This is a genomic window from Leclercia sp. UBA7405, from assembly GCF_037152215.1.
Classification (GTDB): domain Bacteria; phylum Pseudomonadota; class Gammaproteobacteria; order Enterobacterales; family Enterobacteriaceae; genus Enterobacter; species Enterobacter pneumoniae.
In genome coordinates, this window is the sequence record NZ_JBBCMR010000001.1 from 2,048,990 (window position 1) to 2,106,660 (window position 57,671).

Below are 57,671 nucleotides of genomic sequence, written 5' to 3' on the forward strand. Positions count from 1 at the left end.
GCGTGCGCTGCCAGCAGGTAACCCGCCCGATTGACTCTGTCGGCCTTTATATCCCGGGGGGCTCAGCCCCTCTCTTTTCTACCGTATTAATGCTGGCGACCCCGGCACGCATTGCGGGTTGCCGTAAAGTGGTGCTCTGTTCTCCTCCGCCAATTGCCGATGAGATCCTCTATGCCGCACAACTGTGCGGCGTGCAGGATATCTTCAACGTGGGTGGCGCACAGGCTATCGCAGCGCTGGCGCTGGGCACCGATTCGATTCCTCGCGTGGATAAGATCTTTGGCCCTGGCAATGCCTTCGTGACCGAAGCCAAGCGCCAGGTGAGCCAGCGTCTGGACGGTGCGGCCATTGATATGCCTGCCGGCCCTTCTGAAGTGCTGGTGATCGCCGACAGCGGTGCTACGCCTGACTTTGTTGCCTCCGATCTCCTGTCGCAGGCAGAGCACGGCCCCGATTCTCAGGTGATCTTACTGACGCCGGATGCGGGCATGGCACAACGCGTGGGCGAAGCCGTAGAGCGCCAGCTGGCCGATCTCCCCCGTGCAGAGACGGCCCGCCAGGCGTTATCTGCCAGCCGTCTGATTGTGGCCAGCGACCTGGCCCAGTGCGTGGCGATCTCTAACCTCTACGGACCTGAGCACCTGATCATTCAGACCCGCAACGCCCGTGACCTGGTCGACAGCATTACCAGCGCTGGATCGGTGTTTCTGGGCGACTGGTCACCCGAATCCGCTGGCGATTACGCCTCGGGGACGAACCACGTGCTGCCAACCTATGGTTATACCGCTACCTGCTCCAGCCTGGGACTGGCGGATTTCCAGAAACGGATGACCGTGCAGGAACTCTCTCGTGAAGGCTTCGCCTCCCTGGCGGCGACCATCGAAACCCTGGCCGCTGCAGAACGCCTGACCGCCCATAAGAATGCCGTTACGCTGCGCGTTGCAGCCCTGAAGGAGCAAGCATGAACATTGAAGAGCTGGCCCGCGACAACGTCCGCGCGCTGACCCCGTATCAGTCTGCTCGTCGTCTGGGCGGAAGCGGCGATGTCTGGCTGAATGCCAATGAATTCCCCACACCTGTGGAGTATCCCCTCACCCAACAAACGCTCAACCGCTATCCGGAATGCCAGCCAAAGGCGGTTATTGAAAATTATGCCGCTTATGCCGGCGTAAAGCCGGAGCAGGTGTTGGTTAGCCGGGGCGCTGACGAAGGCATCGAACTGCTGATTCGCGCGTTCTGTGAGCCAGGCAAGGACGCGGTGCTCTACTGCCCGCCAACCTACGGTATGTATAGCGTGAGCGCCGAAACCTTCAATGTGGAACTGCGCAAAGTGGCTGCCCGCGACGACTGGCAGCTCGATTTGCAGGCTATCGCCGATAATCTGGACGGCGTGAAGGTGGTGTTTGTCTGCAGCCCGAATAATCCGACCGGGCAACTGATCAACCCGCAGGATATCCGCACCCTGCTGGAGATGACTCGCGGGAAAGCACTGGTGGTGGCAGACGAAGCTTATATCGAGTTTTGCCCGCAGGCGACGCTGGCAGGCTGGCTGGATGAGTATCCGCACCTGGTGATCTTGCGTACATTATCGAAAGCCTTCGCCCTCGCCGGGCTGCGCTGTGGATTTACCCTGGCCAATAAACCGGTAATTGACCTGCTGATGAAGGTCATCGCACCCTATCCGCTCTCTACGCCGGTTGCTGATATCGCGGCCCAGGCGCTGGCTCCGCAGGGCATTAACGCGATGCGTGACCGCGTGGCGCAGATCCTTGCTGAACGTCAGTACCTGGTGAACGCTTTAAAGTCCATTCCCTGCGTTGAACAGGTATTCGATTCGGAAACGAACTACATCCTGGTGCGCTTTACCGCCTCCAGCTCAGTATTTAAATCTTTGTGGGATCAGGGCATTATCTTACGGGATCAAAATAAACAACCTTCCCTGAGCGGCTGCCTGCGCATCACCATCGGCACCCGTAAAGAGAGCCAGCGCGTTATCGACGCCCTGAATGCGGAGAAAGTATGAGCCAGAAGACCCTCTTTATCGATCGTGACGGCACCCTTATTTCGGAGCCCCCCAGCGATTATCAGGTCGATCGTTTCGACAAACTGGCCTTTGAAGCCGACGTGATCCCTACTCTGCTGAAGCTGCAGAAAGCCGGTTTCAAACTGGTAATGATCACCAATCAGGATGGGCTGGGTACCGTCAGCTTCCCGCAGGCAGACTTTGACGGCCCGCATAACCTGATGATGCAGATCCTCTCCTCGCAGGGGGTGGTGTTCGATGACGTGCTTATCTGTCCGCACCTGCCGGCGGATAATTGCGAATGCCGTAAGCCGAAGGTCAAGCTGGTAGAGCAGTATCTGGCAGACGCGGTACTCGATAAGGCTAACAGCTATGTCATTGGCGACCGCCCCACCGACATTCAGCTGGCGGAGAACATGGGCATCGCTGGCCTGCGTTACAACGCTAACGACCTTAACTGGGCCATGATTGGCGAACAACTCACGAAACGCGACCGCTACTCTCACGTTGAGCGTAATACCAAAGAGACGCAAATTGATGTGAAGGTCTGGCTGGATCGCGAAGGCGGTAGCAAAATCCACACCGGCGTCGGTTTTTTTGACCATATGCTGGATCAGATCTGTACCCACGCCGGTTTTCGCATGGAGATTGCCGTTAAAGGTGACCTTTATATTGACGATCACCACACCGTCGAAGATACCGGTCTGGCGTTGGGCGAAGCCCTCAAGCTGGCGCTGGGGGACAAGCGTGGCATCAATCGCTTTGGTTTTGTGCTGCCCATGGATGAGTGTCTGGCACGCTGTGCCCTCGACATTTCGGGTCGGCCGCACCTGGAATACAAAGCCGATTTTACCTATCAGCGCGTGGGCGACCTGAGCACAGAGATGGTCGAGCACTTCTTCCGTTCACTCTCCTACACCATGGGTGTAACCCTACACCTGAAAACCAAAGGGAAGAACGATCACCACCGCGTAGAGAGCTTGTTCAAAGCCTTTGGCCGTACGCTGCGCCAGGCTATTCGTGTGGAAGGTGACGCCCTGCCGTCGTCGAAGGGAGTGCTGTAATGAATGTGGTGATCCTTGATACCGGCTGCGCCAACCTGAACTCGGTAAAATCGGCCATCGCCCGCCACGGTTATGACCCCGTGGTGAGCCGTGATGCCGATATTGTGCTGCGCGCCGACAAACTGTTTTTACCCGGCGTGGGCACCGCCCAGGCCGCGATGGACCAGATCCACGAGCGTGAGTTAGTTGAACTCATCAAAGCCTGCACCCAACCGGTATTGGGTATCTGCCTCGGCATGCAGCTTCTGGGTCGCCGTAGCGAAGAGAGTAACGGCGTGGATTTGCTGGATATTATCGAGCAGGACGTCCCCAAGATGACCGACCACGGTCTGCCTTTGCCGCATATGGGCTGGAACCGCGTCTACTCGAAAGCGGGTAATCGCCTGTTCCAGGGCATTGAGGATGGCGCCTATTTCTACTTTGTGCACAGTTACGCCATGCCAGTGAACACTTACACCATTGCCCAGTGCCAATACGGCGAAGCATTTACCGCAGCGGTGCAGAAAGATAACTTCTATGGCGTGCAGTTCCACCCGGAGCGGTCGGGTGCCGCAGGCGCACAGCTGCTGAAAAACTTCCTGGAGATGTAATGATTATTCCAGCATTAGATTTGATTGACGGCACCGTTGTTCGTCTGCACCAGGGCGACTACGGCCAGCAGCGCGATTATGGCAAGGATCCGCTGCCGCGTTTGCAAGATTATGCCGCTCAGGGGGCTGAAGTACTGCACCTTGTAGACCTGACCGGCGCAAAAGATACCACCAAACGCCAGATCTCCCTCCTGACAAAACTGGTTGCCGGCGTGAACGTGCCGGTGCAGGTCGGTGGTGGCGTACGTACTGAAGAGGATGTGGCGGCGTTGCTTAACGCGGGCGTGGCGCGCGTGGTGGTCGGTTCTACTGCGGTAAAAGATCCCGAAACGGTGAAAGGTTGGTTTCGTCGCTTTGGCGCTGACGCGCTGGTGTTAGCGCTGGACGTACGTATTGACGACCAGGGCACGAAGCAGGTGGCAGTAAGCGGCTGGCAGGAAAACTCCGGCGTCACCCTGGAAGCTCTGGTGGATACCTATCTCCCGGTTGGTCTAAAGCATGTCCTTTGCACGGATATCTCCCGGGATGGCACCCTCGCGGGTTCGAACGTCTCGCTGTACGAAGAAGTCTGCGCCCGTTATCCGCAGGTGGCGTTCCAGTCTTCAGGTGGTATTGGTGAGCTGGATGATATTGCTGCCCTGCGTGGGACAGGCGTGCGTGGCGTGATCGTAGGACGCGCCCTGCTGGAAGAGAAATTTACGGTGACGGAGGCAATTCAATGCTGGCAAAACGGATAATTCCCTGCCTCGACGTACGCGATGGTCAGGTGGTAAAGGGGGTGCAGTTCCGCAACCACGAGATCATCGGCGACATCGTCCCGCTGGCCAAACGCTATGCCGATGAAGGCGCGGATGAGCTGGTCTTTTACGATATTACGGCCTCCAGCGATGGCCGCGTGGTGGATAAAAGCTGGGTGGCACGCGTCGCGGAAGTGATTGATATTCCGTTCTGCGTGGCGGGAGGCATCAAGTCGGCAGAGGATGCTGCAAAAATCCTCTCCTTCGGCGCTGATAAAATTTCGATCAACTCCCCTGCCCTGGCAGAGCCGGAGCTAATCACCCGTCTGGCGGATCGCTTTGGCGTACAGTGCATTGTGGTGGGGATTGATACCTGGTTTGATGAAGCCACCGGCAAATATCATGTTAACCAATATACCGGCGATGAGAGCCGCACCCGGGTGACGCAGTGGGAGACCCCCGACTGGGTGCAGGAGGTGCAAAAACGCGGAGCGGGCGAAATCGTACTGAATATGATGAACCAGGACGGCGTACGCAACGGGTATGACCTGGCACAGCTGAGCAAAGTTCGCGCCGTGTGCAACGTGCCGCTGATCGCTTCTGGCGGTGCTGGAACGATGGAGCATTTCCTGGAAGCCTTCCGCGACGCTAATGTCGACGGTGCGCTGGCCGCATCGGTGTTTCACAAGCAGATAATTAATATTGGTGAGTTAAAAACGTTCCTGGCGGGCCAGGGCGTGGAGATACGGGTATGTTAACAGAGCAACAACGCGCGCAGCTGGACTGGGATAAAACCGACGGCCTGATGCCGGTCGTGATACAGCACGCGGTATCGGGCGAAGTGCTAATGCTGGGGTATATGAATCAGGATGCCCTGCAGCAGACCCTGTCCACCGGTAAAGTGACTTTTTTCTCACGCACTAAACAGCGTTTATGGACCAAAGGTGAAACCTCGGGCCATTTCCTGAATGTGGTGAGCATCACGCCGGATTGCGATAACGATACCCTGCTGGTGCTGGTTAACCCTATCGGCCCAACCTGCCATCTGGGTACCAGCAGTTGCTTTGGTGAGGCCAGCCACCAGTGGCTGTTTTTATATCAGCTGGAGCAACTTTTAGCAGAACGTAAAACGGCCGACCCGGATAGTTCGTATACCGCCAAACTTTACGCCAGCGGTACCAAACGTATCGCGCAGAAAGTGGGAGAAGAAGGTGTAGAAACCGCTCTCGCTGCGACGGTAAATGACCGCGACGAACTGACCAATGAAGCCTCTGATTTGATGTATCACCTGCTGGTGCTGCTTCAGGATCAGGAGCTGGATTTAACGACGGTGATTGAGAACTTGCGTAAAAGACACAAATAAAAAAACCGGGGAAACCCGGTTTTTTTTCACTTAATGAATCATCACGCTTTCTGCTGGTAATTTCGCAGTGCGTTCCGGCCGAGGACGAAACCAGAGCCGATCAGACCGCCGAGAAGCACGGCCAGGATAAGCGTAATACTGCGCTTAGGACTGTCGCGACGAATAGGCAGGTCTGGCTTCATAACGTAGCGATAGCCATGAATGGACGTCGGCTCAATCTTGAGCTTTTCAATATCCAGCAGGCGCTGCTTGTTCTGATAATAGTCATTCGCAAAGGTCAATGGGCGCGAAGACTCGCGTTGCACCATCGTCGACAAGGCATCGGTCCCCAGCAGGAACATGCTGTCCTGAGTAACATCCTGCGTCTGTTGGATCTGCGGTTTGGTTACGTTGGCCGCCTCAGCATATTTGAGCGCTTCACTAATCTGTCTGATGCGCAGGTCTTTCTGCTCTTGCGCAATCTCTTCCTGGTTTTCAATCGAGGTCTTCAGGGTCGCAACCTGCTGCTCAATGTTATCTTTGAGATCGCTGAACAGCTCTTTGCCGATCTGCTCATCAATCTCCTGAATGTATATAGCGAGCTGCTTTTGCGCGGCTACCGCTGAATCACCTACATAGCTAACCTGTAGGGGCGATGGTTGTCCTTTAACCACCGGCTCGATGGTCAGTTTCTCTGGCTCTTCTTGATTTTCCAGCGTGCCTGATAAAGCTGAAATTGCGGCATTATAGCGGTTGAATACGTTAGCCTGTATATCCTGCAGGCGGGGTGCAGAATTGCCATAAAGTACGTTTAAAGCGTTGCTGTAGGGACCAATTTGAGCAGAATCAGGCTGAGTAATGATTGAGGAGGAGGACCATTGTTCTTTAGCCAGCATGAGATACGCGCCAGCGATAACGATAGCAATGGCAACAAACGCAGCGATCAACCATTTTCCACGCCAGAGCTGTAGTACAAGATCAATTAAATCAATCTGTTCCGGGTCATTGCTTCGTGAGACCACGTTATTGTTATTGTACGTCATATAATCCTTAACAATGAAAAACCACAAGGCATAAAGTTATCAATACAGTTTATCGGTTGTTGCATGAATTTCTATAGGAAATCGACGAAGCATAAAGAAATGAGTACGACATATCCAACCTAAATACGCAGTTTCGGATTGCCTTTTCAGGATGAATTTTTCCTATAGTTAGCCTGATGAAAGCTGGTGCAATATAAAAATAATGCCCGGACAAGCCGGGCATTCAAGGTTTTCAGTCATTGCCAAAGAGATCGCGGGTGTAGACCTTGTCGGCAACGTCGATAAGCTCTTCTGCCATACGGTTAGAGATAATGACATCGGCTTCTTCTTTGAAAGCGTCCAGATCACGAACCACACGGGAATTGAAGAAAGAATCTTCCTGCATTACGGGCTCGTAAATGATGACCGGGATACCTTTCGCCTTGATACGTTTCATAATCCCCTGAATAGAGGACGCGCGGAAGTTATCGGAACCACTCTTCATGATCAAACGATAGATACCGACCACTTTTGGCTGGCGCGCAAGGATGGAATCGGCGATAAAGTCTTTACGTGTGCGGTTTGCGTCCACGATGGCAGAAATGATGTTGTTTGGCACAGATTGATAGTTAGCCAGCAGCTGCTTGGTATCTTTTGGCAAGCAATAGCCACCGTAGCCAAAAGAGGGATTGTTATAGTGATTGCCAATCCGCGGGTCGAGACAAACCCCTTCAATGATCTGCCTGGTATTCAGCCCCAGGCTCTCGGCATAGCTATCGAGCTCGTTGAAGTAGGCAACACGCATGGCCAGGTAGGTGTTGGCAAAGAGTTTAATGGCTTCGGCTTCGGTGGCATCCGTAAACAGCACTTCAATATCTTTCTTGATCGCCCCTTCCTGAAGCAAAGCAGCGAATCGCTCTGCACGTTCTGAACGCTCGCCAATGACGATTCGTGAAGGATGGAGATTGTCATACAACGCCCTCCCCTCACGCAGGAATTCAGGAGAAAAGATGACGTTATCAATTCCCATCTTCTCTTTAATCGACTGCGTAAAACCTACCGGGATGGTCGATTTTATGATCATTACCGCATTTGGGTTGATCGCTGTGACATCTTTTATAACCGCTTCAACGCTGGAAGTATTGAAATAGTTAGTCTTCGGGTCATAGTCAGTAGGAGTTGCAATGATGACGTAATCAGCATTTCGATAAGCATCTTGCTTGTCCGTAGTAGCACGGAAATTGAGCGGCTTAGTGGTTAAATACTCCTGAATCTCTTTATCCACAATTGGCGACACTTTTTGGTTGAGCATATCAACCTTCGCCTGCACGATATCCAGCGCTACCACTTCGTGGTGCTGCGCAATCAGAATCCCATTTGAGAGACCGACATAACCTGTTCCGGAGATAGTTATTTTCATTCGTTTAACGTCTTAATTGGTAAGAATCTGGAGGCGAAACAACGCCAGCGCAATATACAACTGTTGGGGTTTTTACCCCTTAAGCCGAGCGACTGTCAAGGAAGTTACCTCTATACACTAAGCACGAATTGCAGCGATTTTTACAGGCTCAGCGAGGCCAGAAACTTTAAATCGAGTCACCATGGGCATTCTGGCGCAAAAAAAAGCCCGGTAACATATACCGGGCTCGCATAGCATGCTGACTTAAATCAGATTAATCCAGCCATTCGGTGTGGAACACACCTTCTTTATCAGTACGCTTGTAAGTGTGCGCGCCGAAGTAATCACGTTGTGCCTGAATGAGGTTTGCTGGCAGAACAGCAGCACGGTAGCTGTCGTAATATGCAACAGCAGCGGAGAATGTCGGTACCGGAATACCATTCTGAACCGCATAAGCCACAACATCACGTAACGCCTGCTGGTAGTCATCCGCGATCTGTTTGAAGTAAGGCGCCAACAACAGGTTAGCGATGCCGGCGTTTTCTGCGTAAGCATCGGTGATTTTCTGAAGGAACTGAGCACGGATGATGCAGCCTGCACGGAAGATCTTCGCGATTTCGCCGTAGTTCAGATCCCAGTTGTTCTCATCAGATGCAGCGCGCAGCTGAGAGAAGCCCTGAGCATAGGAAACGATTTTGCCGAGGTACAGTGCACGACGCACTTTCTCAACGAATTCCGCTTTGTCGCCGGCAGGTTTAGCCTGTGGACCGCTCAACACTTTAGATGCGGCGACACGCTGCTCTTTCAGGGAAGAGATATAACGCGCAAATACAGATTCGGTAATCAGAGACAGCGGCTCGCCCAGATCCAGAGAGCTCTGGCTAGTCCACTTACCGGTACCTTTGTTCGCAGCTTCATCCAGAATCACGTCAACCAGATATTTACCGTCTTCGTCTTTCTTGGTGAAGATATCTTTGGTGATGTCGATCAGGTAGCTGCTCAGTTCACCGTTGTTCCACTCGGTGAAGGTTTCAGCAAGCTCTTCGTTGGAGAGGTTCAGGCCACCTTTCAGCAATGCGTAAGCTTCAGCGATTAGCTGCATGTCGCCGTACTCGATACCGTTGTGAACCATCTTCACATAGTGACCCGCACCGTCCGGACCAATATAGGTTACGCAAGGTTCGCCATCTTCAGCAACTGCGGCGATTTTGGTCAGGATTGGTGCAACCAGCTCGTAAGCTTCTTTCTGACCTCCAGGCATGATGGATGGGCCTTTCAGAGCGCCCTCTTCGCCGCCGGAAACACCTGTACCGATGAAGTTGAAACCTTCTTCAGACAGTTCACGGTTACGACGAATAGTGTCGTGGAAGAAGGTATTACCACCATCGATAATGATGTCGCCTTTATCCAGATATGGTTTCAATGAATCGATAGCAGCATCTGTACCTGCACCCGCTTTCACCATTAACAGGATACGACGAGGCGTTTCCAGAGATTCAACGAACTCCTGCACCGTGTAGAACGGAACCAGTTTCTTGCCCGGGTTCTCGGCAATCACTTCTTCGGTCTTATCACGGGAGCGGTTGAAAACGGAGACGGTATAACCACGGCTTTCGATATTGAGCGCCAGGTTGCGCCCCATCACTGCCATACCGACAACGCCGATCTGTTGTTTGGACATTACATACTCCTGTCAGGTGTGGTCACCGCGACATGCGCGCGGCTTGAAATGTGACTTAGATGTTAACTCACGTAACTTGTTTTGTGGTAGATAAAAAACGTAAAATATTATCAGTCTGGCTTGTTTTTAACTTCTTTTCTTTACTGCATAAAAGGCATAATTTATAAAATAATATATAGCTTTGGGATAATTCATGTTCAAAATATCGCGATAAATTTTCCACTGCCATACTAACGCTTTAAGCTTATTCCTCGAAAGCGAGTTATTTGATAAGCGATAAGCAGCTAATTTTTTATTAATACAAAACGCTGGAGCTTTTTTTACTAACTCTAACCACATTATATAATCTTCATGGCCAATATTTCTTTGAAAGTGTTTACCATAAAAAGAGGTTAAATATGCGCCTGTAAGATTTCCAATAAAATTACTTTTAAGCATATTGCTATAACTTATCTCTTTTGGAGATGTTCGGGATGCAACAATATTACCTTCCATATCTATGACATCATAATCTGTACATACGACTTTGCATCCCTTTTCAAAACACTTATCTTGTTCTGCTAACTTCTCGGGGTACCATAAATCATCGCTATCTAAAAACGATATAATTTCTCCAGTAGCGACCTCAATCCCTTTATTCCTTGAAAGAGCAACCCCGAGATTGCTTGTATTATTTATAAGTTTAACTCTGGCATCCCTTAGAAATCTTTCGATTATCGTAATGGTGCCATCACTAGAATTATCATTTATGATAATTAACTCGAATTGTTGATGAGTTTGATTCAATACAGAAAGAATACTATTCTCTATGGTTGATTGTGCATTATAAGCTGGCATTATAATTGAAAAAAACATTATTCACTTTCCTGGTATAGTAACTTAAGCAATTCTTGCTCATGTACTTTCCGACAAAACCAATAGTTAGCCCCAGATTTTAATTCTTTTACGTTAGCCTCAGTTAAATATTCAGGACTAGACTTACCTTTAAACTCAATATATCTTTTATTATTATCTTCGATAGTCGAACGACGTGAATATTTTATTCTTGCAAAAATCGCGAAAGCATGTTCATCAGCGCACGTTATATTATTAAACGAGTTGAAGAATGACCTATTGGTTTTATCGATCACTTCCTCAACAAATTCTCTTGTAACAGAAAACCACTGTGATCCAAAATAATATGAACTTTGATCAAACCTTACCCGATCAAAAAAGAAAGTCGAAAACTTATACATCTTATTCACGCACCGGCCTAAGAAAGTACGTAAATATTTAGTATTGGAGTGTGGAATTCGGACTTTAAGACGCCATTCATTACTAGGGTCTCGATGAGACTCAATGAATTGTCTGTTTACATTGCGCATCCATTCGTTCTCGATCTCATCGAAACGTTTTAATGGTGCACATTCCGCACTAATTAAATGAAAAAATTTGTTTCGTTCATCAGTAAATGCTATCTCCATCAGACGTAAAGTCGCTATAATTTGACTGCTTCCACCCCAATAAACGGATACTGGATTTTCAACCAGATATAGATTTGAGATGTTCTGCTCTTTTAGCCATGTCTGCTTACTTTGAAATTTTGCATCCATATGCACATAGAATCTGACATCTTTATTACTGAGTGCGAGTTGCCGAATGAAATGTTCATTTTTGTGGGCTTGGATAAGTACTGCTGTATTCATATCTGTTATTCACTAATCTTGAAGAAAAAACAATAAACACACCAATATTATATAATGGTATAGCGAAGTAATTTTCAGTAAAGGTTATAGTAAGGGATAACCATAGCGCAATCATCATTGCTGGCGTATAAGTTTGGTTTTTCAATTTCTTCGTGAATAAGTAGACCAACCATAGTCCAACAATCGCACCCAAATTATAAAAATAAGCGATATAGAAAAAATCGATAGGTAAATAATCATTAATATTTACACCATGAAAAAGCGGTATAGGCCAAATATCATTAGTGAGTAATGAAGCGAACCATATACGTCCTGAAAGATAGGTATTCAACAGTTTGGAGAGTTCAGATGAAGAATAAGTGGCCACTAAATAATATTGCAATGAACATAATATAAACGCGCTAACGATATATAAGAATACAAAGCGTCTTCTTTTTAAGAAAATATTTTTAGAAAATAAACACAATAAAAACCCCACACCTGTCATTATTGTAAGAAGCATTCCAGTTCTAGAACCAGTGAGTTCAACAATAATAAAGACTGTCAAGGTGAGCATAACTATAAAGAAAAATTTTAAAGAGGCATTTTTTACGATTGTAAAAATTAGAAGATTTAAAGCTATAAAAAATGATATTAAATATTGGCTAAAAGTATTAGGGTTATGAAAACCAAAGGTATAGCGAACACCAAAACGCTCGTCGATGTAAGAATAGCTTTCTGAGAAAAATATCAATGGTATAATTAACATAAATGCCAGGCAATGTACCAGAACAATACATTTTATTAAAATGTTCCATTGAATTGAAGAACTCAGAAGCAACATAAAAACAACAATTATAAACCCGAATAGATATATGTTATTATATAAAGCAGCATTTGTTATAAAAAGTAATGTTAGCGTTGCGATCAAGCAATTTTCTTTAAACCTAAAGAAATTCAAGCTAATAGCAAAACATATTATTAAAAGAATATTGAATAGACCTGACATCAAGTTTTTAATTTCGTCAGAAATCTCGAGAGAAATGAATATACTTTTATAATAATAAAGAAACAATGAAACGAAAAATAGGATGAGTTTAATTTTAGAATTGTACAGGTTATCTACAATCACACATTCTTACTCCCATATACAACTACTCGTATAACTGTCTTAAGAAATATGAGCATTTCTTTAAAAGTACTTAAGCTTTTTAAAGCCATTAAAGTATTCATAAATAATTTCTTAGGCTGATGATTTAACCTTGAAATCTTCATCCTAATAACAGCCTTTTTGAATTCAAAAGATTTTTTCTCACGAATAGTCAATAAATGAATATGAGTGCGCTCAATTTTTTCTCGTAATTCATAAGCAGCTATAGATTTTTTACTATACGTTATTCTTTCACCATCATGATTATTATGAATGAATAATTTTTCCTCAAGATGCCCAACTTTAGTCGTGTAAGCAAGCAATCTAATCATTAGTAGATGATCTTGAAATCGTGGCGTTAGTATAAATCCACCAACTCTAATAAGAAGTTCTTTCTTACACAATATCATTGGAGTATAGCAATTACCATCGAGGATAAAATCTTTTAATGTGAACCCCCTGGCATAACAGTTACTCACATCTTTAAATCTATTATCTTTCTGGAAAAACATATCACAAATACATATATCTAAATTATTTTTGTATAAAAAATCCATTTGTAGGGAAACTTTATTATTTATATATAAATCATCATCATCAAGAAATGTTATATATTGACCAGAAGAAATCTCGATCCCTTTGTTTCTAGCGCCCGCCCCTCCTCTATTTTGACCATCTGAAAAATAGCGTAACCTTGAATCATTCCCGAAAGAAGCTAAATTTAACCTTACTTGCTCAGAGGTATTAACATCATCGTTATCGTCTATAATAATCACTTCAATATCATGATAGTCTTGATTCAAGACGCTCTGGACAGCTGATTTTAAAGAATCACTTCGCCCATAAGTTGGAATAATTACGGAAACCAATCCTTGCTTAATCATTTTTTTAATATTTCCGATATTGCTAGAGATGATGTTTCAAGAGGTTTGATGATGGTTTTTAAATGCATTCTGGCAATCAATCCTCCTTTGAAGAAATAGTTAGCTACCGTCGCAGAAATTAATTCAATAATTGCTATAGAATAGGCAGCACCTACAACGCCGTAGTTTTTAATCAAAAAATAGTTTAATGGAATACTAATTAGCCCCATAACTATCATTTTTTTAGCTATATATTTATAACCATACATAGCTATAATCATTCGATATGATATTACTCCTAAAATTGAAAAGACTGAACTAAGGATTAATATCGGAAAAATACCTGCTGACTCTTTAAACCCGACACCATAAATTAAGTATATAATTTGATCTTTAAACAACAGACAAAACACCACAAAAACAAGTCCACCGATAGTTATCAATTGCATTAAAAAAGCACCAATTGCAATTCTGATACGAGTACTTTTTTCTTTGTAAATTACCGTATAAACACTGGTAATAAATGCCAAAGGTATAATCGTCCATGCTGTAGCTATGACATAAGAAGCATTAAATACTCCTACAGCATCAATGCTGTTGATCTCACCAAGATATAAATTGGTTAATCTAGTGTATAACAGTATTGAAATTTCGCTCAAAAAAAGTGGCGCGCCCGCAATAATAAAGAAAGTAAGCGTTTTTAAAGTGTGTGTTCTTCTTTTAAAGATAAGGCTGATTATATCTGGAGGGGCTTCTTTTTTTATAAAAAAATATCTTTTAAGGAAATAAGAAATTGCGTAATTGCAGATATAGGGAATAGTAAACCATTGTAGTTCCAACGACCATTTCACAAGGAAGTAACGCGTAATGATAGCCACTATTAAAGCGATAGTGTTAACCACACTGTTATATTTAGAATTTAGCTTAGCATCATTATACCAAGAATAACTATCTATCGCCTGAAAATAAAATGCAATTGCTAAACCTATAACAAGATAAAAATCGAAATTGGCCCCAGACAAGTAGAGATAAAAAAACATCAAAGCAGTGCACAATAGATATATACTTGAGCGCAGAACTTGTACTGTCGGGATAATTGTTTTAGCAGAGTAACTATTTTTACTTATTTTTTGAAAAATTAAAGTGTTAGACCCAAAGTTGCTTACAACTACAGAAATACTGAGCAAAGTGATTATATAACTTATAACACCATATTGGGATGGTCCTAAATACCTTGCTACATAAGCATTGATTATTAATAATGACAAGGAAAGAATTAACTTCTCTATTATCATCCAAAGTGTATTATAAATCACTTTCATTCTATAGTTGCCAATATTTTGCCATTAGTTTCTCCAACTCATTTCCAAACTCAAACGAGCTTGCCGCGCCTGGTGTAAAAGTTAACTCACCAAACCAAGGTTTATTTTCTGAAATATACCAATCTACACGTACGTAATTAAAGTCTTCACAGAGTAAACCCGACAAGACCATAGCCTTTCTCAAAGGGAGTAAATGTTCTTCAGGAATGGTATGGTGACCTTCGCCATGCGACCAGATACAGGCATCTAGATCTTCTAAGTAATACCCTCTCGATTCTTTATCGAATCGGCCGTTAACTAATTGCAATACAAATTTGTATGTACCATCATTTTGTTTGAAGGTGTGGAATTTATAATCAACAGGCGGTTTACCATCAATACATAAAGACTCTTCAATAAGAATTTTACGCGGTATTCTACTATAATGTTTTTCATTTGATTCTACTGTATAATCAAATCTCATCCATCCATCAAATATATTTTTCAGATTGTTCAAAGAATATTTGTCGGAAATAAATTCAACCATTCCAGCGCCATGATTTGATTTGGCAACGCTATTTTTCAAGTCACAATCGTCCGTTATACTGTCTACTTCAGTAAAAACATAACGTAGTGGCACTAAATAATCTTTCCCTATTCTTTTCTCAACATATTCTCTAACCTGAAATTTATCTGCGCATTTTACATAGAGATAGTTTTGATCATGCATCATACGCCAGCGTATTTTTTCATTGAAAAAAGTCGGGGCATAAATATCTGGCCATTTCTTCGTCGAGTAAAAGAACTTAATCTTCCAATATAGATAATCACCAAAAACGGATTTTGCAAAATTTCTTAGATTAATCATTTTTTTCAACCAAGCTACCGCCCCTGGCTCAAGAGCTACCAGTGTGCTGTATAAGTTCTACTGTATCAGCTTTGTCATACTGACAAAGCTAGTCAAAATCGAGTTATAATTGTCTTATCAATCACTTTCGGAAACAAGAGAAAATCACAAAAAAATAGGCATGCTAAACTCCTAAGTTCTTGTTTAAGAAACAAAAAAGCGGCAACATTTCTGAAAGCAAGCTTCGATTCCAGAAATTTTACCGCCGAGAATGATTTTTATTTAGAAGCGAAACAATAAAGTATCTTAGCTAATTAGCAATTTTTCGATACTTTTACGAAACTTCTGCCCCTCTTTCAAATTTCTTAACCCATACTGAACAAACGCCTGCATATACCCCATCTTCTTCCCGCAGTCATAGCTTTCGCCCGTCATCAGCATCGCATCGACAGACTGCTTCTTAGCAAGTTCAGCAATAGCATCGGTCAACTGGATACGCTCCCAGGCGCCTGGTTCGGTCTTCTCAAGCTCAGCCCAGATCTCTGCATTCAGCACATAGCGACCAACTGCCATCAGGTCAGAATCCAGGGTCTGCGGTTGATCAGGTTTTTCAATAAAGTTAACGATGCGGCTAACCTTACCTTCAGAATCCAGTGGCTCCTTCGTCTGAATAACGGAATACTCAGACAGATCGCCCTTCATGCGCTTAGCAAGAACCTGACTACGACCAGTTTCGTTGAAGCGAGCCACCATAGCAGCCAGATTGTAGCGTAACGGGTCAGCTGTGGCGTTATCAAGAATGATATCTGGCAGCACAACCACAAACGGGTTATCACCAACAACAGGACGCGCGCAAAGGATAGAGTGACCCAGGCCCAGCGGCTGAGCCTGACGCACGTTCATGATGGTCACGCCAGGCGGACAGATGGATTGAACTTCGGCAAGAAGTTGACGCTTAACACGCTGCTCAAGCAGCGCTTCGAGTTCGTAAGAGGTGTCGAAGTGGTTTTCAACCGCATTCTTGGACGAGTGCGTAACCAGAACGATTTCTTTGATCCCTGCAGCAACAATTTCGTCGACGATGTACTGAATCATCGGCTTGTCAACGATCGGCAGCATCTCTTTAGGAATTGCCTTCGTGGCTGGCAGCATATGCATACCCAGACCCGCTACCGGAATGACTGCTTTCAAATTAATCATTATCTCTTCCACCTTAGTATGGATGACGAAGTATAGACGTTTCGCGGGTCACAGCCCAGACGACGAAGTCTTATTCTCGTCACACGCAAATCACGTTTTTGTGTAAATCGCAGTTATACATAACCTGATCGTACGTTAAAGGGAGCAAGAATAATCGGAATCAATCGTATTTTCCGTGCGCCCTAACTTTTTTCCGACTAATCGCAGCCTGACGCTTACTCTGATACAAACGTGATGTCGTCTTTCTTCTCATGTACAAACTCATACTTCAGCGTACGGTCTAGTCCCTGAGAAAGAGTATAAGGCGCTTTGAAACCGGAGCTATGCACCTTAGTCGCATCGAACTGCGTGGTTGCACAAAACTTTTTCACTCGGACGGAGCTGATCGCATATTTTTTGCCGGTGACTTTGCTTAACACATCAAAGCAATAACCACCTAACATACCCAGTGGGTAAGGAAGGTGTACAGAAGGGATTTTTTTGTCGAGACTTTTTTCTACTTCGGACACGAGCTGGTTCATGTTCAAATCCGGTTTGTCTACGTAGTTATAGACCTCGTAGCCGGGATGAACATTCTGGAGTTTGAATTTGATAAACTCGACGATATTTCCTACGTAGGCCATTGATTTAAAGTTAGTTCCAGCGCCTACCATAGCAAATTTACCCCCTGCTATTTGCTTAAGCAGGTTATAGACATTTCCGCGGTTACGTTCGCCAAAGATAACGGTTGGGCGAATGATGGTCAGAGAACGCTGGTCTGGTGCTTTAGAATGCCACTCACGCAATACCTCTTCAGCCTGCCATTTGCTTTTACCATAATGGTTGAAAGGATCCTGCGGATGGGATTCATTCGGATTGACTTTATTAAGGCCATAAACGGCAACTGAACTGGTGAAAATGATGTTTTTAACATCATTTTTTTCCATTGCAGAAAGGACGTTGCGGGTACCCTGTACGTTCACATCGTAGTACAGCGAGGTAGGGCTGACATCGTCACGGTGCTCTGCAGCAAGCAACACTACAGTGTCAAAACCCGCCATAGCGCTGTCGAGTTCCGCCTGATTACGTACATCGCCCGATACGGTGATCTCGGGATAGAAATGGCTTTGCTGTTTATCCAGGTTGGTCACGCTAAAATCCGCCTGGGTAATCTCAATCAAACGGGTACCCACAAAACCTGACGCACCAATAAATAATACTTTATCGTTCATAAACCACTCATTCTGTAATGTGTAAAGCACCCTCTGGTCTATCGTTGTATCTTCCATGAGGTTCACGCTTTAGACGGGATGAACATAAAAATTTAATGGGACGGATTATAGACCTTAAATTCAGGGAGTTCAGTAACAAACTTTGAGAGGTTACAGGGCATAAATCCTAATAATTGGTCACTTAGCACGCTTTATCTTTTACCGGGCAGCGCAAAATTCAACCTATCCACATTCACCACATGTTGATCCACCCGGTCGATATCCACCGAGCTCTGCCCCTTCTCATTCACCGCCTTCACGTTCGCCAGTGACAGAAGCGTTTCTTCCTTAGCCATAAACTTGCCCCTAACGTCTTTGCGCAGGTCGAAGTTAAGTTTCAAGGCCGGGCCGGTCGTCGCCTCCTGCATCACGTGAATATTACGCATAAAGAGGTGTTGCGGTTTGTTGTGAAGGGTTAGAGAGGCGCGCTGAATGTTCACGTTGGTGATAGCGACAAACGACGTCGCGTTGCCTGAAGAGATTTGGATCCCGCGCAATTTTTTATCCGCACGACGATTATCCAACCGGATATCGTTCAGCTTAAAGTTTTGCGGGATGGAGAGATAATTCCCTTTGATCACGCCATAGCCAATGAGAAAGCCTGCGCTGTCGATCATTTCAACGTTATCAATGACAAAGTTATCGCAGCCATAGATTGCCACCGTTGCGTTATCAATACCCGCTTTTTTGCTGAAGTCCGGCGTGATATTACGGGCCTTAACGTTGCGAATGATAAAATGTTTACCGTTCTCAACATGCACGAGCTGGCGGCAGTTGCTGCCGGTGATGTTGGCCACGACAAAGTTTTTTACCGACTGATCTTCAGGGTACTCATTGTCGTAAGTGCTACCCGCCAGACCGATACCTATCCCCCAGTTGATCTTACCGTTGGTGCAGTCAATATGGTCGATAACGTGGTCAGAAATCAGGATGTTCTGGTCATTGATCGCCACGTTCCACTCGATGGCATCCCCCTGCAGGTAACTGAAGTGACAGTTGGTGATTTTCGCGCCATCAACCTGATTGTGGAATCCCTGCCGCAGGATGGCGTAGTTCGCTTTGGTTACCGTCAGGTTATCGATCAGCAGATTGCGCATCACCTTCGGTTTTTTACCGCCAATATAAATCTGCGTAACGGGCCCATATCCACTCATGGAAAGCCCTTTGATCTCGCAGTTCGAACCGCGTACATCGAGAGTGATGTTTTCGGTTCTCCCCTCCCCTTCCCCTATAACTTTACAGCCATCCTGCAGAACGAAGCGACCGCGACCATTGCCGGTTAGCGCGCCGCGTATCAGCAAGGTTTTACCCTGGGGAATGAAAATCCCGGTGTTGATGTTCTCGCAGGTCAATCCTGCCGGAACTTCCACCGTATCGCTTTCGGCAAAGGCCTGCTTAAAGGCGGCGATCCAGTCGCGGTTGTTATAATCGCGGATATTCACCGTGCCGCTCTTTGTCGCGGCGCGCACACCTACCAGAGGCGTTACCGCCAGCAATGAACAGGTAGTGACGAACGTGCGTCGCGTCATGGATTTCGGCATAGAGCCTCCGTTTTATAGCGTTTGTAACAGACTGGCGAGCTGATGATTAATGCGCTGCTGGTTAAAATCGGTCTCCACCTTACGGCGAGCGTTATGCACAACCGGCGTCAGCGTGTCGTTATCGATATCGCCAAAGGCGGCAAGCTGATCGGCTAGCGCCTGCGCATCATTTTCCGCCACCAGCCACCCGGAATGGCCGGGTTCAATCAGCTCCGGGATCCCGCTATGCACGGTGGAGACCACCGGGATCCCCACGGCCATCGCCTCCATTAAGGCCACCGGAATGCCTTCCATATCCCCGTCGGTACCGGTAATGGAGGGCAGCAGAAAGAGATCGGCTTCGTCGAGCATCGCTTTCACTTCGTGGCTGGGCTTGAAACCTGGCATCTCAACATGAGAGTCCAGTTGATACTGCTCAATAAGCGTGCGCAGACGGCGCTCCCAGGGACCGATACCCAAAATGCGATAATGGAAATCGACACCGCGCGCTTTCAGCTGGCGGCAGGCCTCGATGGCCACGTGCAGCCCCTTCTTCTCGGTCAGGCGCGCAACGGAAATTATCTGCAACGGTTTACCCGGCACTTTGACCGGACGCTGGGTAAAGCGATCCATGTCCACGCCCATGCGGGAGACGGTAATTTTCTCTGTCGGGCATCCCATCGTTTTCAGTCGCCCAGCCCACAAGTCGCTGATGGGCAGCATCATATCGCCGCGCTTAAACAGCTGTTGGTATTCGGGTGTGTAGTGGCTGAGCACATCGCGGCTGGAGATATCGATCCCGTGAAACACGGTAGCGATTTTGCCTTCGATCACGCCCAGTTCACGCAGCTTGGCGGCAGTAACGCCCGCCGGACCAAAGTGGGCGATGAAAACATCTGCCCGATGCGGTTGCGGCGTCTGGCCGCAAATAGAAGAGAGGATAAGATTGCGCGATTCCGCGCCATAGCGGGAGACATTCAGCGCCTTCCAGGTGGCGGGGCGATGCATACCACTCAGGGTACGCAGCGCACGGTATTGCAATTTTGCCAGTCGTCCCTGCGGCTCTACCTGCAGCCAGCGCGTTTTTGCCGCAAGATTATAATCAGTCCAGGCCGCATGGGTGTTCTGCGTATCGCCCTTTTGCAGGGCGACAATCTCCACGTCATATCCCATATCAATAAACGCGGTGATCTGATTTAAGACAAAGGTTTCTGACGACAGCGGGAATTTCAGCAAGAAGAAACCAACCTTCATTTCCCCTCCCCGATGCGATCGAGAACCGATTTCACCATGCTAAGGCCATTTTCGCGCTCGGCCTTCACGGCAACCGCCAGACGTTCATTAACCGCCGGCAGCGAGCCCAGCGTATCGGCGACCATCGCCTCCAGCGAGCCATCCAGCAGGTGACGGATATCGATAGCCATCTCCGGCATCCCCAACTGCTGCATAATGCCCGCCGACTTGTGTTCATAGTTGATGGCAATGGCCGGGGTGGCAAAGTTCATGGAGATGATCGCCGAGTGCAGGCGGGTTCCCACCGTCAGGTCGCAGGCACCCAGCAGTTTGCCCATCTCAAGGTCATTCAGTTCATCCATCACCACATGATAACGGGATGGATCGCTGACATACTCGCGCAGGTTCAATGCCACCATGCGATCGTCTTTGTTATAGCTGTCGATCCCGGTACAGGTAGAGAGCGCCAGCACCTGGTAGCCACTCTCCAGGATACGATTTACCACGCCGGCAAAAGCTTTCTCATAAGCAGCCTGCGTTGTGCCCAGACGTTTGTCGAAAGGCGCCAGTTCGCGCAGGGTAATGGCAACGGTTTTCTGCTTCGCTGCAACGTCCAGCCAGTGCTGCACCGCGTAGCTCGGCTGGAAGTTTTCCGTCTGATGATCCACCAGCCAGGCCGTATCAACGCCATGCTCGACTTTGCTGGTGTCGATATCGCTACGCTTCATCAAATCCAGGCTCACGGATTCGCGCAGAATCAGCGCGTCACAATGGCCAAACACGTAGTTGGCCAGCTGATTAAACTGCGGATCCTGGAATGGCCCCACGCTGTGACCAATCATAAACAGCGGTTTTTTCGCCATAAACGTACAGAGCGCATGTTCGAACTGCGGCACGCCATAGAGGTCGACAAAGAAGGAGCCGCCCACCTGAATAATCGCATCATAGCCCGACAGCAGGCGCACAAAATCAGTAAACCCCTGGGCAATCGCAATATTGCGCAGCTTGCCGGTGTCGGTCACGCGGGATAAGAGCACCTGATGTTGATAGCGACGGCGCAGCACTTTTTTGACGCGTCCCACCACGCCCGCCGCACTGTTATGTTGCTTCATCTGTGAAAAGAGCGGATCGCCCATCACCGGGCGATTCAGTAACCAGGAGGAGCTCACCGGATAACGGCTCATTACATCCACTTCTGTCTCAGGCGCAAGCGTGTTAATAGCATCCAGAAGACCGCGCAGAATGGCGCTGTCGCCGCGGTTACCGCAGGTGTGGTTGCCAAGAATCAATAATTTCATAATGACCTCTAAAAGGGGTTCTTCATTCAGCGGATGCGGCCTTTGGCCCTCATCCTGCACGCAATAAGGTTTTCATCTTTTCGCTGCGGCAAAACTGGCGTTTCAACTCCACCACCAGCGCATTACGCGACAGCACAATCATGACCACGAACGCCAGCGCCCCTGCGGCAATCTGTGCCGCCAGCAAGGCTCCCAGCGCCAGGTGACCGCCCAGGGCAACCCCTAAGCCGTAACTCACCGCAAGCGTCGGTAACGAAAGGTAGAACGGCAGCCACAGGCTCAGGATGTATTGACGGTAGCTGGAACCCAGCACCGGTTTGATCATCACGAAATAGCTCAGAACGGTATTGATTATCTGTACCAGCAAGAAGCCCAGCGTCACGCCGATCGCACCGGCCATGTGTCCACCCACGATAATGGCCGGAATAAACAGGAACGTTTTGAACACATTGAATTTAAAGCTAATGTCCACGCGCGCTTTCGCCATCAGCAGTGAACCAATCGGATTACCTACCGAGCGCAACAGACCCACCACGCACAGCAGCTGCAGAATGGGAACGATCGAGACCCATTTCTCGCCAAAGACCAGCGGAACAAAGTTGTTGGAAACCACCATCAGCCCCAGCAGCGCCGGAAAGTTGATAATCCCCACCACCGAAAGCAGCTTGTAGAAATTCACCCGAAGCTTCTCAGTATCATCCTGAATTTTGGCAAAGGCCGGGAAGAGTACGCGGGTGATGATCGGGTTGAGCTTCATCGGCGGGACCACCGCCACGTTATAAGCCAGGTTGTAGCCCCCGGCGACGCTGGCACCGAGAATACGCGCCAGCACCAGGGTTGAGAGGTTGGTATTCACATAGTTGATAATGCTGTCGGCCGTCAGCCAGGCGCCAAAGCGCAGGTTGGAGGAGACCGACTTGAGGGAGAAGTGCAAACCGGGGCGGTAAATTTTGCGGCCAAAATAGCCGAACAGCAGGGTACGCATCGCCGTGTTGACCAGATAACCCAGTATCGCGGTCATCGCCAGCGGCCAGAAATGAGCGCTAATCACGGTAAAGGTAAAGCCCGCCAGTACCGAACTGGTCTCAATCATGCCAATTTTGTTGAACTCCAGCTCCTTCTGCATCAGCGCGCGGAACTGCTGCCCGTGCGGGATCAATACGAAGGCAAATGACAGCGTGCGAATCAGCGGGGCCAAATCCGGGTTGTTCAGTACATGACCAATCACATCGCTCAGCAGAAACACCACCACGAAGACCGACAGTCCCAGCCCGACGTTCAGCCAGTAAAGGGTGGTCAATTCCAGGTGGCTAATCTCTTTGCGCTGGATAATGGAGTTGGCGATACCGAAATCCGAGAGAGTATCGGCGAGGGCGATAATCACCAGCGATACGGTCAGCAGACCGAACTGGTGATTGTCGATGATGCGCGCCAGCACCGTCATCTGTACCAGCCCAAGGCCGATGATGATGATGGTGGCCATGGCTGACCATTTGGCGCCGCTGATGGTTTTTTCTCGTAAGCTCATCTTAGTACGCCGCTTTGTTCACAAAGCCTTTGAAGATCGTCAGGAAAACGATTTTGATATCGAACCAGACGCTCCATTCGCGGATGTATTCCAGGTCAAATTCAATTCGTTTTTCCATCTTCTCAAGCGTGTCGGTCTCACCGCGCCAGCCGTTAATCTGCGCCCAGCCAGTAATGCCTGGCTTCACTTTATGGCGCAGCATGTAGCCTTCAATCAGCGCACGATACTGCTCGTTGTGCGCAACCGCATGCGGTCGCGGGCCCACGATGGACATACCGCCGGTCAGCACGTTGATGAACTGTGGCAACTCATCAAGAGAGGTACGGCGCAGGAAATTACCCACGCGGGTTACGCGCGGATCGTTCTGCGTCGCCTGCGTCACCACAGTGTCATTCTCCATCACCTTCATTGAGCGGAATTTCCAGACCTTGATAGGCTTACCGTCCATACCGTAGCGGGTTTGTCGGAAGATGATTGGCCCCGGCGAACTGAACTTCACCGCCAGCGCAATGGCGCACAGCACCGGAGAGATCAGTAACAGAATCAGGGAGGAGAGGATGATGTCCTCTACGCGCTTCAGTACCCGGTTGATACCCGAGAGCGGCGTGTCGTACAGAGGCACGACCGGCACGCCGTTAACCTCTTCAATGCGTGAATGGAGGATGTTGAAGGTAAAGACGTCCGGGATAAGGATCACCGAACAGGTGGTGTCGGCCAGCTCTCGCATCAACCTTTTAATGCAGGACTCTTCGCTCATCGGGATGGCGAGATAAACATTGTGGATTTTGCCGGCTTTGGCATCCTCAATCAGCTGCTCGTAGTTACCTGCCCAGTCAGCGGTCACCCCGCCAGGTTTGGCGTCGTGATACACCCCTACTACGTCGAAACCCAGCCACGGCTCATTGCGAAAGCTCTCCATCAGGGCCAGCCCCACCGGGAGATCCCCTGCTACCGCCACATAACGCTTGTTATACCCCCGATTGCGCAACCAGCCCGCGCCGAAGCGAATCAGCGAGCGGCAGGTGACCATGCCGACGCTGGTCAGCAGATACCAGTAAAAATAAGTACTGAAACTGTTGTCGAAAGCGCTGCTAAAGGCCACCAGGCCTGCGCTGAAGATGAGGCTCAGCGTCCAGTTTTGCAGTAATAACATCAGCTCCGTGGTCATTTTTACGCCACGGTATGAGCGATAAAAATCGGTCATACCGCCAATCATCTGGAAAACCACCAGCGCAATCAGCGCCATCAGCAGGTGCATGTATAAAAACGAGAGCCCACTGAGCTTACACACCACCCACAGCCCACCGAACATGATGGTGATATCCGAAAAACGCTGCACCATTGAGATTAACGATGCATTCGTTCTGGCTCGCTCGCGCTTTTTTAGATTTGTCATCGTTGTTCCTTTCGTTACCTTTCCCCTCGCACCGCCCTCTCGCCAAAGGGGAGAAGGCGGGGTAAGGGGGAGGTTTTCGTATTACTGATTCAACAGCGCCAGAATGTCCTTTGTTCGTGCTTCCATCATCGCCGTGTCGGCGCGGGACTCCACGTTCAGACGCACCACCGGCTCGGTGTTAGATGAACGCAGGTTGAAGCGCCACTGTGGGAAGGCCATGCTGATCCCGTCGGTGCGGTCAATCTCCAGCGCGTGGAGGGCAAAATGATGCTCCACGCGGGCAATCGCCTCGGCCGGCTGTGCCAGCTTGCTGTTAATCTCACCGCTCGCCGGGAAGGCGGCCATGCGGTCGCGCACCAGCTCACCCAGGGTCTGTCCCTTCAGGCAGAGCAGCTCTGTGACCAGCAGCCACGGGATCATCCCGCTGTCGCAGTAAGCAAAATCGCGGAAGTAGTGGTGCGCACTCATCTCGCCGCCATAAATGGCGTCTTCTTCACGCATACGCTCTTTAATAAAGGCGTGGCCGGTTTTCGACATCACCGGCGTGCCGCCTGCCGCCTTCACCACATCCACCGTGTTCCAGGAGAGACGCGGATCGTGAATGATTTTTGCCCCCGGGTTTTTCTCGAGGAAGGCTTCCGCCAGCAGGCCGACGATGTAATACCCCTCGATAAACTGCCCTTTCTCGTCAAACAGGAAGCAGCGGTCAAAGTCGCCGTCAAAGGCGATGCCCATATCCGCGCCGTGCTCGATCACCGCGTTGCGGGTGTCATCGCGGCACTCAGGCAGCAGCGGGTTGGGAATACCGTTCGGGAAGTTGCCATCCGGGGTGTTGTGAACCTTGATAAAGGTCACCGGCACGTTCAGCGCCTTAAAGCGGGCCTCCAGCGCATCCACCACCGGGCCGGCCGCGCCGTTGCCGGAGTTGATCACGAGCTTCAGCGGCTTCAGGCTCGCCACGTTGATGTAGCCCAGCAGGTGGTCGATATACTCGTTTTGCAGATTAATTTGTCTGTAGCTGCCGCGCCGGGCTTCATCGACCGGCGGGAAATCGTTGGCTTCCGCCAGGCGCTGCACATCACGTAGGCCGGTATCACCGCTGATAGGACGGGCGCCCTTGCGCACCAGCTTCATGCCGTTGTAGTCCATCGGGTTATGGCTGGCGGTCACTTCGATACCGCCATCCACCCCCAGGTGGAACGTCGCAAAATAGATCTCTTCGGTACCGGACAGGCCGATATCCAGTACGTCCACGCCCGCGTCCTGCAGTCCTTTTGCCAGTGCCAGCTTCAGGGACTCGCTGGTGAGGCGCACGTCGCCGCCCAGCACGATAGTTTGCGGTTTTAAATATTCGCCGTAGGCGCGGCCAATACGCCAGGCAATGTCTTCGTTCAGCTCTTCGCCCAGCTTGCCGCGAATATCGTAGGCTTTAAAACAGGTTAACTTTTCCATGATTACCCCTTATTCAGGCAACAGTTGGCCCGACCCATATCCGGGCCAATTTCATTCTTATTTATTCACAGGCCAGGTAAGCGACGCGCTATCTGGCAAACAAGTGCGCGGTTACACCCGCCCGTAGCGATCCTGGAAGCGGACGATGTCATCCTCTTCGAGATAGGAGCCTGAGCGCACTTCAATTAAGTCGAGAGGAATTTTCCCTGGGTTTTCCAGGCAGTGGGTTGCACCCAGCGGGATGTAGATGGATTCGTTTTCACCCAGCAGTTTGATTTCGCCGTCGATGGTCACTTTGGCGGTTCCCGCCACCACTACCCAGTGCTCCGCGCGATGGTGGTGCATCTGCACCGACAGCCCTTCGCCCGGCTTCACGGTGATGCGTTTCACCTGATAGCGGTCACCGGCATCAATGGAGTCATACTTCCCCCACGGACGGTACACTTCGCGGTGGATATGGTGCTCGTGGCGGCCATCGGCTTTGATCTGCTCAACCACTTTTTTGACATCCTGAACGGCGTTGCGGTCAGCAATCAGCACGGCGTCTTTGGTCTGCACAACCACCAGGTCTTTGACCCCCACGGTAGTTACCAGGCCGGACTCGGCATACACGTAGCTGTTTTCGGTTTTATGGCTAATGACATCGCCATGATGGACATTGCCCTCTGCGGTATGTGCACTGATTTCCCACAGGGATGACCACGAACCCACATCGCTCCAGCCCGCGTCCATCGGCACGACCACCGCGTCGGCGGTGCGTTCCATTACCGCGTAGTCCACGGATTCTTCCGGGCAGGCCAGGAATGCCGCTTCGTCGACGCGAATAAAATCGAGATCCGGGTCGGTGACGTTCATCGCTTTTTCACAGGCGCGCAAAATATCCGGGCGATATTTCTCCAGCTCCTCGAGGTAACGCCCCGCGCGGAACAGGAACATGCCGCTGTTCCAGTAATACTCCCCGCTGGCCACATAGGCCTGCGCGGTATCCAGATTCGGTTTTTCGACAAACTGCGCCACATCAAATGCCACGCTGTCGCCTTCGCCTGGCGTCACATCACCGCGACGAATATAGCCATAGCCGGTTTCCGGCATGTCCGGCACGATACCAAAGGTCACCAGCTTACCGTTTTCGGCATAGGGGATAGCGGCGCGAACCGCATCGCGGAAGGTCTCTTCCTGCTGGATGACATGGTCCGCCGCCAGTACCAACATCAGCGGGTCACACTCCGGGCTGCTGCGTTTTGCTGCCAGTGCCGCCAGGGCAATGGCCGGCGCGGTGTTACGTCCGGCAGGCTCCAGAATGATGTTTTCTGTCAGTTTGTTCAGCTGGCGCAGTTGCTCGGCAACAATAAAGCGATGCTGTTCGTTACAGATCACCACCGGGCTTTCACACTCCACGCCGTTCAGACGGTTCACCGTCGTCTGCAGCATGGTGAGCTCCCCTTTCAGGCAGAGGAACTGTTTTGGATAGAGCACGCGGGACAGCGGCCACAACCGGCTACCAGAGCCTCCAGCCATCACGACCGGATACAGTTTGCTTTGACTCATGATTTATCCCCGTATATCTGCAATAAATTGGCTCAGCACGTTCTCTTTTTCGAGCGTGCGTTCGGCATATTCACGTGCCACCGTGTTCTCTTTTGGCATGGCGAGTGCCTGTTCAATGCCGGCGACCAGGGCAGAGACCGACTCTGGCTCTACGCAGACGGCGATCCCTGGATAGCTGTCGCACAGCTGGCCTAATTCGGTTTCGGCTTCGGCGGTGATGACTGCGTTACCGCCGACGGCGAGTATGTTGGTCAGCTTCGACGGCAGGACGGCATCTGCCGCGCCGCGTTTCTGTACCACCAGATGGCAATCGCCCATCTTCAGCAGCGCCGGCAATGCGTCGTAGGACTGAAGCGGGAAAAATTTCACATTAGTCAGGCCACGTTCGGTGGTCATTTTTTCCAGTCGGGCTTTGCCGCCCCCCTGGCCAACAATGACAAACTGCCATGGCTGGTCGCTAAGCCGGGTCGCAGCCTCGATCACGCTCTCCAGCCCCTGCTTTTCGCCGATGTTGCCCGAGTAAAGAATGATTTTGTGCTCGTCAGGCAAACCCAGCTGCGTGCGCAGTGCCTGAGCGTCACTTTCTGTCACATCACGAAAGCGCGCCACTTCCGACCAGTTAGGGAAGAAGATGACTTTTTCCGCCGCCACCCCCTTCTCCTGCGCTTTGTTCATCATGGAGCGCGAGATGGTCGAGACGTAATCGACGTTGTGCAGGCCATTGCGCTCGAAGGCGCTCGCCAGCTTCGCAACGGTGCCGCGCTTCCCTTTGCCGGCCATTCCCAGGCCGAGCATGGCGTCCACTTCATAATCCTGAATATGCAGCAGGGTGCGCGCGCCGGAGAGTTTGCCCAGCAGACGCATGCCTGGCGTGCAAAAGAGCGTCGGCACGACGCCTATAATGCGATCCGGCTTCCAGCGACGCTGCGCCATCAGCGGGAAGAAACTGCTCAGGGCAAAGCTGCCCAGATGAATTAAACGTTTCAGCGTCGACGGCTGCTTCGGTACATAAAGCGGGCAGCGCCACACGGTGGCCTTGCCCTCTTCCCGACGATAACGCCAGCCGGAGTAGCGTTCGCCCACTTTCCACTCAGGGTAGTAAGGCGGTGCGGTAATGACCCGCACCTCGTGACCCTGGCTCGCCATCCACTCGACCATCTCACCGGTGTATTTCCCGATCCCGGTCAGCTCTGGGGAGTAGTTGATTCCGTAAACGAGGATTTTCATAGTCCCGGCACCCCAGCCTGACGCTCGGCAAGGAAATAGGCCCGACTGTTGTCGTGAACATTGTCGCTTGCCAGCAGCGCCTCTGGCGTCAGCCAGCGGTAGTCGTCATGCTGGGCGTCAGGCAGACGCAGGTCTGCCTCACTGACCTTCAGACGGAAACCGAGCACCACGTAGTGGGTGGTAAAGTCCGGACCTGAAAAGTTATCGTCATAGAAGTGCTGCCAGACCCCGTAAAACTGCCCTGCCGCCATTGGCAGACGCAGGCCCAGCTCCGCGAGAGTCAGTCGCTCAAAGGCATTCGCCAGCGTCTCATCCTTCTGTACGCGCCCACCGGGCACGAACCAGAAGCCCTGTGCAGGACGATTGGTTCGTTTCCCCAGTAAGAACTCGCCGCGTTCGTTCTCCACGATCAAATCAATAGAGATGAGCGGAGTGGAACGTACGACCGTGGCAAAATCTTCCTGACTTAAAAACATCATTACCCCCGGAAGCGGTGCTGATTTTCCAGGAACCACTGGTACGTGCTTGCCAGCCCCTGTTCCAGTGATACCTCGTGATACCAGCCCAGCTGATGCAGACGGGTCACATCCAGCAGTTTGCGCGGGGTGCCGTCCGGTTTGCTGGCGTCGAACACCACGCGGCCTTTGTAGCCCACCACCTTCGCGATGGTCTGTGCCAGCTCACGAATGGTGCAGTCCACGCCGGTACCCACGTTGATGTGCGACAGCATCGGCTCGGTATTCTCCTGCCATACCTCGCGATCCAGCTCCATCACGTGAATGCTGGCTGCCGCCATATCATCCACATGCAGGAACTCGCGCATCGGCGTACCGCTGCCCCACACCACCACGTCCGGTGCGTTATCCGCAGTGGCTTCGTGGAACCGACGCAGCAGCGCCGGGATCACGTGCGAATTGCTCGGGTGGAAGTTATCGTGCGGCCCGTACAGGTTGGTCGGCATCACCGAGCGATAGTCGCGGTTGTACTGACGGTTGTAGGACTCACACAGCTTAATCCCGGCAATTTTGGCAATCGCGTACGGCTCGTTGGTCGCTTCCAGCGTCCCCTGCAGCAGTTCGCTCTCAGCGATAGGCTGCTTCGCCATTTTCGGGTAGATACAGGAGGATCCGAGGAACAGCAGCTTGTTCACGTCATGCTTATGCGCCGCGTGAATGATGTTGCTCTCGATCATCATGTTCTCGTAGATGAAATCCGCCGGGTAGGTATTGTTCGCCACAATACCGCCCACTTTCGCCGCCGCCAGATAGACCTGGTCAATGCGCGTGTTGGCAAAGAAATCCTCTACCGCACGGCCATCAAGCAGATTCAGCTCGTCGCGGGTGCGAACAACCACCTCGACGTCGCCGCGCTGTTCAAGCTGGCGAACAATCGCGGAACCCACCATTCCGCGATGACCGGCGACAAAAATACGTTGTTTTGTCATTCTCAGGACTCCAGCGCGATGGCAACCTCGTAGCCATGGGACTTAAGCAGGGAGTGTTTCTTCGCGGCTTCGAGATCTTTTGCCACCATCTCTGCGACCATCTCCTGCAGCGTGGTTTCCGGCTTCCAGCCCAGTTTTTCGTGTGCTTTGGTTGGGTCGCCCAGCAGGGTTTCAACTTCAGCAGGACGGAAGTAACGCGGGTCAACCTCAACAATGACATCGCCTGGTTTCACGCCCGGTGCGTCATGACCGGTTACAGAGACCACGATACCTTTCTCTTCAACGCCGGTGCCTTCAAAGCGCAGTTTGATACCCAGCTGCGCCGCGGCCATCTCTACGAACTGACGCACGGAGTACTGCACGCCGGTAGCGATAACGAAATCTTCTGGTTTTTCCTGCTGCAGCATCATCCACTGCATTTTCACGTAGTCTTTCGCATGGCCCCAGTCACGCAGGGAGTCCATGTTGCCCAGGTGCAGTTTCTTCTCCAGACCCTGCGCGATATTAGCGATAGCGCGGGTAATTTTACGGGTTACGAAGGTTTCGCCGCGACGTGGAGATTCGTGGTTGAACAGGATGCCGTTACAGGCATACATGCCATAGGATTCACGGTAGTTCACGGTGATCCAGTAGGCGTACATTTTGGCTACGGCATACGGAGAACGCGGGTAGAACGGGGTGGTCTCTTTCTGCGGGATCTCTTGCACCAGGCCGTACAGCTCAGAGGTGGACGCCTGATAGAAACGGGTTTTCTTCTCCAGACCCAGGAAGCGAATCGCTTCCAGCAGACGCAGGGTACCGATGGCGTCAACATCTGCGGTGTATTCCGGGGATTCAAAGGAGACCGCAACGTGGCTCATTGCCCCCAGGTTGTAAACCTCATCCGGCTGCACTTCCTGCAGGATACGGGTCAGGTTAGAGGTGTCGGTCAGGTCGCCGTAATGCAGATGGAATTTCGGGTTAGCCGCGTGCGGATCCTGATAGATATGGTCAACACGCTCTGTGTTAAACGAAGAGGCACGACGCTTAATACCGTGCACTTCATACCCTTTTTCCAGCAGCAGCTCTGCCAGGTAAGAACCATCTTGTCCGGTAACGCCGGTGATGAGAGCGACTTTAGACATGTTTATTTTCCTCTACTTATCAAAGTTTTTCAGTTTCTACGCGTTCGCGTATCACCACTGCGGGATTGCCACGGCAAACTGCATTTGCCGGTAGCGATTTAAAAACGCTGCTGCGGGCGCCAATAACGGTGCCATCACCAACAGTTACACCCGGTGCAACAAAAACATCTGTTGCCAGCCAGCATTTTTCACCAATCACAATAGGCGTGGCGGTAATATCAAAATGCGGGCTCATAAAATCGTGGCTGCCAGTGCACAAATAACACTTTTGCGATACCACCGCGTTTGCGCCAATGGTAATGTCGCCAAGGGTATATAACACCGCGTCATCCCCTACCCAGGCATAATCTCCGAGGGTTAATTTCCACGGATAGGTAATTTTTACCGATGGGCGAATGACTACGTTTTTTCCTATTTTTGCGCCGAAGAGTCGTAATAAAAATGCTCGCCAGCGATATAAAATCTGCGGTGACCAGGCAAATAACGTTGCCTGTACGGCCCACCACAATTGAACTTTGATTCCGTTTGCGCCGCGAAACCCCTTCGGCATGGAAAAACCACTAAGATCCTGCATAACGTCCTCTTATATTCAGGCTTTGTTATAGAGGGCTTTCGTTTTACCTGTCGTTTTCAGACGTAAAAAATAAGATAATTCCGCCCAGAACCCTGGCACTCGTAATATTTTGCGCTGGACTTTTTTGGCGTCCTGGCACAATTCCAGATTATTCGAGGTTGAAACGCCGCCCATTGAGAATTCCGACACCAACCCTTTAATGCGTTTAAACGGGAAGCCTGCTTTAAACATTCTGGCGGCAAGGGCGTAATCGGATGAAACCTTATACTGCAAATCATAGGGATAGGTTTTTAAACCGTTGACCGGGAAGAAAATAGCCTGATGACTGGCGGGCAGACTATGATAAATATACCAACCATGTTTTGCCGCACGTTTGACTTTATTCCCGTCGCCGAAATCGAGCAGCGCATCGCCGATGTACATGGCATTCTCTTTTTCACGCATCAGCTGGCGCACAAACAACGCGACGTCTTCATGGAACACATCACCGGAGTTAAGGAAGATCGCGTAACGACCTTGCGCCATGTCGATGCCCTTATTCATGGCGTCGTAGATGCCTTTATCTTTCTCGCTGATATAACGTAAGTTGAACTCACCGTTGCGTTTTTCGAGAAACTCTGCGGTGCCATCGTCCGAGCCGCCATCGACCACGATCCATTCAAAAGTGAGGCTGGGGTCGCGTGCCAGATTGCGCAGCGAGCGCCAGGTTTTTACTACCCCATCGTAATTACGAAAGGCGACAGTAATGACGCTAAGAAACATATAACCACCTCGTTATGAATTCGTAATATTAAGCGCTTTGCGCAAAATAAACGGACAGACAATTAAGAACGCATACTCCGGGCTAAAAATTGACCCAGTAAAGAACAGTGAAACCGGCGTAAAAAGATAAAGCTGCACACGAAAATTCTGATTATCACCAAACGCGTTGATCGTCATTTTGAATACTTTGAACAGATACCACAGCGTTAACAAAACGGCGAACCAGGAAAAATAAATAATTAACAGATACAGACCATTGTCTATGGTTTTACCCACGTCCGCACCGTTAAAGATTCCGAATGATGCAACATATTCGTAAAGTGAGCCGAATCTTACTACACCATCAATATGGGTTAATGAATAACCCACCATCACCAGCGGTCCAATTATACGATAATACGATGACGAGCCTTCTGTTCCTAAATCACCCAGACGGGTAGAAATGTACGGGAACGCGAATACCAGCCCGACTAAAAACACCGCTAATGAAATGATTGCCAGGGGCAGTTTTTTCTTAATCGCCTCTTTATTCAGGTACTGAAACGCCCATTCCAGCAGGTAAAACAGGATAAATGTCATCACCCCTGAGAAGGACCCTGACAGGACAATTCCTGCAAGAATCATAGCATCGCTCTTAGGGGTTTTGATACCAAACTGTTTGATGCTGAGCCAAATTGAGATTAAAGCCAGAGCAAAAAATGCCGGTTCAAAATAGAGCGCAGTGGTTCGTTTTCCACCGAACTTAATGAAGTTCAGAACATAGCTGTTACTGTAAATCAGATATTTCGAGATTATCTCCATCAGGCTACTGCCACCGGTTAAAATAATCTGCGCCATTTCCATAGCGGCAAGCATAACAATGATGGCAATGACAATATAAAAGAACCTGAGGATCTTCCGATAATTATGTGGAGAGATGGTTTTAAACCGAATACTCCACACCATACCGATAATAATAACGATATAAACAAACAGCATGGTCGAGGTGACATATTTGCTGGCATCCAGCGACTGACCAAAGATGTAGTTAAAGGCGGTAAGCCCGGCGCCAAGCCCCAGCGCAATCATCAACTTCTTCACGCTTATCTTATCGACATACAACAACAGCAGAACCGGTAAGAAGGTGACGATGGTGATGGGGAAGCTCTCCCCCAGCTGGGCAATCTTGACGTTGACCAGCAGGTAAATCAGCGGCAGCAGCAGATAACTACAGATTCTGATAGAACGAGACATACTCCTCCAGCATCTGTTGGCCACTGTAAGCCTTGCGGCTGCGGTTGCGGAACGATTCCAGGGTAGTGCCAAAAACAGCCTGGGCAATCTCGGCCTTCGGCAGCTGGACCAGCGGCAGTACCTCCTGCTCAGAGAAGGTTTTCCCGCCCGATTTCTCCAGCACCTCTTGCGCCGCATCGCTGTGCGTTGCAATTACCGGCACGCCAATAGAGAGCGCTTCACATAAAATCAGGGGGTAGTTATCGACCCGGGAGCTGAACACCAGCGCATCCATACCGTTGAGGGCGCTCATCAGCTTGCGTTTGTTGGTTTCAAAGCCGTGGTTCACCACGTTAGCCCCTTCGAACGGCGAAAATTTACCGAAGGTGTGCAGCTCAATTTTGTCGCCGAGCGCCATCATGTCGCGCACCAGCTGCTGATTGGTTTTACCGTCGTAACGCAGGTCATGGGCGACGATAGCGATTTTCGGTTTGCCCGCTGTCGCCGCGACCGGCTCCAGCTCTGCCAGAATGGCTTCGGTGGCAACGTCGATGCCGTTATTAATGATCTTGCAGCGCCCTGCCCCATACAGGCTATTGAACGCATCGGCGACGTGCTGGCTCGGGGAGATAAACTGGCAGCCCAACGCCAGCATGTCGCGAAACAGCTGACGTTTACCCGCCACCAGTTGATGGGCACGGTCAATTTTCACCGGCGGATAATTCTCGAGGGTCGGGCATTTCTGGCAGTTCGTTTTCCAGCCTTCACAGCCATCGGTAAACGCGCAGCGACCAGTTACGCTCCAGTGATCATGCAGCGTCCAGACGAAGGTGGTATCGGGTTTATGCCCTTTCACCTTTTCACAAAACGCCACCACCTCTGTCAGCTTTAACCAGTAGCTGTGCAGCACATGAAAGTGCAGAACCACCGGACCCGGCGTGCGGGTTACCGTGCGATAGAGGTTATTCAGGTTGCCGAACAGATCCCGGTTAAAAAGGCGAAACAGCGCGATGTTTGCCACCGAGGTCAGGCGCGGGGTGTGTTTCACCACCTGCGGATAGTTATCGTGACTCACGCTTTTTTTACCGCCCTTGCCATAGCCGTAGACAAAACGCGACGCGAGCCCTTTTTGTAATGCACGCTGATGCAGATCCAGCGCGACGCCTGCTGCCCCGCCCTCGGCGAGACGAACATTAAATTGCAGAATATTCATTTAATCACCTTCACGCGGGCTTTTTCACCCACCACCAGCGCGTTGTCCGGAATACTGTCGAGCACGACGCTGCCCGCACCAACGGTGACGTTATTCCCCACGGTGATTTCGCCAATCATCACCACGTTGGCTCCAAGCTCAACGTTATTGCCAATCACCGGGCAGGCAAGATTGTCCGGACCGCGATTACCCAGGGTGACCCCATGGCGGATGGTGAAATCATCCCCGGCGACCACAAATTTATTGATCACCACCGCATAGCCGTGGTGGATCGTAAAGCGACGACCAATGGTGGCCGCAGCCTGAATCTCATAGCCAAAAAAGCATTCGGTAATGATGCGATAGAGCACCAGTACCGGCGCCGCCCAGAGGTTATTAATCACATTCTTCTTGCGCCAGACAGAGCAGAAATGGGCGATGCGATAAGCCAGAACCATGCAGCAGGGGCGCAGGCTCCAGCCGTTTGCGCGGCAATCTTCCAGAAACATTATTTCCCCCGAAGCCCGTCAGCCAGACGCTTGGTATTACGCACAGAAAAGAGCGTCAGCAGCGTGCGCCAGTTCATGCGCTTGTTGCGGATCTGGTAGAGGGTAAAGAGCTGATACTTACGGCTCGCACGGTCGAACTTGTCTTTGTGCTTGCGGTAGAAATGGAAGTAGCCGGAGAACTTTTTCGGCGAGGAGGTAATCTGCATCTCACCGTGGTTGATGTGCAGGATCTGCGTGGCGTCGTCTACCTTCCACGGCTCACCGTACTCCACCACCATCCGCAGGAAGATGTCGTAGTCCTGCGCCGCTTTCAGAGTGGTGTCGAACAGACACTCTTTGAAACGCCATGACCAGGTAAAGACCTGATTACCAATAATGTTGCGCTTATAAAAGAGGCGACGGGAATAAGGCGATTTCGGGTAGAGCGGCAGGCTCGCCGGTTGTGAATAGACTTCGCCCTGGCAGACATAATCGTTGGCGTACAGAAACGCATGCGTTACCAGCTGCGCCTGGTGAGACAGGAAGATAGAGAGACGGTTTGGCGTCCACTCATCGTCATCGTCAATACCGGTTAAAAATTCGCCTTTCGCCTGCAAAATCGCCTGATTGCGTACCGCGCAGGCGCCGGAATTGATCGCGTTGTGCGTGTACATCACTCGCGGGTCGTTGAGGTCGGTAACGAAGTTCTGTAACTGCTCCCAGGAGGAGGAGCAATCATCAACAATAATCAGCTCCCAGTTATCGTAATCCTGACGTAAAACCGATTTAATCGCGCGGATCGCCAACTGCTGACGGTTCCATGTCGGCATATAGATAGAGATCAATGGGCGTTGTGTGGTCATGGTCTTCCCCGGATGAATTCGATGCCCTCACCCCTACCCTCCCCCTCTGGGAGAGTCGGGATGAGGAAAACAGGTTATTTACTGTCAGACTTATATTCGTACTCGTAGTACCCGTAATCCTGGTACCCGGTGGCGCGACGGAAGATGGAGTTAAGAATGACCCCCTTCACCTCAATGCCGTTCTGCTCGAAGCGGCTGAGGCTGGTCTCCACCTCTTTAAGGGTGTTGACTGCATAACGCGCAACCATCAGGGTGGTTCCCGCGTGGCGGCCGACAATGGCGGCATCCGTCACGGCAAGGATTGGCGGGGTATCGATTAACACCAGGTCATAGTGTTTGCTCGCCCATGCAATCAGCTGAGTAAAGCGCTCGCTCATCAACAGTTCAGACGGGTTTGGCGGCACCTGACCACGCGGTACGAGGTCGAAATTGGTAATAGAAGTGGGTTTGGCGCAGTTCTCAATGTCACCTTTGCCCAACAGCACTTCTGACAGGCCATTGACGTTATTGGTGCCGAGCAGCTCGTGGGTGTAGCCTTTACGCATATCACAGTCGATCAGCAGCACGCGCTTGTTGGTCTGGCTGATCACCGCCGCAAGGTTGGCACAGACAAAGGTCTTACCAATTGATGGACTAACCCCGGTCAACATCAGGACATTATTTTTCGCCTGCATCATGGCGAAGTGGAGGCTGGTACGCAGGCTGCGCACCGCTTCAATCGCCAGATCCGTTGGGTTACCCACCGCCAGCAGCTGGCTCTGTTTGTAACGCTTAACCCCCTTCACGGTTTTGACGCTATCGCGGGATTTTTGCCATTCAGAGAGCGGGATGCTGGCATAGACGCTGATACCGTTCTCTTCCAGCACCTGCGGGCTTTCGATACCGCGGTTGAACAGGGAGCGCAGCAGTACGCCCACAATCGAGAGCATCAGGCCAAGAATGATACTGCCGAGAATAATCAGCGCTTTCTTCGGCTTCAGTACCCCTGGCTGGGTGATGGCCGGGTCGACGATACGGACATCGCCCACGGTGCTGGCCTCGGTGATCTTCAGCTCCTGCTGTTTATTCAGCAGCTGCATATAAACCTGCTGACCCGACTCCACATCACGCGTTAGACGCACAATCTCTTGCTGGGTCTTCGGCATGGCGGTCACGCGGTTGTTCAGTTTGGCTTTCTCATCCTCTAAGGCCTTACGTTTTTCCAGCAGCGTGCGGTATGCCGGGTGACGTTTGGTATAGAGCTTGGAGATTTCCGCCTCTTTAAAGGTCAGCTCGTTCAGCTGGGCGTCGATATTGACCATCGAATCCAGCACCGATTTCGCCTCTAAAGGCAGGTCAACCGAGTCCTTATCCTGACGATAGGCGTTGAGTTTGTTCTCGGCTTCATCCAGGCTAGCGCGCACTTCAGGAAGCTGTTTCGCCAGGAAAGCCAGGCTCTTCGCCGCTTCTTCGGATTTACGCTCAACGTTCTGCTCGAGATAGTTGCGGGTGATGCTGTTCAGGATATCGCGGATTTTATCTTTATCTTCACCGGTAAAGGTCATGCTCAGCACGCCGGTATCTTTACCCGTTTCCGTCACCGTGAGGTTATTTTGCAGGTTGTTAATCATCCCAAGCGTGGAGAACTTGGTGACGGTAAACTCGCTGCCCTCAGCGGCCTGAATCGCATTCACTTTAATGCTCACGCCATCTTTGCTGAGCAACTGCCCTACTTCGCCTCGGGCGCTAAAGCCGGCGTCGCTGGTCAGTTGATACTGTTTTGGCCCCAGCACCTGAAGGGTAAAGACTTGATCGGCCGCCCCCTTTGGCAGACTAAAGTCAGTCACTTTGACGGTATCGTTTTGCCGTCCCATCAGACGATCCCAGCCCGCACCGAAGACCGGGAAGGTATTTTTGCTAACGGCGATATCCAGACCCAGGTCGCGCACGGTTTTACCCAGCACCAGACGCGACTGCAGCAGCTGAATTTCCGCTTCTGAAGCCGGTGGCTTGTTTGCCAGCGCCGAGCCAATATCCTGCACCAGCGAGTTGCCGGTGTTTTGCTCGATCTGCACCAGCGCATCGGCGCTGTAGATGGGAGTGGCGAACAGGGTGTAGACCACCGCCGCCAGCGCAAAGACGGCGGTGGTGCCTAACACCCACCAGCGCGCCTCAACCACGGTCCCAATCAGGCGACCAATATCGATTTCATCGCTGCCCGCGGTCGAGGCGGAAGAAGCTTTTACTTTTTCTGTCATTGTTATCCCTGCTGAACGTTCAGTGCCTGCGCCCACTGACGGGCAGACTGGTCAAGTAAGGTGTAAACCGCTTCAAAGGCTTCACGGCTTTTGCGATAGGGATCGGGGATTTCGCGTTCGTTGTCCCAGTGACCAAACAGCATCACTTTGCCGCGCATCTCCGGCGCGATATCGCACAGAGCGTGAATATGGCGCTTTTCCATCGCCAGGATCAGGTCATATTCCCGACACATGGCGGCTGAAACCTGACGGGCGCAATGCCCGTCGAGAGAAAGGTTATGTTGCTCTGCCACGCTCGTTGCACGCTCGTCGGCCCCTTTGCCTACCAGCGCACCCAGGCCTGCAGAACCCACCGTCAGCCCCGGCTGATATTGCTTTAACAGCCGCTCGGCCGTGGGGGAACGGCAAATGTTCCCCACGCACACCACCAGAATTTTGTTAAACATCGCGGATTACCAGTTATGAACGTCGCTTGCCGTGTCGGTCATGTAGCGAACGCCACTGATCGTCGGCAGCAACTGGTTGATCAGGCGGTTCCAGCGAGCAACCGGTGCGGTCGTCACGTAGACCACGTCATACGGCTGGAGGCGGAACTCGGTTGCCATCACCAGAGAGGTGGCATCGGACATATCCAGCTGATAAATGTTGGCAATCTTGCCGTTGCTGCCCTGTCCTTTGAGCGGACGAATAACGAAGATGCCGCTGGCATTGGAGGTCGTCAGATCGATACCTTCCGCCGAGCCCAGCGCTTCGGTCAGCGTCATGCCGCTGAAGTCCATTTTGAGGGTGCTCTGTTTCTTCACTTCGCCCATCACGAACACTTTCAGATCGTCATTACGCGGCACAAAGAGGATGTCACCCGGATAGAGCAGTCGGTTCTGGCTCAGGTCGCCGTTTTGCATCAGCGCCTGCAAGGAGATGCGTTGTTCTTTGCCCTGATGGGTCAGTACAACATTGCGCCAGTCGGCATTTTCAGTCAGCCCGCCTGCGGCGTTGATAGCGTCAAGTACGGTCAGCGGCACGTTGGTGATCGCCTGCTGCCCCGATTTATTGACCTGCCCGGAGATATAGGCTTTTTGCGAACGGAACGCGGCGATATTAACGTCCACCTGCGGATCAGCGATGTACTGCGCTAAGCGGCTGGTAATATCACTACGGATCTCGGCCAGCGTTTTGCCAACCACGTGTACTTTGCCAATGTAGGGATAGAACATGGTGCCGTCAGGCTGTACCCAGTTGCCGGTATCGCTCGAGCTACGGTACTGACCGGCTGGCGTCGTCAACTCCGGGTGGTCCCAGACGGTAACGCTAACGACATCGCCTGGTCCGACGCGATACTGATAAGAGGAGATCTCCTGATCCAGCGAGACGTTCGGCTGGGCCACGTTCGGGCGTGGGCGTAATTGCTCCACCAGTCTTGGTGTCAGGGGATAGACATTTACCATCCGATCAAGGTCGAAATCAGCATCTTGCTGTTTAATCACATCCTTACCCATGGTCGACATATTGCTGCCAGGTAAGACGGTGCACCCACTCATCAAGGTCACAGACACCAATAATGGCATCAATTTCATTTTGGATTTCATCATTGATTATTTATCACTTTGGCAGAGTAATTATCCTGTGCGGTTTAATTAAATGCGCGGCATTTAACTTTTAGCATGCGGTTAATAAAACAGAAATATAACTGGCATCAGTCCTAAAAAAAGTTTATTCATCCGCAAGCTATTGACAGAATAATCGAGGCTGATTAACACGCTTTCAGGCACGCTACCGCCCTTGGCTTTCAGTTACCAATCCACTGTTTAAACAGTAATTTATGGATAAACACCCTCTTTGACATGGTTTAATCGAAAGATATATCGGGCAAGAAAACGCTTCTCCAGATATAAACTTTCTGTTCTTTAAACCGACACTGAAATAGCAACAAGAGGCTTTAACATTTGATGCTGGAGGAATTGTTGCAGCTAACGATTTAGCAGGCAAGGAAACAACAGTCGGCGCATCGCTTTTTAAGATTAATATTAACGGCAAAATTTTAATGTTTTAGGATTTTCTTCAGGTTGACAAAAATGAATATATAACCGTTACCTGCGATATTTCTTAAATATAATTATTTAATGGAATTCTGGTTATAACCCTAAATTAACCATGGGAATAGAATGAGCCGTATTTGCGGCGTTGCACGAGGAAATCCCGTGCTGGCATTGCATTTTTCGCAGGCTTTATCCATGATCGAAATGTGACATTTGTCATATTACAAAAGGTATGATTCCCGCTATGGAATGGATTGCAGATCCATCAATCTGGGCCGGTCTGGTCACTCTGGTGTTACTGGAACTGGTGCTTGGCATCGACAACCTGGTCTTTATCGCCATTCTTGCCGAAAAATTGCCCCCTGCTCAGCGCGATCGCGCTCGCGTCACCGGCCTGCTTCTGGCCATGGTGATGCGCCTGCTGTTACTGGCCTCTATTTCCTGGCTGGTGGGGCTCACCAAACCGCTATTTACGGTACACGGCCTGGGCTTCAGCGCACGCGACCTGATTATGCTTTTTGGCGGCCTGTTCCTGATCTTCAAAGCCACCGTCGAACTCAATGAACGGCTGGAAGGTAAGGATAATGAAAACCCCACCCAGCGCCGGGGCGCCAGATTCTGGCCGGTGGTGGCGCAAATTGTGGTGCTGGACGCTGTCTTCTCTCTTGATTCGGTGATCACCGCTGTGGGGATGGTGGACCATCTGGCCGTTATGATGGCAGCCGTCATCATTGCCATTGCGCTGATGGTGATGGGCAGTAAGGCGTTAACGCGCTTCGTTAATAGCCACCCGACTATCGTCATTCTCTGTCTTAGCTTCCTGCTGATGATCGGCTTTAGCCTGGTGGCGGACGGCTTTGGCTTCCACATTCCGAAAGGTTATCTGTACGCCGCCATAGGGTTCTCGGTCATCATCGAGGCGCTAAACCAGCTGGCCATTTTCAACCGCCGTCGCTTTCTGTCAGCCAATCAGACGCTACGTCAGCGCACAGCTGAGACGGTGATGCGTCTGCTGAGCGGAAAGAAAGAGGATGCGGAACTGGATGCGGAGTCGGCCTCCCTGCTGGCGGATCATGACAGCAGCCAGATCTTTAACCCGCAGGAACGTCGAATGATTGAGCGGGTATTAAATCTTAACCAGCGTTCTGTCAGCAGCATCATGACCTCCCGTCACGATATCGAGCATATCGACCTCAACGCCCCGGAGGCGCAAATCCGCGCGCTGCTGGAAAAAAACCAGCATACCCGCGTGGTGGTAACCGGTGGCGAGCAGGAGGAGGATCTGCTCGGCGTGGTGCACGTTATCGACCTGCTCAACCAGCAGTTACAGGATGAACCGCTTGATCTGCGGGCGCTGGTGCGTCAGCCGCTGGTCTTCCCGGAGGGGCTGCCGCTGCTCTCTGCGCTGGAGCAGTTCCGCAACGCCCGTACACACTTTGCTTTTGTGGTGGATGAATTCGGCTCCGTTGAGGGGGTGGTGACCCTGAGCGACGTGATGGAAACCATTGCCGGTAACCTGCCCAATGAAGTGGAAGAGATCGACGCCCGCCATGATATTCAGAAAAACGCCGACGGAAGCTGGACGGCGAACGGTCATATGCCGCTGGAAGACCTGGTGCAGTATGTGCCACTGCCGCTGGATGAGAAGCGTGAGTATCACACCCTCGCCGGTCTGCTGATGGAATACCTGCAACGTATTCCCGCCCCTGGGGAAGAGGTCCAGGTGGGTCACTATGCTCTGAGGACGCTGGAAGTCGATCATCACCGGGTGCAGAAGGTGCAGTTAATTCCGCAGGCTGATGAAGCAGAGGAAGAGTACGAAGTGTAATAAAAAGCCGGGTAAGGCTAACCCCTACCCGGCTTAATCATTAAAGTTTTTCCAGCAGCTTTTTCACGTCTTTACTGTTTTTCGAATCCTTGTTGCGATCCGCCCAGTCGTTCAGACGCCGTTTGGCTTCATCCTGAAGATGTTTACGCATCAGCTGATCCACCTGCAGACTGTAGTTGAGCGCCTGCCACTGCCCATACACGCTAAGCGGGATCGGCGTCTGTTTCAGGAAGTCAATCAGCTTGCCTTCGCCCAGCCAGCCCTCCAGCACCGTCACTTTAAAGTGGGTATCCGCCGTCTCTTTGACCAGGTCCATCGTGCCATCGCCCTCAAGCGATAACATAGGCGATTCCCCCTGCATGCTTTCCAGCGAGAGCTGGCCGTTATCAAGCGAAAGCTCGGTAACGAAGCGATTCAGACGGGTGGCGTTCTCGAAGTTATCTTTGACCTTCACGTTACTGCTGCGCTCCACCGCCTGCTGCACCAGCTGCTGGAAGTTAAGCCCTTCCATACGGGTGTTGCTCATCTCGACGTGGGCCTGCCCTTGCCAGTTGCGTCGGAAGGCCTCGGCGTCGATCTTGCCGCCAGAGAAATCGCCCGCCAGCGTCAGGCTACCGGTCAGGGGGATCGGATAGTTGAAGGCTTTCAGGATGGTGCCAATCTCGACATTTTCCAGCCGCGGCTGGAATGCCGTGCGGGCCTCCGCTTTGCGCACATCCAGGGTGCCTGGCAATGAGAGGCGCCCCTGCCCCATCTCGCCGCTCAGATCGCTGATGGTGAGCAAGCCATTTTTGTTAGTCATCTGGCTGGAGACATGGGTGAAATCCATGCCGCGCCAGTGGACGCGGTTGGCTTTTAGCATGATATCCGCGTCAAAACCGCGCAGACCGTTATAGTCAGGCCGATCGAGGTTCGTCGAGATCACCGGGCGCGGCTTCGGCTGAGACTGCCCCTGCTGCGCCACGTCGCCCTGGGCGGCAGCGGCTTGCGCCGTAAGCAGATTTTCAAGGTTGAGCGTATCGAATTGCAGATTGATCACCCATTGCGGGGTGTCGCTCAGCATCACGCTCGCCTGGCCAGTCAGCGCGCTGTCGTTCGCTTTCAGATCGAGCTGATTGAGCTCAAGCTGTTTGCGCTCTTCCCGCCAGACTGCCTGCAGTTTGCCCTGTCCGGTGATCCCCTGCGCCGGAAGATCGGCCCCGGTCAGCTGCCAGTCAAGCTGCTGGATATTGGCAATCAGTTGGTGAGGATAGTCAGACGCATCGACATTCGCATTCAGCGAGACCACCATGTCGCGCTGATTACGGTTCACGCGCCCGCTAAAGTCCATCGTGCCTTTGTGGTGCTCATCCTGCTCCATCTGCAGATTGATATTACGCACCGTCACCTGTTCGTCGCTCTCATGCTGGAACACCAGCACGCTATCGGCGACCTTCAGTTTGCCAATATCAAACGACCAGCCGTTATCTTCTGCTACGTCGGGGAGCGTGTTTTCGCGCGGCGCCACCGGGGCATCGGGCTTGCGCACCGCCTCGGTCTGCGGCGTCAACTGAATTACCGCCCCTTTAAGCATCACCTGATTCACCTGCAACTGATGCGAAAGAAGCGGCATTAACGCCACGTCCAGACGCATATTGTCGGAGGTAAGCAGCGGCACGGAAGCCCCCGGCGCGGTTAACGACATCCGGCCGGAAAGAATGCTTAACTGCGGCCAGACGTGCCAGCGCAGCGGGCCGTCCAGCTTCATCACGTAGCCACTGCGCGCTTCAACCTGGCGCACCATGTAGGCACGAAAATCGTTGGGATTAACCAGCAGCACCAACGCAGTAAGACCTGCCAGCAAGACCACCAGCAAAATCATCAGCGTTGTCAGAACTCTTCTCATGGCTTCCTCGGTGGACTGGGCTGGGCTCAGTCTTTGTCAATACGACTGGCAACCGCACCCTGCTGATCGCGGTATTTCGCATCCTGGCGGCGGTTGTAAGGACGTGCAGCCGGGCCGGTCAGCGGCTCGAAACTGAGCGCGCCAATCATCATGCCTGGACGTAATGCCAGCGGCAATTTACCGGCGTTAAAGAACTCCAGCACAATGCGACCCGACCAGCCTGGATCGATACGGTGCGCGGTTACGTGCACCATCAGCCCCAGACGCGCCAGGGACGAACGTCCATCAAGCCAGCCAACCAGATCGGCAGGCAGGGTCACAGACTCAAAGGTAACCGCCAGCGCCAGTTCTCCTGGGTGCAGATAAAAGGCCTCGCCGTCCTCAAGAACAATCTCGTCGCTCATCACGCGTTCGAGTGCGGCGCTCACTTCATCTTTTGGACCGCTAAGGTCGATAAAGGGGGCGGTATGCCCGCTGAAGGTGCGGAATTTATTGCCCAGACGCACGTCCACGGTCACGCCATTAATGCGCTCCACGGGCGGACGGGGTGAAATGGACAGACGGCCTTCATCGAGCCAGGCTTCAATATCTTTGTCACACAGACGCATGGCACTCTCTCCTTTCGTGCATCACTCCCTCGGGCTTATCTGCGCCGAGGGTGAACCGGGTTATCTCTGAACGGTACACAATTCGCGTGTTTTATTCAAAAAACTGGCTGATTTTCGCTTTCAGAATATCGATTGCAATACGGTTTTTACCCCCGCGCGGCACGATAATATCGGCGTACTGTTTGGACGGTTCAATAAACTGCAGGAACATTGGACGTACCGTTTTTTGATATTGCGCCATAACGGAGTCCATGGAGCGACCGCGTTCGTTAACGTCGCGCTTGATGCGGCGCATCAGGCAAATATCCAGTGGCGTATCAACAAAAATGGAGAAGTTCATCGATTCGCGCAGACGCGCGTCGGTCAGCAGCAGGATGCCTTCAAGGATAATGACCTTCTTTGGCTCAATACGGATAGTTTCCTGCGTGCGGGTATGTTCAACATAGCTGTAGACGGGTAATTCAATTGGGGCGCCGTTCTTCAGAGACTGAAGATGCTGAAACAGCAGGCTGTGATCCATCGCGCTGGGATGGTCATAGTTGGTCTTAACGCGCTCTTCCATCGACAGATGACTTTGATCCTTGTAATAGCTGTCTTCCGGAATGACACCGATGTGCTCATCACCAACCTGTTCACGTAATTCACGGTAAAGCGTACTAGCAATAAGACTTTTACCTGAAGCCGATGCGCCGGCGATGCCTATAATGACGCACTGATGAGACTTATCAGTCATAAATTTAGCGACCTGAGTAACCTGGATGTAAAGGAAGGACGACGCCGAAGCGTCAAACGGCGCAATTATAGGGATTTCGCTCCCGTGATACCAGTCGAAAGCGCAGGTTATGCGTGACGCGCGAAAATAGCCTTTTTCTTCCCGCTACGTTATTACCCTGTTCACTTTTCCATCATCAAAGATGAAATTTTTGCAGGATAACTATTTAATAACTCTATGATGTCAAATTATGAGCAGCCACCATATGAATTGTAAATTGTTTGTACTAGCATAATCCAAATTCATCATTCAACTCGTCCGGACCTCGTTCGTGACGGCATGGCGTCCCCTGGATAAGCGGTAATGAATAAACAATACCAGCGCGTTTTGGTTACCACCCCACATCCTTTACTACGGCTTGTCAGTCTTGGTCTGGTTACCTTTATCTTTACCCTTTTTTCGCTGGAGCTGACGCGTTTCGGTACATTACTGGCACCTTTATGGTTCCCGACCGCCATTATGATGGTGGCCTTTTACCGTCACGCCGGCAAAATGTGGCCCGGTATCGCGCTCGCCTGCACCTTCGGCAATATCTTTGCCACCTGGCTGCTCTTCTCCTGGGATACCCTTAATCTGTGGTACGGGTTGATCAACACCCTCGAGGCGGTGGTCGGCGCGCTGTTGCTGCGAAAACTGCTCCCCTGGTATAACCCGCTGCAAAATCTGGGCGACTGGATCCGTCTGGCGATCGGCAGCGCCGTGATCCCGCCTCTGCTGGGCGGCATGTTGGCGTATCTGCTGGTTCCTACCGCCGAGCCGATGCGCAACTTTCTGGTCTGGGTGCTCTCGGAAACCATCGGCGCGCTGGCGCTGGTGCCGCTGGGGCTGCTGTTTAAACCCCACTACCTGCTGCGTCATCGCAATCCGCAATTACTGCTCGAAACGCTGGTCACCATGGTGGTGACGCTGGTGCTAAGCTGGATCGCCATCCGCTTTTTACCCTGGCCCTTTACCGCGATTATCGTCTTACTGATGTGGAGCGCCGTCCGATTACCACGCCTTGAGGCATTTCTGGTCTTCCTGGTCACGGTAATGATGGTATCGCTGTTGATCGCCTCTTCGCCGGTGCCGCTGGTCACTGAAAATGCCGCCATGCTCAACGCCCCCTGGCTGCCGTTCCTGATGATGCTGTTGCCCGCTAACGTCATGACCATGGTGATGTACGCCTTCCGCGCCGAGCGGAAACACATAACCGAGAGCGAAGAACGTTTTCGCAATGCCATGGAGTACTCCGCGATCGGCATGGCGCTGGTCGGTACCGACGGCCAGTGGCTGCAGGCCAACAAAGCGCTTTGTCAGTTCCTCGGTTACTCCCAGTCTGAGCTGCACTCCCTGACGTTCCAGCAGGTGACCTGGCCCGAAGATCTCAATCTTGACCTCGAGCAGATGGAGCAACTGATCCGCGGGGATATCAATAGCTACTCGATGGAGAAGCGTTACTACACCCGCAATGGTGAGGTGGTCTGGGCGCTGCTGGCAGTATCGCTGGTGCGCCATGCGGACGGCAGCCCGCTCTATTTCATCGCCCAGATCGAAGACATTAACGATCTCAAACAGACCGAATGGGTTAACAAGCGCCTGATGGAGCGCATTACTCTCGCTAACGAAGCGGGGGGAATTGGTATCTGGGAGTGGGATGTTAAACCGGACGTGATCAGCTGGGATAAGCGCATGTTCGAACTCTATGAAGTTCCGCCGCATATTAAACCCACCTGGCAGATGTGGCATGAGTGTATGCTCCCGGAGGACCGCGCCCATGCTGAACAGGTGGTACGTGATGCCCTGGCCGCGCGCATTCCTTTCAAGCTGGAGTTTCGCATTCGGGTCAAAGAGGGGGTTCGTCACATCCGCGCGCTGGCTAATCGGGTGCTGAATAAGCAGGGCGAGGTCGAACGCCTGCTCGGCGTCAATATGGATATGACCGAGGTAAAAGAGCTTAACGAAGCGCTGTTCCAGGAAAAAGAGCGTCTGCATATTACCCTCGACTCCATCGGCGAAGCCGTGCTCTGTACCGATGTCGATATGAACGTCACCTTTATGAACCCGGTCGCCGAGAAGATGAGCGGCTGGACGCAGCAAGACGCGATGGGCCAGCCGATTTTATCGGTGCTGCATATTACCTTTGGTAATAGCGGCCCGCTGATGGAAAACATTCACAGCGGGGATATGTCCCGTACTGATATCGAACAGGATGTCGTCCTGCACAGCCGCAGTGGCGGGAGCTACGATATTCACTACAGCATCACCCCACTGAGCACTCTCGATGGACAAAACATCGGCTCGGTGCTGGTCATTCAGGATGTTACCGAGTCGCGCAAAATGCTGCGTGAACTGAGCTACAACGCCTCTCACGACGCCCTCACCCACCTGGCAAACCGCGTCAGCTTTGAAGCGCACCTGAAACGTCTGCTCCATATGGTGCAGGAGACCCGCCAGCGACATGCGCTGGTGTTTATCGATCTCGACCGTTTTAAAGCGGTGAATGACACCGCAGGCCATGCGGCGGGCGATGCCCTGCTGCGTGAGCTCTCTTCGCTGATGCTCAGCATGCTGCGTTCGACCGATGTGCTGGCGCGTCTTGGCGGGGACGAGTTTGGTTTACTGTTGCCTGAATGCAATACCGAAAGCGCCCGCTACATCGCGGGGCGTATCATTAATGCCATCAACGATTACCACTTTATGTGGGACGGCCGCCTGCACCGTATCGGCGCCAGCGCCGGGATTACGCTTATCGACGCCGTAAACCACCAGGCCGCTGAAGTGATGTCTCAGGCGGATATTGCCTGCTACGCCTCAAAAAACAGCGGGCGTGGGGTAGTCACGGTGTATGAACCGCAGCAAGAACGCATGCAGAGCAACCGCAATATGATGTCGCTCGATGAACAGTGGCACATGATTAAAGACAACAACCTGGTGATGCTCGCGCGCAGCGTGGCGTCACCGCGTATCCCGGAGAGCAGCAATTTCTGGATGCTGTCGCTGCGCCTGTGGACCAGCGAAGGGGAAGTTCTCGAAGAGCAGACCTTCCGCGCCGGGCTGGCGGAGCCCGAGCTCCTTCACGCTCTCGACAGACGCGTGATGCAGGAGTTCTTCCGCAGCTTTGCCGCCCCGCTGGCTAAAAAAGGGACCGGCGTGGCCCTTCCGCTGTCGCTGGCTGGACTGGCCAGCGTGACCCTGGTCGACGAGCTGCTGGATATGCTGGCACAGAGCCCGCTACCGGCACGACTACTGCACCTGATGCTGCATATTGACGTACTGAGACAGCAAAATAACGCCTGTCTGCAGGGGCTGGATAAACTGCGCCGCGCCGGCTGCCGTATCATCCTCAGCCACGTCGGGCGAGATATGGACGAGTTCAACCACCTCAGTGCCCATCAGGCAGATTACCTGCTGCTGGATCCCGAGGTCGTGACCAACGTTCACGGCAACCTGATGGACGAGATGTTGGTCACCATTATCCAGGGTCATGCCCAGCGGCTGGGCATGAAAACTATCGCCGGGCCGAGCAACCAGCCGGTGGTGATGGACACGCTCTCAGGCATCGGCATCGACTACATCTACGGCAATACCATTGACGAACCGCGTCCGCTGGAACTACTGCTTAATACCAGCTACTTCGCCATCAACTGACGGCATCCAGCCTTCGGTATACCAGATATGCAGCAGCGCGTATGAGCGCCACGGCTGCCACCGGGCGGCATAGCGCCGTATCCCGGCCGGGGTCATGCCGGCAAAGCGTTGCTTGATCAGATAATCATCCGGTAAGAACACATCTTTCGCCTGCCAGCCGCGCAGGGCGAAATAATTCGCCGTCCAGCGCCCGATGCCCGGGCGAGTTTGCAGTGCCTTCACGCCCGCCTCAATGTCATCCGGCGGCGTAAGAGGAAATGTCCCGGCCTCCACCGACTGCGCCAGGTGAATGAGCGACTCGGCGCGTTTAACTGGCATGCCGAGCGCCTTCAAGGCCAGCGGGTCGGCATTTGCCAGCGCCGCCGGGGTAGGAAAGCAGAAATATCCCGGCGCCCCTGCCAGCGGCTCACCACACAAGGCGACCACTTTCGCGGTGAGCTTCGCCGCCATCGCTACGCTCACCAGCTGGCCGAGAATAGCGCGTACCCCCTGCTCGTAAGCATCCATCGAGCCGGGCAGTCGCAGGCCGGGCCGGGCAGCGCCGAGCGCCCCGAGCACCCCGGCTATCTGCTGCGGGCGACAATCCAGGTCAAACAGCCGGGCCACGCGCGCCAGGACCGGGCCGGCGACTGGCAGCAGCCCGTCACTCAGTTCAACCTGAAGCGTGCCGTCTTGCAGGTGCGGCGTGGCGCGAACCAGCCCGACATGCCCCTCACAGGCGAAACTGCGCACGTAGTCTGTGGCGGTCACGGTTTCGATACCGGTGACCGCACGGGCGGCCAAAAAATCGAACATCCATTGCCAGTCGTAGGGGGGTTGCCAGTGCAGAATAAACATTACGGCTCCTTTTTTCGTTATTCCACAGCATAACGCTGCCCGGCGGTTCTTGCCTTGCTTTCATATTCCAGTTGTCGCAGGCGAGACATTTCGCTAAAGTCTCGCCCCTTCTCAATGGCATGGGGATTTCGCACGTGTTTATCGGATTTGACTATGGTACCGCCAACTGTTCTGTGGCGGTGATGCAAGACGGGCAGCCACAGCTGCTCAAAATGGAAAATAACAGCACCCTGCTGCCATCAATGATTTGCGCGCCCACGCGTGAAGCGGTAAGCGAGTGGCTCTATCGTCATCATCAGGTTCCGGCTACCGGCACGGAAACCCAGGCGCTGTTACGCCGGGCGGTAAGCTTCAATCGCGAAGAGGATATCGACGTTACCGCCACCAGCGTGCAGTTTGGACTCTCCTCGCTGGGCCACTATATTGAGGACCCGGAAGAGGTCTACTTTGTTAAATCCCCGAAATCCTTCCTCGGCGCCAGCGGACTGAAGCCGCAGCAGGTTGCTCTGTTTGAGGATCTGGTTTGCGCCATGATGCTGCATATTCGTCAGCAGGCACAGTCGCAGGTGACGGATACCATTACCCAGGCGGTGATTGGTCGCCCTATTAACTTCCAGGGGCTGGGGGGAGACGACGCGAACCAGCAGGCGCAAGGGATCCTTGAGCGTGCCGCCCACCGCGCAGGTTTTCAGGACGTGGTGTTCCAGTATGAGCCGGTTGCCGCCGGTCTGGATTTTGAAGCGACGCTTAGTGAAGAGAAACGTGTGCTGGTAGTGGATATCGGCGGCGGGACAACTGACTGCTCGCTGCTGCTGATGGGGCCACAATGGCATGTCCGCCGCGACCGTGAAAATAGCCTGCTGGGACACAGCGGGTGCCGCGTAGGCGGGAACGATCTTGATATTGCACTGGCGTTCAAAAGCCTGATGCCGCTGCTGGGCATGGGCGGCCAGACGGAAAAAGGTATCGCCCTGCCGATCCTCCCCTGGTGGAATGCGGTTGCCATTAACGACGTCCCCGCTCAGAGCGATTTCTACAGTACCGCCAACGGTCGTTTCCTTAATGACCTGGTGCGCGATGCGCAGGATGCCGACAAAGTCGCCCTGCTGTATAAGCTCTGGCGTCAGCGTCTGAGCTATCGCGTGGTGCGTAGCGCCGAAGAGAGTAAAATTGCCCTTTCAGAAGCAGCCGATCATACCGTTACGCTGCCGTTTATCGGCGATGAGCTGGCCACCGCGATTAGTCAGCAGGGGCTGGAGGCGGCACTGGCACAACCGTTGCAGCGCATTCTGGAACAGGTGCAGTTGGCGCTGGATAATGGTAAAGAGAAACCGGACGTGATCTACCTTACCGGCGGTAGCGCCAAATCGCCGTTAATTAAGCGTGCGCTGGCGGAGCAGTTGCCGGGCATCCCGATTGCTGGCGGCGATGATTTCGGCTCGGTGACGGCGGGGCTGGCGCGTTGGGCGCAGGTAGTGTTTAGCTGACATAGGTGCGGGCTGATGCCCTCACCCCTACCCTCTCCCTGTGGAAGAGGGAGAAAAGCTTAGAAAAGGCAACCCGTGTTGCCTTTTTGCTTTACCCTCATTCAGACAATTCCAGACAGTCTTCCATATTTCCTCCATTTTTCTGCCGTCTCCACTCACTAAACTAGTATCATTTCCCGAAATGTTTCAGGACGAGAACGTATAACGATGAAAGGCAGTCAAAAATCCCGCTGGGCAATCGCCGCAGGCCTTATTGTGGTGGTCGTTGCCGCCGCGTGGTACTGGCACAGTCACTCCGCGGCACCGGCAGGTGCCACCAGCCAACAGCGCCCCGCAGGCGGTGGCCGCCACGCTATGCGCGGTGGCGTGCTGGCCCCTGTCCAGGCTGCCACCGCCGTCAATAAATCCGTTCCGCTTTACCTTACGGGCCTGGGAACTATCACGGCGGCAAATACGGTGACCGTGCGAAGTCGCGTTGACGGCCAGCTTATGGCGCTCCACTTCCAGGAGGGGCAACAGGTCAAAGCCGGTGATCTGCTTGCTGAAATCGATCCCAGCCAGTTTAAGGTTGCCCTCGCCCAGGCGCAGGGGCAGCTCGCAAAAGACAAAGCGACTCTCGCCAACGCACAGCGCGACCTCGCCCGCTTCCAGAAGCTGGTGAAAACCAATCTGGTGTCACGCCAGGAGCTGGATACCCAGCAGTCGCTGGTCAGTGAATCACAGGGCACGATCAAAGCGGATGAAGCCGCCGTCGCCAGCGCCCAGCTCCAGCTCGACTGGAGTCGGATCACCGCCCCGATTGATGGCCGCGTGGGGCTGAAACAGGTTGATATCGGTAACCAGATCTCCAGCGGCGATACCACAGGCATCGTGGTGATCACCCAGACCCACCCCATCGATCTGGTTTTCACCCTGCCAGAAAACGACATTGCTACCGTTGTTCAGGCGCAGAAAACCGGCCAGCCGCTGGTGGTTGAAGCCTGGGATCGCGCCAACAAACAGAAACTGAGCGAAGGTACGCTGCTGAGCCTGGATAACCAGATCGACACCACCACCGGCACCATCAAGCTGAAGGCCCGATTTACCAACCAGGACGACGCGCTCTTCCCGAACCAGTTTGTTAACGCCCGGATGCTGGTCTCGACTCAGGATAACGCGGTAGTTATCCCGACCGCAGCCCTGCAGATGGGCAACGAAGGCAACTTCGTGTGGGTACTGAACAGCGAGAATAAAGTGAGTAAGCATCTGGTGAAAACCGGCATCCAGGACAGCCAGACGGTGGTGATCAGCGCCGGGTTGTCCGCAGGCGATCGCGTAGTCACTGACGGTATCGACCGCCTGACCGAAGGGGCTAAAGTCGAGGTAGTGGAAGCGCACAGCGACACTGCCACCCCGAAGCAGCCTGCCCGTGAACAGGCCAAACAGAGAGAGAACGCCTGATGCAGGTGATGCCACCCAGCGCCACGGGCGGGCCGTCACGCCTGTTCATTATGCGCCCGGTCGCCACCACGCTGTTGATGGTGGCGATTTTACTGGCGGGGATTATCGGCTACCGTTTTCTGCCGGTCTCCGCCCTGCCGGAAGTCGATTATCCTACCATCCAGGTGGTGACCCTCTATCCCGGCGCCAGCCCGGATGTGGTCACCTCTGCCATAACCGCCCCGCTGGAGCGTCAGTTCGGCCAGATGTCGGGGCTGAAGCAGATGTCATCACAAAGCTCTGGCGGCGCGTCGGTTGTTACGCTTCAGTTCCAGCTCACGCTGCCGCTGGATGTCGCCGAGCAGGAGGTGCAGGCCGCCATTAACGCCGCCACCAACCTGCTGCCGTCCGATCTGCCGAATCCGCCAGTCTACAGCAAGGTCAACCCGGCGGATCCGCCCATCATGAGCCTCGCCGTCACCTCGTCTGCCATGCCGATGACGCAGGTGGAAGATATGGTCGAAACCCGCGTGGCGCAAAAGATTTCTCAGGTATCGGGCGTCGGCCTGGTCACCCTCTCTGGTGGCCAGCGTCCGGCCGTTCGCGTGAAGCTTAACGCTCAGGCCATCGCCGCGCTGGGGTTGACCAGCGAAACCATCCGTACCGCCATCAGCAACGCCAACGTCAACTCGGCGAAAGGCTCCCTGGATGGCCCCACCCGCGCGGTCACGCTGTCGGCCAACGATCAGATGCAGTCTGCCGATGAGTACCGCCAGCTGATTGTCGCTTACCAGAACGGGGCCCCTGTTCGGCTGGGCGATGTGGCCACGGTTGAACAAGGGGCGGAAAACAGCTGGCTGGGTGCCTGGGCGAATAAGCAGCAGGCCATCGTGATGAACGTGCAGCGCCAGCCGGGCGCTAACATTATCGATACCGCCGACAGCATCCGCGCCATGCTGCCGCAGCTGATAGAGAGCCTGCCGAAGTCGGTGAGCGTGAAGGTGCTTTCGGATCGCACCACCAACATCCGCGCCTCGGTCAGCGACACGCAGTTTGAGCTGATGCTCGCCATCGCGCTGGTGGTGATGATCATCTATCTGTTCCTGCGCAACGTTCCCGCTACCATTATCCCCGCCGTCGCGGTGCCGTTATCGCTGGTGGGGACATTTGCAGTCATGGTGTTTCTCGATTTCTCCATCAATAACCTGACGCTAATGGCGCTGACCATCGCCACCGGTTTTGTGGTGGACGATGCCATCGTGGTGATTGAAAACATCTCGCGCTATATCGAGAAAGGCGAGAAACCGCTGGCGGCAGCGCTCAAAGGGGCTGGTGAGATCGGCTTTACCATCATCTCATTGACCTTCTCCCTGATAGCGGTGCTGATTCCGCTGCTGTTTATGGGCGACATTGTCGGACGTCTGTTCCGCGAATTTGCGGTCACCCTGGCGGTGGCGATTCTGATCTCGGCGATAGTGTCATTAACCCTGACACCAATGATGTGCGCGCGCATGCTGAGCCACGAGTCTCTGCGCAAACAGAACCGTTTTTCTCGCGCCTCTGAACGGATGTTCGAGCGGGTGATCGCCGCCTATGGCCGCCTGCTGACCAAAGTGCTTAACCACCCCTGGGCGACGCTGGGCGTGGCGCTGGGAACCCTGGCCCTCAGCGCCCTGCTGTGGGTCATGATTCCGAAGGGCTTCTTCCCGATTCAGGACAATGGCATTATTCAGGGAACGCTGCAGGCGCCGCAGTCGGTGTCGTTTGCCAACATGGCCCAGCGCCAGCAGCAGGTTTCCGAAATTCTTATGAAGGATCCGGCCGTCGAGAGTCTGACCTCATTCGTGGGGGTGGACGGTAGCAACCCGTCGCTAAACAGCGCTCGTCTGCAGATCAACCTCAAACCGCTGGATGAGCGTGATGACCGCGTCAATGCGGTGATTGAGCGCCTGCAGCAGGCCGTGGCACGCGTACCGGGTATCGAACTCTATCTGCAACCGACTCAGGATCTGACGATCGATACCCAGGTCAGCCGCACTCAGTATCAGTTTACCTTGCAGGCCACTACGCTTGAGGCGCTCAGCACCTGGGTACCGCAACTGGTAGAGAAACTGCAGGCGCTGCCGCAGCTTTCCGACGTCAGCAGCGACTGGCAGGATAAAGGGCTGGCGGCCTATATCAATGTCGATCGCGACAGCGCCAGCCGGCTGGGCATTACCATGGCGGATGTGGATAACGCCCTGTACAACGCCTTTGGTCAGCGCCTGATCTCCACCATTTATACTCAGGCAAACCAGTACCGCGTGGTGCTGGAGCACGACACGCAACAGACGCCGGGACTGGCAGGGCTGGACGCCGTGCGTCTCACCAGCAGCGAAGGCGGCAGCGTGCCGCTTAGCGCCATCGCGAAGGTGGAGGAGCGTTATACGCCGCTGGCGGTGAACCATCTGGATCAGTTCCCCTCTACCACCATCTCGTTTAACGTCCCGGACGACTACTCGCTGGGCGAGGCGGTGGAGGCTATCCTGGGTGCGGAAAAAGATCTCAGTTTCCCCACCGATATTCAGACCCAGTTCCAGGGCAGTACGCTGGCATTCCAGGCCGCACTGGGCAGTACCATCTGGCTGATCGTGGCGGCAGTGGTGGCAATGTACATCGTGCTTGGCGTGCTGTACGAAAGCTTTATTCATCCCATCACCATCCTCTCTACCCTACCTACTGCAGGAGTGGGAGCCCTGCTGGCGCTGATGCTGGCAGGCAGTGAACTGGATGTGATCGCCATCATTGGCATCATCTTGCTGATTGGTATCGTCAAGAAGAACGCCATCATGATGATCGACTTTGCCCTTGCCGCCGAGCGCGAGCAGGGAATGGCACCGCGCGAGGCCATCTATCAGGCCTGTCTGCTGCGCTTTCGTCCGATCCTGATGACTACCCTCGCCGCCCTGCTCGGTGCCCTGCCGCTGATGCTCAGCACCGGGGTTGGCGCAGAGTTGCGTCGTCCGCTGGGGATTGGCATGGTAGGCGGCCTGCTGGTCAGCCAGGTGTTAACTCTCTTTACCACACCGGTGATTTACCTGCTGTTCGACAGCCTGGCGCTGAAGATGAAATCCCGCTTCCCGAAGCGTACTGAGGAGGCGTAAGTGAAGTTTTTCGCCCTCTTCATTTACCGCCCGGTGGCGACGATCTTGATTTCGCTCGCCATTACGCTCTGCGGCGTGCTCGGCTTCCGGCTGCTGCCGGTGGCCCCGCTGCCGCAGGTGGATTTCCCGGTTATTATGGTCAGCGCCTCGTTGCCCGGCGCGTCGCCAGAGACCATGGCCTCGTCGGTCGCCACGCCGCTTGAGCGCTCCCTCGGACGCATCGCCGGGGTCAACGAGATGACCTCCAGCAGCTCGCTGGGCAGTACGCGCATCATTCTGGAGTTCAATTTTAACCGCGACATCAACGGCGCGGCCCGTGACGTGCAGGCAGCGATCAACGCCGCGCAAAGCTTGTTGCCAAGCGGTATGCCGAGCCGCCCGACGTACCGCAAAGCTAACCCGTCCGACTCGCCGATCATGATCCTGACGCTCACCTCGGATACCTATTCCCAGGGTGAGCTGTATGACTTTGCCTCTACCCAACTGGCGCAGACCATCGCCCAGATCGACGGCGTGGGCGATGTGGATGTGGGCGGCAGTTCCCTGCCGGCCGTGCGCGTGGGGCTCAATCCGCAGGCGCTGTTTAACCAGGGCGTATCGCTGGATGACGTGCGCAGCGCTATCAGTAATGCTAACGTGCGCAGGCCGCAGGGAGCCATCGAAGACAGTAGCCACCGCTGGCAGATCCAGACCAACGATGAACTCAAAACCGCCGCCGAATACCAGCCACTGATTATTCACTACAACAACGGCGCGGCGGTGCGCCTCAGCGACGTGGCAAGCGTAACCGACTCG

The 57,671-nt window shown here is 52.5% G+C and carries 48 protein-coding genes (2 of these 48 running past the window's edge); 13 read left to right on the forward strand and 35 right to left on the reverse strand.

Going from position 1 to position 57,671, the window contains the following annotated elements; all coding sequences use genetic code 11:
- The 7 genes in view from hisD to hisIE are tightly spaced (each overlapping or abutting the next) and all read left to right on the forward strand, a layout consistent with a single transcriptional unit that may run on beyond the window.
- Nucleotides 1-965, forward strand: partial view of a histidinol dehydrogenase gene (gene hisD, locus WFN75_RS10130; RefSeq protein ID WP_263616155.1) — the 3' portion only. 340 nt of this gene lie to the left of the window's left edge; the window shows 965 of its 1,305 coding nt (coding positions 341-1,305); its start codon lies beyond the left edge, outside the window; it ends in the stop codon at nt 963-965.
- Nucleotides 962-2,023: a histidinol-phosphate transaminase gene (hisC, locus tag WFN75_RS10135; protein WP_212477804.1), complete on the forward strand. Its 1,062-nt coding sequence runs from the start codon at nt 962-964 to the stop codon at nt 2,021-2,023. The genes hisD and hisC overlap by 4 nt, the downstream gene beginning before the upstream one ends.
- Nucleotides 2,020-3,087: a bifunctional histidinol-phosphatase/imidazoleglycerol-phosphate dehydratase HisB gene (gene hisB / locus WFN75_RS10140; protein WP_212477803.1), complete on the forward strand. Its 1,068-nt coding sequence runs from the start codon at nt 2,020-2,022 to the stop codon at nt 3,085-3,087. The genes hisC and hisB overlap by 4 nt, the downstream gene beginning before the upstream one ends.
- Complete coding sequence (gene hisH / locus WFN75_RS10145) at nt 3,087-3,677, forward strand: imidazole glycerol phosphate synthase subunit HisH (protein WP_212477802.1); 591 nt, start codon at nt 3,087-3,089, stop codon at nt 3,675-3,677. Before hisB ends, hisH begins: the two co-directional genes overlap by 1 nt.
- Nucleotides 3,677-4,414, forward strand: coding sequence for a 1-(5-phosphoribosyl)-5-[(5-phosphoribosylamino)methylideneamino]imidazole-4-carboxamide isomerase (gene hisA, locus WFN75_RS10150; protein ID WP_263616157.1), 738 nt, complete (start codon nt 3,677-3,679; stop codon nt 4,412-4,414). The genes hisH and hisA overlap by 1 nt, the downstream gene beginning before the upstream one ends.
- The gene (gene hisF, locus WFN75_RS10155; RefSeq protein ID WP_212477801.1) at nt 4,396-5,172 is read left to right on the forward strand and encodes an imidazole glycerol phosphate synthase subunit HisF; all 777 of its coding nucleotides are present in this window, start codon (nt 4,396-4,398) and stop codon (nt 5,170-5,172) included. The genes hisA and hisF overlap by 19 nt, the downstream gene beginning before the upstream one ends.
- Nucleotides 5,166-5,777, forward strand: a complete 612-nt coding sequence (gene hisIE, locus WFN75_RS10160) for a bifunctional phosphoribosyl-AMP cyclohydrolase/phosphoribosyl-ATP diphosphatase HisIE (protein WP_263616158.1) — start codon at nt 5,166-5,168, stop codon at nt 5,775-5,777. The genes hisF and hisIE overlap by 7 nt, the downstream gene beginning before the upstream one ends.
- Nucleotides 5,778-5,818: 41 nt before the next feature.
- On the opposite strand, the gene wzzB is transcribed toward hisIE, so the two are convergent.
- The 31 genes from wzzB to WFN75_RS10315 form a co-directional block, all read right to left on the reverse strand.
- Nucleotides 5,819-6,799, reverse strand: a complete 981-nt coding sequence (wzzB, locus tag WFN75_RS10165; RefSeq protein WP_212477799.1) for an LPS O-antigen chain length determinant protein WzzB — start codon at nt 6,797-6,799, stop codon at nt 5,819-5,821.
- 232 nt (nt 6,800-7,031) lie between these two features.
- On the reverse strand, nt 7,032-8,198 hold the full coding sequence (gene ugd, locus WFN75_RS10170; protein WP_046884819.1) for a UDP-glucose 6-dehydrogenase: 1,167 nt from the start codon (nt 8,196-8,198) through the stop codon (nt 7,032-7,034).
- 253 nt (nt 8,199-8,451) lie between these two features.
- The gene (gndA, locus tag WFN75_RS10175) at nt 8,452-9,858 is read right to left on the reverse strand and encodes an NADP-dependent phosphogluconate dehydrogenase (RefSeq protein ID WP_212477798.1); all 1,407 of its coding nucleotides are present in this window, start codon (nt 9,856-9,858) and stop codon (nt 8,452-8,454) included.
- Nucleotides 9,859-9,984: 126 nt separating this feature from the next.
- Nucleotides 9,985-10,713 (reverse strand): glycosyltransferase family 2 protein, encoded by a 729-nt coding sequence (locus WFN75_RS10180; protein ID WP_212477797.1) that lies wholly within the window; start codon nt 10,711-10,713, stop codon nt 9,985-9,987.
- On the reverse strand, nt 10,713-11,543 hold the full coding sequence (locus WFN75_RS10185; protein ID WP_263616159.1) for a beta-1,6-N-acetylglucosaminyltransferase: 831 nt from the start codon (nt 11,541-11,543) through the stop codon (nt 10,713-10,715). Before WFN75_RS10185 ends, WFN75_RS10180 begins: the two co-directional genes overlap by 1 nt.
- On the reverse strand, nt 11,506-12,291 hold the full coding sequence (locus WFN75_RS10190) for a hypothetical protein (protein ID WP_283095159.1): 786 nt from the start codon (nt 12,289-12,291) through the stop codon (nt 11,506-11,508). The genes WFN75_RS10185 and WFN75_RS10190 overlap by 38 nt, the downstream gene beginning before the upstream one ends.
- A 359-nt stretch (nt 12,292-12,650) precedes the next feature.
- Complete coding sequence (locus WFN75_RS10195; protein WP_212477795.1) at nt 12,651-13,556, reverse strand: glycosyltransferase family 2 protein; 906 nt, start codon at nt 13,554-13,556, stop codon at nt 12,651-12,653.
- The gene (locus tag WFN75_RS10200; protein WP_212477794.1) at nt 13,553-14,857 is read right to left on the reverse strand and encodes an oligosaccharide flippase family protein; all 1,305 of its coding nucleotides are present in this window, start codon (nt 14,855-14,857) and stop codon (nt 13,553-13,555) included. The genes WFN75_RS10195 and WFN75_RS10200 overlap by 4 nt, the downstream gene beginning before the upstream one ends.
- A gap of 1 nt (nt 14,858) precedes the next feature.
- Nucleotides 14,859-15,704: an ATP-grasp fold amidoligase family protein gene (locus WFN75_RS10205; RefSeq protein WP_212477821.1), complete on the reverse strand. Its 846-nt coding sequence runs from the start codon at nt 15,702-15,704 to the stop codon at nt 14,859-14,861.
- Between the two features lie 285 nt (nt 15,705-15,989).
- Nucleotides 15,990-16,883, reverse strand: a complete 894-nt coding sequence (gene galF, locus WFN75_RS10210; protein WP_212477793.1) for a GalU regulator GalF — start codon at nt 16,881-16,883, stop codon at nt 15,990-15,992.
- Nucleotides 16,884-17,098: 215 nt separating this feature from the next.
- Entirely contained in the window at nt 17,099-18,094 is a 996-nt protein-coding gene (locus WFN75_RS10215) for an NAD-dependent epimerase/dehydratase family protein (protein WP_212477792.1), read from the reverse strand.
- Nucleotides 18,095-18,285: 191 nt separating this feature from the next.
- The gene (gene wcaM, locus WFN75_RS10220) at nt 18,286-19,674 is read right to left on the reverse strand and encodes a colanic acid biosynthesis protein WcaM (RefSeq protein ID WP_263616160.1); all 1,389 of its coding nucleotides are present in this window, start codon (nt 19,672-19,674) and stop codon (nt 18,286-18,288) included.
- A 12-nt stretch (nt 19,675-19,686) separates the two neighbouring features.
- Nucleotides 19,687-20,907 carry a colanic acid biosynthesis glycosyltransferase WcaL gene (gene wcaL, locus WFN75_RS10225; protein ID WP_046884806.1) on the reverse strand — a complete coding sequence of 407 codons (1,221 nt, stop codon included), beginning with the start codon at nt 20,905-20,907 and terminating at the stop codon, nt 19,687-19,689.
- Nucleotides 20,904-22,184: a colanic acid biosynthesis pyruvyl transferase WcaK gene (wcaK, locus tag WFN75_RS10230; RefSeq protein ID WP_336996112.1), complete on the reverse strand. Its 1,281-nt coding sequence runs from the start codon at nt 22,182-22,184 to the stop codon at nt 20,904-20,906. The genes wcaL and wcaK overlap by 4 nt, the downstream gene beginning before the upstream one ends.
- Nucleotides 22,185-22,233: 49 nt before the next feature.
- Nucleotides 22,234-23,712 carry a colanic acid undecaprenyl disphosphate flippase WzxC gene (gene wzxC, locus WFN75_RS10235; RefSeq protein ID WP_336996113.1) on the reverse strand — a complete coding sequence of 493 codons (1,479 nt, stop codon included), beginning with the start codon at nt 23,710-23,712 and terminating at the stop codon, nt 22,234-22,236.
- Nucleotide 23,713: 1 nt separating this feature from the next.
- Nucleotides 23,714-25,108 carry an undecaprenyl-phosphate glucose phosphotransferase gene (gene wcaJ, locus WFN75_RS10240; RefSeq protein WP_040074900.1) on the reverse strand — a complete coding sequence of 465 codons (1,395 nt, stop codon included), beginning with the start codon at nt 25,106-25,108 and terminating at the stop codon, nt 23,714-23,716.
- Between the two features lie 81 nt (nt 25,109-25,189).
- Nucleotides 25,190-26,560 carry a colanic acid biosynthesis phosphomannomutase CpsG gene (cpsG, locus tag WFN75_RS10245; protein WP_336996114.1) on the reverse strand — a complete coding sequence of 457 codons (1,371 nt, stop codon included), beginning with the start codon at nt 26,558-26,560 and terminating at the stop codon, nt 25,190-25,192.
- Between the two features lie 111 nt (nt 26,561-26,671).
- The gene (gene cpsB / locus WFN75_RS10250) at nt 26,672-28,108 is read right to left on the reverse strand and encodes a mannose-1-phosphate guanyltransferase (protein ID WP_040074898.1); all 1,437 of its coding nucleotides are present in this window, start codon (nt 28,106-28,108) and stop codon (nt 26,672-26,674) included.
- A 3-nt stretch (nt 28,109-28,111) separates the two neighbouring features.
- On the reverse strand, nt 28,112-29,335 hold the full coding sequence (gene wcaI / locus WFN75_RS10255) for a colanic acid biosynthesis fucosyltransferase WcaI (protein ID WP_336996115.1): 1,224 nt from the start codon (nt 29,333-29,335) through the stop codon (nt 28,112-28,114).
- Nucleotides 29,332-29,811, reverse strand: coding sequence for a GDP-mannose mannosyl hydrolase (locus WFN75_RS10260; protein ID WP_040074896.1), 480 nt, complete (start codon nt 29,809-29,811; stop codon nt 29,332-29,334). Before WFN75_RS10260 ends, wcaI begins: the two co-directional genes overlap by 4 nt.
- 2 nt (nt 29,812-29,813) lie before the next feature.
- Nucleotides 29,814-30,779, reverse strand: a complete 966-nt coding sequence (gene fcl, locus WFN75_RS10265) for a GDP-L-fucose synthase (RefSeq protein ID WP_207292053.1) — start codon at nt 30,777-30,779, stop codon at nt 29,814-29,816.
- A gap of 2 nt (nt 30,780-30,781) precedes the next feature.
- Nucleotides 30,782-31,903 carry a GDP-mannose 4,6-dehydratase gene (gmd, locus tag WFN75_RS10270; RefSeq protein WP_040074894.1) on the reverse strand — a complete coding sequence of 374 codons (1,122 nt, stop codon included), beginning with the start codon at nt 31,901-31,903 and terminating at the stop codon, nt 30,782-30,784.
- Nucleotides 31,904-31,922: 19 nt separating this feature from the next.
- Nucleotides 31,923-32,477, reverse strand: a complete 555-nt coding sequence (gene wcaF / locus WFN75_RS10275; RefSeq protein ID WP_040074893.1) for a colanic acid biosynthesis acetyltransferase WcaF — start codon at nt 32,475-32,477, stop codon at nt 31,923-31,925.
- Nucleotides 32,478-32,492: 15 nt separating this feature from the next.
- Nucleotides 32,493-33,239 carry a colanic acid biosynthesis glycosyltransferase WcaE gene (gene wcaE / locus WFN75_RS10280; RefSeq protein WP_046884800.1) on the reverse strand — a complete coding sequence of 249 codons (747 nt, stop codon included), beginning with the start codon at nt 33,237-33,239 and terminating at the stop codon, nt 32,493-32,495.
- Nucleotides 33,240-33,251: 12 nt separating this feature from the next.
- Nucleotides 33,252-34,472: a colanic acid polymerase WcaD gene (wcaD, locus tag WFN75_RS10285; protein WP_040074890.1), complete on the reverse strand. Its 1,221-nt coding sequence runs from the start codon at nt 34,470-34,472 to the stop codon at nt 33,252-33,254.
- Nucleotides 34,447-35,664, reverse strand: coding sequence for a colanic acid biosynthesis glycosyltransferase WcaC (gene wcaC / locus WFN75_RS10290; RefSeq protein ID WP_336996116.1), 1,218 nt, complete (start codon nt 35,662-35,664; stop codon nt 34,447-34,449). Before wcaC ends, wcaD begins: the two co-directional genes overlap by 26 nt.
- A complete protein-coding gene (wcaB, locus tag WFN75_RS10295) occupies nt 35,661-36,152 on the reverse strand; it encodes a colanic acid biosynthesis acetyltransferase WcaB (RefSeq protein WP_040074888.1) in 492 nt (163 codons plus the stop codon). The genes wcaC and wcaB overlap by 4 nt, the downstream gene beginning before the upstream one ends.
- Entirely contained in the window at nt 36,152-36,994 is an 843-nt protein-coding gene (wcaA, locus tag WFN75_RS10300; RefSeq protein ID WP_286933741.1) for a colanic acid biosynthesis glycosyltransferase WcaA, read from the reverse strand. The genes wcaB and wcaA overlap by 1 nt, the downstream gene beginning before the upstream one ends.
- A gap of 74 nt (nt 36,995-37,068) precedes the next feature.
- Nucleotides 37,069-39,231: a tyrosine-protein kinase Wzc gene (wzc, locus tag WFN75_RS10305; RefSeq protein ID WP_040074886.1), complete on the reverse strand. Its 2,163-nt coding sequence runs from the start codon at nt 39,229-39,231 to the stop codon at nt 37,069-37,071.
- A gap of 2 nt (nt 39,232-39,233) precedes the next feature.
- Nucleotides 39,234-39,677, reverse strand: coding sequence for a low molecular weight protein-tyrosine-phosphatase Wzb (wzb, locus tag WFN75_RS10310; protein WP_040074885.1), 444 nt, complete (start codon nt 39,675-39,677; stop codon nt 39,234-39,236).
- Nucleotides 39,678-39,683: 6 nt separating this feature from the next.
- Nucleotides 39,684-40,820: a polysaccharide export protein gene (locus WFN75_RS10315; protein ID WP_040074884.1), complete on the reverse strand. Its 1,137-nt coding sequence runs from the start codon at nt 40,818-40,820 to the stop codon at nt 39,684-39,686.
- 691 nt (nt 40,821-41,511) lie between these two features.
- Between WFN75_RS10315 and WFN75_RS10320 the strand changes: the two genes are divergently transcribed.
- Nucleotides 41,512-43,095 carry a TerC family protein gene (locus WFN75_RS10320; RefSeq protein WP_233801770.1) on the forward strand — a complete coding sequence of 528 codons (1,584 nt, stop codon included), beginning with the start codon at nt 41,512-41,514 and terminating at the stop codon, nt 43,093-43,095.
- Nucleotides 43,096-43,135: 40 nt separating this feature from the next.
- Here WFN75_RS10320 and asmA read toward each other — a convergent pair whose 3' ends face one another.
- The 3 genes from asmA to udk all read right to left on the reverse strand — a co-directional run bounded on the left by asmA (nt 43,136) and on the right by udk (nt 46,321).
- Nucleotides 43,136-44,980 (reverse strand): outer membrane assembly protein AsmA, encoded by a 1,845-nt coding sequence (gene asmA, locus WFN75_RS10325; protein WP_233801768.1) that lies wholly within the window; start codon nt 44,978-44,980, stop codon nt 43,136-43,138.
- A 26-nt stretch (nt 44,981-45,006) separates the two neighbouring features.
- The gene (gene dcd / locus WFN75_RS10330; RefSeq protein WP_040074881.1) at nt 45,007-45,588 is read right to left on the reverse strand and encodes a dCTP deaminase; all 582 of its coding nucleotides are present in this window, start codon (nt 45,586-45,588) and stop codon (nt 45,007-45,009) included.
- Between the two features lie 91 nt (nt 45,589-45,679).
- A complete protein-coding gene (gene udk / locus WFN75_RS10335; protein ID WP_040074880.1) occupies nt 45,680-46,321 on the reverse strand; it encodes a uridine kinase in 642 nt (213 codons plus the stop codon).
- A gap of 342 nt (nt 46,322-46,663) precedes the next feature.
- Between udk and WFN75_RS10340 the strand changes: the two genes are divergently transcribed.
- The gene (locus WFN75_RS10340) at nt 46,664-49,990 is read left to right on the forward strand and encodes a diguanylate cyclase (protein ID WP_263616166.1); all 3,327 of its coding nucleotides are present in this window, start codon (nt 46,664-46,666) and stop codon (nt 49,988-49,990) included.
- On the opposite strand, the gene alkA is transcribed toward WFN75_RS10340, so the two are convergent.
- Nucleotides 49,955-50,827, reverse strand: coding sequence for a DNA-3-methyladenine glycosylase 2 (gene alkA / locus WFN75_RS10345; protein WP_336996117.1), 873 nt, complete (start codon nt 50,825-50,827; stop codon nt 49,955-49,957). The two genes, WFN75_RS10340 and alkA, sit on opposite strands and share 36 nt — an antisense overlap.
- Nucleotides 50,828-50,961: 134 nt before the next feature.
- On the opposite strand from alkA, the gene yegD reads away from it, so the two are divergent.
- The 4 genes from yegD to mdtC form a co-directional block, all read left to right on the forward strand.
- Nucleotides 50,962-52,314 (forward strand): molecular chaperone, encoded by a 1,353-nt coding sequence (gene yegD / locus WFN75_RS10350; protein ID WP_207292063.1) that lies wholly within the window; start codon nt 50,962-50,964, stop codon nt 52,312-52,314.
- A gap of 207 nt (nt 52,315-52,521) precedes the next feature.
- Nucleotides 52,522-53,754 carry an MdtA/MuxA family multidrug efflux RND transporter periplasmic adaptor subunit gene (locus WFN75_RS10355; protein ID WP_212477783.1) on the forward strand — a complete coding sequence of 411 codons (1,233 nt, stop codon included), beginning with the start codon at nt 52,522-52,524 and terminating at the stop codon, nt 53,752-53,754.
- Entirely contained in the window at nt 53,754-56,876 is a 3,123-nt protein-coding gene (locus WFN75_RS10360; RefSeq protein WP_336996118.1) for an MdtB/MuxB family multidrug efflux RND transporter permease subunit, read from the forward strand. Before WFN75_RS10355 ends, WFN75_RS10360 begins: the two co-directional genes overlap by 1 nt.
- Nucleotides 56,877-57,671, forward strand: partial view of a multidrug efflux RND transporter permease subunit MdtC gene (gene mdtC / locus WFN75_RS10365; RefSeq protein WP_046884787.1) — the start only. The gene runs 2,298 nt beyond the window's last position; 795 of the gene's 3,093 nt are visible here — the first part of the coding sequence; the start codon lies at nt 56,877-56,879; its stop codon lies off the right edge, out of view.

Coding starts and splice junctions, on each gene's coding strand:
- WFN75_RS10205 (WP_212477821.1), bottom strand. CDS start 15,704: ATGATTAATCTAAGAAATTTTGCAAAATCCGTTTTTGGTGATTATCTA.
- dcd (WP_040074881.1), bottom strand. CDS start 45,588: ATGCGTCTGTGTGACAAAGATATTGAAGCCTGGCTCGATGAAGGCCGT.
- cpsB (WP_040074898.1), bottom strand. CDS start 28,108: ATGAGTCAAAGCAAACTGTATCCGGTCGTGATGGCTGGAGGCTCTGGT.
- WFN75_RS10320 (WP_233801770.1), top strand. CDS start 41,512: ATGGAATGGATTGCAGATCCATCAATCTGGGCCGGTCTGGTCACTCTG.
- hisC (WP_212477804.1), top strand. CDS start 962: ATGAACATTGAAGAGCTGGCCCGCGACAACGTCCGCGCGCTGACCCCG.
- WFN75_RS10360 (WP_336996118.1), top strand. CDS start 53,754: ATGCAGGTGATGCCACCCAGCGCCACGGGCGGGCCGTCACGCCTGTTC.
- asmA (WP_233801768.1), bottom strand. CDS start 44,980: ATGAGAAGAGTTCTGACAACGCTGATGATTTTGCTGGTGGTCTTGCTG.
- galF (WP_212477793.1), bottom strand. CDS start 16,883: ATGATTAATTTGAAAGCAGTCATTCCGGTAGCGGGTCTGGGTATGCAT.
- wcaC (WP_336996116.1), bottom strand. CDS start 35,664: ATGAATATTCTGCAATTTAATGTTCGTCTCGCCGAGGGCGGGGCAGCA.
- hisIE (WP_263616158.1), top strand. CDS start 5,166: ATGTTAACAGAGCAACAACGCGCGCAGCTGGACTGGGATAAAACCGAC.
- gmd (WP_040074894.1), bottom strand. CDS start 31,903: ATGTCTAAAGTCGCTCTCATCACCGGCGTTACCGGACAAGATGGTTCT.
- ugd (WP_046884819.1), bottom strand. CDS start 8,198: ATGAAAATAACTATCTCCGGAACAGGTTATGTCGGTCTCTCAAATGGG.
- WFN75_RS10215 (WP_212477792.1), bottom strand. CDS start 18,094: ATGAACGATAAAGTATTATTTATTGGTGCGTCAGGTTTTGTGGGTACC.
- WFN75_RS10340 (WP_263616166.1), top strand. CDS start 46,664: ATGAATAAACAATACCAGCGCGTTTTGGTTACCACCCCACATCCTTTA.
- hisH (WP_212477802.1), top strand. CDS start 3,087: ATGAATGTGGTGATCCTTGATACCGGCTGCGCCAACCTGAACTCGGTA.
- wcaL (WP_046884806.1), bottom strand. CDS start 20,907: ATGAAGGTTGGTTTCTTCTTGCTGAAATTCCCGCTGTCGTCAGAAACC.
- WFN75_RS10355 (WP_212477783.1), top strand. CDS start 52,522: ATGAAAGGCAGTCAAAAATCCCGCTGGGCAATCGCCGCAGGCCTTATT.
- hisF (WP_212477801.1), top strand. CDS start 4,396: ATGCTGGCAAAACGGATAATTCCCTGCCTCGACGTACGCGATGGTCAG.
- alkA (WP_336996117.1), bottom strand. CDS start 50,827: ATGTTTATTCTGCACTGGCAACCCCCCTACGACTGGCAATGGATGTTC.
- wcaE (WP_046884800.1), bottom strand. CDS start 33,239: ATGTTTCTTAGCGTCATTACTGTCGCCTTTCGTAATTACGATGGGGTA.
- wzc (WP_040074886.1), bottom strand. CDS start 39,231: ATGACAGAAAAAGTAAAAGCTTCTTCCGCCTCGACCGCGGGCAGCGAT.
- wcaA (WP_286933741.1), bottom strand. CDS start 36,994: ATGACCACACAACGCCCATTGATCTCTATCTATATGCCGACATGGAAC.
- wcaI (WP_336996115.1), bottom strand. CDS start 29,335: ATGAAAATCCTCGTTTACGGAATCAACTACTCCCCAGAGCTGACCGGG.
- WFN75_RS10180 (WP_212477797.1), bottom strand. CDS start 10,713: ATGTTTTTTTCAATTATAATGCCAGCTTATAATGCACAATCAACCATA.
- WFN75_RS10315 (WP_040074884.1), bottom strand. CDS start 40,820: ATGATGAAATCCAAAATGAAATTGATGCCATTATTGGTGTCTGTGACC.
- wzb (WP_040074885.1), bottom strand. CDS start 39,677: ATGTTTAACAAAATTCTGGTGGTGTGCGTGGGGAACATTTGCCGTTCC.
- wcaD (WP_040074890.1), bottom strand. CDS start 34,472: ATGTCTCGTTCTATCAGAATCTGTAGTTATCTGCTGCTGCCGCTGATT.
- wzzB (WP_212477799.1), bottom strand. CDS start 6,799: ATGACGTACAATAACAATAACGTGGTCTCACGAAGCAATGACCCGGAA.
- WFN75_RS10190 (WP_283095159.1), bottom strand. CDS start 12,291: ATGTTAATTATACCATTGATATTTTTCTCAGAAAGCTATTCTTACATC.
- WFN75_RS10260 (WP_040074896.1), bottom strand. CDS start 29,811: ATGTTTTTAAGTCAGGAAGATTTTGCCACGGTCGTACGTTCCACTCCG.
- wcaK (WP_336996112.1), bottom strand. CDS start 22,184: ATGAAATTATTGATTCTTGGCAACCACACCTGCGGTAACCGCGGCGAC.
- wcaB (WP_040074888.1), bottom strand. CDS start 36,152: ATGTTTCTGGAAGATTGCCGCGCAAACGGCTGGAGCCTGCGCCCCTGC.
- WFN75_RS10195 (WP_212477795.1), bottom strand. CDS start 13,556: ATGATTAAGCAAGGATTGGTTTCCGTAATTATTCCAACTTATGGGCGA.
- hisB (WP_212477803.1), top strand. CDS start 2,020: ATGAGCCAGAAGACCCTCTTTATCGATCGTGACGGCACCCTTATTTCG.
- wzxC (WP_336996113.1), bottom strand. CDS start 23,712: ATGAGCTTACGAGAAAAAACCATCAGCGGCGCCAAATGGTCAGCCATG.
- wcaM (WP_263616160.1), bottom strand. CDS start 19,674: ATGCCGAAATCCATGACGCGACGCACGTTCGTCACTACCTGTTCATTG.
- udk (WP_040074880.1), bottom strand. CDS start 46,321: ATGACTGATAAGTCTCATCAGTGCGTCATTATAGGCATCGCCGGCGCA.
- hisA (WP_263616157.1), top strand. CDS start 3,677: ATGATTATTCCAGCATTAGATTTGATTGACGGCACCGTTGTTCGTCTG.
- fcl (WP_207292053.1), bottom strand. CDS start 30,779: ATGACAAAACAACGTATTTTTGTCGCCGGTCATCGCGGAATGGTGGGT.
- wcaJ (WP_040074900.1), bottom strand. CDS start 25,108: ATGACAAATCTAAAAAAGCGCGAGCGAGCCAGAACGAATGCATCGTTA.
- wcaF (WP_040074893.1), bottom strand. CDS start 32,477: ATGCAGGATCTTAGTGGTTTTTCCATGCCGAAGGGGTTTCGCGGCGCA.
- WFN75_RS10200 (WP_212477794.1), bottom strand. CDS start 14,857: ATGAAAGTGATTTATAATACACTTTGGATGATAATAGAGAAGTTAATT.
- gndA (WP_212477798.1), bottom strand. CDS start 9,858: ATGTCCAAACAACAGATCGGCGTTGTCGGTATGGCAGTGATGGGGCGC.
- cpsG (WP_336996114.1), bottom strand. CDS start 26,560: ATGGAAAAGTTAACCTGTTTTAAAGCCTACGATATTCGCGGCAAGCTG.
- WFN75_RS10185 (WP_263616159.1), bottom strand. CDS start 11,543: ATGAATACAGCAGTACTTATCCAAGCCCACAAAAATGAACATTTCATT.